Genomic DNA, 57,671 nt, shown 5'->3' on the forward strand with positions numbered 1-57,671 from the left:
TGTCGGCAAAAAAGCTGGCAAGGCTATCTCTAACTCCACTTGCCTTGCGTTTGCCTCGATTGCGCTCCACTAAATTATCCACTTGTGACAGTCAAAGGGCGGAATGTGGGCTAGATAATCAGTAAAATTAAAAATAATTACTTATGACAAATTACCAATGAGCGATACTAAATCTATTCAAACACTAATTGAAGAAATTGAGGCTTTATCTCCAGAAGAGCAAGCTTTATTAAAGCAGAGCTTTTCCCCTTCTATTAGCGTACAAATCAACACAGTAGGATTAGAACCAAGCCTTTTACCTGATGAACAAGTCAGCCCATTGGCACCAGAACCCCTAAAAACAGGAAACGCTGTTTTTGACAACTTTGACGCAGCACAAAGTAAATTTTGGGGTGATGAGGCAACTTATCACGTCTTGCTGAAAAATGAGCCAGAGGGAGGCGTTAGCGCCACATTGTTAGGATGGCCTGAATGCAAAGCTATGGGGAAGACGCGACAAGACGCAGTTTCACGCTTACAGGATATGGTGGATGCGCTTCTAGCTGAAGCTGAAATCGTTACTGTAAAAATCAGATCAACCCAATTAGATAATCCCTGGTTAAAACTTGCGGGTAAGTATAAGGACGATTCGCTATTCGATGAGTTCTTGGAAAATATCACAGCCTATCGTCGCGAACTCGACGCGGAACAAGAAGCATATGATCGTGAACTTGACGCGCAAGATGAGGCAAAGTGAGTCAGTACATTCTTGATACGGATCACTTAACATTTTTGCAGCGGCATCATCCACTTGTTGTGCAGCGTGTCGCTACAATCAATCCTAGAGATATTGCTGTGACAATCGTAACAGTAGAGGAACAACTTCGTGGACGACTCGATAGCATCAGGCAAGCTTCCACCAACGGTTCTCAAGCTGACAGGCTGGTATTAGCTTATACAAGGCTAGGGGAGACACTGGACGATTTCAAAAGCATCAACATTCTCAAGTTTGATGAAGAGGCTTACATTCGTTATGCAGACTTACGTAGTCAACGAATACGCATTGGTACGCAAGATTTAAAAATTGCTGCGATCTCGCTCTCCAAAAATAGTATCCTGGTTACTCGCAACCAGCGCGATTTTGCACAAGTACCCGATTTAATATTTGAAGATTGGACAATTTTGCCATAATGAAGATTGGACAATTTTGCCATAATATTAAATCGCGCCCTTAGTCTACTTGTTCAAATTGCCACCATAAGCGCCGAGTAGACAGTCGCACCTAAAGCAAAAGCCCAGAAACGGCTTTCCCTTTCCTCTGGTAATTCTTCCTTAACGACGTTGAGAATAATTCCTCCGGCGATGAAGGCGAAAATGACTGCGATCGCCGCCTCAGAAATTTCTGTCGCCCGCCCAATCACCCATCCGGCAATAATCGCCGCCGCCAGTATCCAGCGCCCAATCCGGTTATAATCTCCTTTGTGGTTTTCGCGCAAGCCGTCATCGTTCACCACAAAATGCAAAGCCATTGCAACGAAGAATAACAGCAGATCCCAAATACCTCGTTCTTCCCGATGGAGGAGAAGATAGCCGATGAGGGCGTTGTAGCTCGAAAACGAAGCCATGTGCAGCCAAAAAACGCCTGCATCGGTGGTATCTTTCTGGTTTTCTTTTTGGTTTTGCTGACGCGATCGCTTGGCAAGTCTTTCTAATCCGTAGAACACACCAAAACCCAAAAGCGCCACCAGGTAAACATGGTGTTCAAAAAATTCAATTAAATAACCCTCCCTTTCCTCAATTACCTGCTGTCCCTGGTTGAGTTCGGGGAAAACGTGAACGAAAATATAGGCAACTGATACCCCACCAGCGGCGGAAAGCCAACGACTGCGAGGAGTTCTGTCCAGAAAGCGCATATTGCCGGAAAAAAGATGCACAAGTGCCAGACAAACTGCCAAAATTGCAGACAAGATGACGGCACTAGGACTCGATACTGAAGGCTCTGCAACTGCAAACACCATGTTAATCAAGCACCTTTAATATTTTTCTGGCTGATATCTTCACTAAATTAGCAGAAATTGCTCCCAAGACCATTTAGGAGCCTTGCTTTTTCTCTTCAGCTTGGTAAGATTTTGACGCAATTTCCTCCTCCTAATAGCATATTCTTGTGAAAAATTTTATTGTTTAGACAAGCCGACTTTGATAAAAATTTTCATCTTTAGGTAGAGGCGCTTTATTTCTGTAGGCGGGGGTACAATAAGAGCAATTAAAGGTATTATTCAAAGGTCGTATATCCCAGTCGCTACGAGAAGGGACAGATATGCAAGTTCACTCAGAATCCTCAACCTCAGAGACTAAACAAAAAATTGCCAACATTTTTCGCCTAGTAGGTTGGATTGCATTCTGGATAGAGTTGGGTTTAACTATTGGTTCTGGGATAGCTTTATTATTTTCTATCTCTGGTCGTAACTTCGCTACTGAAACAAATCCCGGCATTGGGGTAGGTATTTTTTGGGCTGTCGCTGGACTTTTAGCGTTGTGTTTTAATGTATTTTTAGCGTTCCGTTATACTCGCCTAGCCAAAGGTTTAAGCAATCCTAATCCAGAGCGTCATCCTAGAAAAGCTGATACTGTCCAAATTTTGAGAATGTCAGTAATCACGAGTTTGGTGGGAATATTGTTATGCCTCTTAGGTTCGGGTGCGACTGTAGGAGTGCTAGTTGCAAAAGCTGTATCCCAACCTCCAGGGGTAGCACTTACTGACCCCAATATGATTATTCGTGCGCTTGATGTTTTTGTAGCAGTAGCGAATATCAATGGTATTGCTGGTCACTTTGTGGGGATTGTCACTTCACTGGGATTGCTAAAGTGGATACATAATCAGTAATAAGACAAAAGCACTTTACTGCTTTTGTCTTTGCTAGAAGGTAGCTTTTTGAGGAATAGGTTATTTCCTAACGCGCTCTAGTCGGTTGTTGATCTTCGGAACTTGATTCTGAATGCGATCGCTCTGGCAATGCAAAGACGCTCACCAGTGCTGCTAAAGTAGCGCCAAAAGTGTCCATAATTAGGTCGATGATTGTATCATCAATGCTATTGATAACTCCGATCGCCCATTCGGTTATTTCCCAAATAGCACCGATGGCGATTCCGAAACTTGCGATCGCTAACATATAAATTAGCAGATGGTTGCGGAAGGTAGTTAGCATCGAGCTATACACCAAAAAACTCAGTGCAAGCGTAACGGAAAAGGTTGTAAAGGCATGGGTAATTTCATCGTATGGCCCCGGTAGGTAAAATAAGCCCCAAACCCAGCCTGCGGCATTCAGCAACGCTGCTACTACAAATAGAAAATCAAACAAAGTTGGAAGTTTATTTTCTAAGGTGACAAACAGGAACGAAGCAGCTAGGAAGCAGGCGAGTAAAAAGGAACCTTCCCAGTTACGTTGACTGGCTGTAAAGACGATTGCGATCGCTAGGAAAAACTCTCCAACCCAAGCGGCTATCCGATAACCTCGCCAGTCAGTATTCAGCATGGCTTTTTCCTCATAAATTTCATAATTATGGATTACTAATAAACTATAAATGAAGCGATTAATTTAATCTGAGATTGGAGGTTTTTTTTATTGGTGAAAGCTACTTTTAAACGAACCGCCCAGGCGCTCTAGGGCGCACAGGAGGAGGAAAGGGAGAAGTTTATGAATCTATATATATTATGGTTCTAGTTGCTGACTTGAAAGGGCTTGAATATCGGCCCGTAAGGCGACAATTTCCTGGTGCAGGGCGGCAATGGATTTGGCGCTTGCTAACTCTGCCTCTTCGTTTTCGGCATCGCGCCCGATAAAGAAGGTGGCGAGTGTTGCTGTTACGTAACCAAATACTGTGAAGGCGTACAGTGCCAGAATTAGGTGTAAAACGCGACCTTCTGGAGTCTGCGGCACATATTCGCCACCCATCGTTGTCATCAGCATCGCTGTCCACCATAGTGCTTCCCCGTAGTTATTCAGTCCGCCACCATTAGGAAGGTTGCTTTCAAAAGCGTACATCCCGGCTGCTCCGACCAGCGTCACTACTAGCGTCAGCACCATGACGTAGCCAAACCCGCGACGACTCATACTAGCTCTGAGCGATCGCATTCCCCGATTCAGAGAACTGATGACGCGCACCAGTCGCAGTCCCCGGCTAGCTTTGAGGATGCGAATCACGCGGCTAATCCGGAAGACGCGCAATGCTGGTAACACCAAGGAAAGGGCAGTTAACCAATTGTGCTTGATATAAACGAGTTTGCGATCTGCCAAAGTAAATCGCAATACGAAGTCGAGTATGAAAACAATCCAGATCGTGTTGCTGATAACTTGCAGCAGTGGATTTAAGCCCCAGATCAGTTCGACGACTAACAACAAAAGCCACCCGAAGCCAAGGAATAGCATTGGTGTTTCCAGCCAATCTTCCAGCTGTTCGAGAACTTCGAGTCGTTCTTTTTGGAGTTCCCTTTTTTCAGATGTACTAAGATTGTTCATCATTGCTCTAGCACCCTAACTACCGCCAAGTATCGCTCCTCAACATCTTTTCGGTCTAACTCTTCGGGTATATTCTCCTGACTACCGCGTTGGATCATTTGGGCATGACGTAATAGTGCAGCGCGGTCTTTTTTGTGTTGGGTGCGCGATGCGATGAGGGCGATCGCTTCCAGCAATCGAATTACCACCGCTACATCCGGTTTGCTGTACTGTCGAATCTGGTTAAAGGCAGCGTCAAGTAATTCTGCAAACGTCACCGGATTAGCGATCGCTCGCAGGTTGTTGTCGTTGTCATAGCGGTAAGGCGAGGGAAAATCTCTTTCCGCCAGACGGCAAAGTGCAGCCGTTAGCTGGTTAATACACTGGATCGCCGTGAACGGATCGTTGATGCCAGGAGAAATAGCACGAGCGGCAATTTCAACTAACTGATTAATGGGGAATTCTATATCCTGTTGTTCGGTGCGTTGCTCGCCAAAAATAAATGCTTGGTTCAGGTGGTGGGTGAGTTTTTTATTCACCCGTTCTCCAGGCCAAATCATCACCATTTCGCTTCCTTCCACAACAAACTTGCCGGGGCGATATTTTAGACGCAGGACGAGGTCTTTTGAGGTGGCGATCTTCATCAACCGCTCCTCATCAATTGCTTGAAGATAACCGCTAGCTGTGGCTAAGATGGGAGTCGCTTCCTTATCGAACCCGACGGGGATTTCCGCCACCGACCGCTGCTTTGGGACTGATTTACCCTGCCCGATCTTCTGCGGAAACAAGCGATCGATGGCATTGTCCAACTCTCTGCCAACGTCTCTGATGATATGGGATGCCTGCATCGAGGTTGAGACATGATGGATAAAGTAGATCAGGACGCCAATACTGGCGATCGCTAGCACCATGCCCATTGTGACGGAAGTTTGCGGCACAAACACGTCGTAATCATCTCCCCGCACGGTTCGCAGTACCAGCAAGCAGTAGATGAATGTACCGATAAACGTGCCCAGGACGACTTGATTGCCCGTATCCTGCATGAAGTTACGCATCAGTCGTGGGCCGAATTGGGAGGAAGCGAGGGTGAGGGCAACAATCGTAATCGAGAAGGCGGTTCCGGCAACGGTAATCATCGAACCGGCAACAGATGAAAGCAGCGTTCGCGCTCCATCTGGCCCTCCTGTATAGATCCAGCCCAAGGACTCTAGCGGGCCAGATTTGCCTGCTCGATCGAGGCTTAGCATTCGGAATGCTAACGCGATCGCTATTACCACCATCAGGGTTGGCACAAACCAGTAGCTAGAGTGGAGCGAGTCCCACAGTTTCCCCAGCTTGATGTTTTTCATCAATTATTTTTCATCAATTATCGTCCGCAGTATGAGGGCGATCGGGGTTCTCGTCTCTATGGCTGCCATTCCCGTCTCTTTGCGCCCGCATTTCCGCCAACTTTCTTAAGGAACCGCCGATACTACGCGGTTTTGGCACTTCTTTATTACCCGCAGGCCATCCTTCACGCTGACGTGCGCGATCGCCATCTGTCTCTTCGGTTTGGTCGTGGAAAAGGATTTGCTGCGTCGGGAACGGCATATCAATGCCGTTAGCAGTCAGCTTATTCTTGATCGCGGTGAGAACTTTGTCCCGCATATCCAGAACATCTGCACGTCGCGGCGGCTGTACCCACCACCGGGCGCGGATGTTCACGGTACTTTCAGCAAGTTCCATCACTAACACGTCGGGGGCGGGATCTCTCAAGACACCATCCACGCCTTGCATTGCTTCCATAATCAATTCCTTGGCCCGGTCGATATCGTCGCCGTAGCCAATGCCGATATCGTACTGTAGTCGGCGGTTCTCGAAGGCAGTATTAACTGTCACCGAATTTGTGAACAGTTCAGAATTAGGAATCACAATCCGACGACCATCGTAAGTTCTGATTGTTGTGGCGCGCGTCTGAATATTTTCAACCGTTCCCTCAAAGTCTTTGAAAACAATTTGGTCATCCATCTGGAACGGCTCAGTTAAGAGAATCAGAATACCAGCTAGGAAATTCTGGAGAATATCGCGGAACGCAAAACCAATTGCTACCCCACTGATACCCAACAATTGCACCAAATCTCCTGCCTTGAATGTCGGAATAACAATAGATAAGGCGACAAATAAACCAATTAAAATCGTTACCCCTTGCGACAAACGCCCAAGTACCAGCCCCAAATTCCGAGCATGGCGATACCTGCGGGTAAGGCGTTTAACCAATGTCCTGATCGCGATCGCGCCGAACCAAAATAGTGCAAATACGATTAGTGCTAATACCAGGTTTGGTATCAAGATGATCAAACCCTCGATCATTCCCTGAATCTTATTCCACGCTGTTGATATTGATTCTCCTAGATTCATTACTTGTTCACATATACAACAAACCGTGGTTAATTTTAATAGAAAATAAATAACTCTAACTCTCTCTTAGGTCAGTATTTCTATTACCCAACTTGTCATAACAATGACCAACCTTTTACGTAGTCAGTTTATTTTCTGACCCGTCTGCTCCTAGTTTTAGGCAATAACTTACTTCGCATCTATCCAATGGCAGACTTTAAAATACCATCAGAACACATACCCATTCATCTTGGCACCTGCCAAATTTTAATAGTTTTGTCAAAGCTGCCACTAGCAATTATTTGTCCATCAGCGCTAATAGCAATCGACTTAACCCAACCGGAATGCCCGGTGAGGTTGCGAATTAGTTCCCCAGTGGGAATATTCCAAATTTTGATAGTTTTGTCCACACTGCCACTAACTAATGTCTGCCCATCTGGGCTAATAACAATGGCATTAATATAGCTAGAATGTCCGCTAAGGGTGCGAAGATTTTTGCCTGTGGACATATCCCAAATTTTGATAGTTTTATCCGCACTACCGCTTGCTAATATTTGTCCATCTGAACTGATGGCAACAGAATTAATAGGTTGAGAATGCCCAGTGAGGGTATAAATATTTTTGCCTGTGGACATATCCCAAATTTTGATAGTTTTGTCCGCGTTGCCACTGGCTAATATTTGACCATCTGGGCTAATGGCAACAGAATTAATAGGCTGAGAATTTCCGGTGAGAGTGCGAAGATTTTTACCTGTAGATATATTCCAAATTTTTACAGTTTTATCAGCACTGCCACTGACTAAAGTTTGCCAATCGCTGCTAATAGCAACGGAATTAACTGGGGCGGAATGTCCTTCTAGTCGGCGGATTTCTTTGCTTGTGGATATATTCCAAATTTTTACAGTTTTATCAGCACTGCCACTGGCTAAGGTTTTCCCATCTGGGTGAATGGCAATAGAATTAATATAGCTATCATGCCCGTTGATGGTGCGGATTATTTTGCCAGTATATCTATCCCAAATTTTGATAGTTTTATCAGCGCTGCCACTTGCTAAAATTTCCCCGTCAGGGCTAATGTTAAGGGAATTAACATGGCTGGTATGTCCGGAAAAAGTTTTGGCTACAGAAAGATTTTCATAGGCGATCGTTTTGGGAGATGCTGGGTTGTATTGCGAAATTCCATATGCGCCTAATCCGATAGCGATCGCGATCGCGCCCCCAACTAGCCATTTATTTTTATCACTTTGACCAATTTTAGTTGGCGAGTTAGGTGACTTCCAAGATAGAAATATAGAACTAACCGCACCTATACTCATAAGATTGTTGGCATATAGTTTATGCCTAGACAATTGCCGCGAAATCTTATCTATATCATCTAAGATTTCCTGAGTGTTCTTGTGGCGCGCCGCTGCTGTACGCGCCATCAGTTTATCAATTAAATCTGCAAGCTGAGGTGAAATATCAGGCGCATGACGTCGCCAGTGGAATTGATCGGTTAGCGGTTCGTAAATAGCATGATCTGTTGCTTGCTTTCCTGTCAGTAAATAAACAAAAGTACGCCCCAAAGCATAGAAATCTGATTGCGGTACTGCATGACCTTTTTCTTGCTCTGGTGGCGTGTAACCAGCGGAACTAATCTTAGTGACTCTACCTGCACCGCCGACTTCTGCAAGATAGGTATATGTCATTTCTCTAGCAGTGCCAAAGTCTATTAATACTAGATGCCCTGTGGAACGCATCATAATATTGGCTGGTTTAATATCGCGGTGAAAGTAGTTTTTTTGATGTACGATATGTAAAATTTGTGCTAGTTGTTTTAACCAGTTAAGAGCAAGCTGCTGACTAATCGGGCAATCGCCCTGCTGTTTCATCCACTGCTTTAAGTTAAGTCCGTCAATTTTCTCCATGATGATGCAATGCACTGGCTCTTTGCAGTTTCTGGGATAAAACTGAAAATAACCATCTGGTTCCATTTTCGGAATACCTGGATGATTTAGCTGGCTCAATACATCTGCTTCTTGCTGGAATAGCTCAACAATTTTGGGGTTTTTGTTATGTTCTTGTTTTAGTATCTTCAGGATTTGGGGAGCTGCTCCCTCATAAGCTTCATATATATTGCCAAATCCGCTGTCGTCACTCAGCAGGCGCATCACCTGATAGCGCCCTTGAAGCAACAACTCTGAGCCACAGTTGCGACATATACGGTTGTTGGCATTGGCGGGGTCGTTTGGCTTGGGGCAGAAGGGGTTGATGCAGTAGCTCATACATAGCTACAGAATTGTGTTATCCCTACTATACGGCGGGAATTGTAAATTATACACCCCAAGGTAGGCTGAAAAATGCAATGGTTGTTGTATGAGGCGGCTTTTAGCTGGCTATAAAAAAAGAATAGGTTTTTTTACCTATTCTACTAAACGCGCTAAACGCGATATGCAACTTTATTCATTCTCATTCCCACTCAGATGCTGGGAATGAGATAACGAGGTGCCTTGATGATATTATTTTCCAGATTTACCCTGTGGCTTAATTGTGCAACGGTCGAACCATTCCTGGTAAGTTTGTTGATGTTTGGCATCTTCAAGAATGATTTCCACTCGCACTTTCGCGCAACCGTGCGGCCGCTGATGTGCGATCGCATCTAAAATTCTACTAGCAGTTTTCGGCGAATCAAACTCGCCCCTTACGGTTTGCTGACTGTTGGCGCTTGCAAATCCATTGTTTAAACGTACAGTTTCAGTCAGTTCAATTCCAGAGAGATCCCCTTGTCCTAGATCAATTTCGGCTAATTGTTTGTGTTCTGGGCTGACTTGTTCAACAATCAAAATCTCCCGTCTAACTGGAATCTCTACCATCCGTGTTTGGATTTCTTTGCGAACAATAACTTCGCCTACTTTATGTTTGCTACTGTCTACGACTAATCGTTCTTCTAGCAAACGAATGATTTCTTGTTCTACAACTTCTGCATCTGAAGTGTTAGAATCTGACATAACTTTCTCCGATTGCTTTTGGTTATTATTTAATTGTATTGCTGTTGGGGTGACAGATGCAGTAGAGCCTTCATTTGATGAGCGTGCAGGCATTACCGATGTTTGTGGAATTTCTGCAAATTCCCCATCCCCATTTGGTATTATATAATCTGCTGAATACTCTATTTCCGATTGGCTGACATCTACATACAGCGTTTTATCGGCTGAGTCTACTTGCTGGATGTGCTTGCTTCTAATTAAAAATAGACTGGAGACTGGCTCGGCTTTAGCCGGAGATATAACTAAGTTTAACTGACGAGTTGGATCTAGAATTACATCCTTCACCTCACCCAGCAGCAAACCTTGCCGATCCTTGGCGGTATAATTTTTTAGCTTATTCTTCAACTTGCTCAACAAGACATTGATCCGAATATCGTTTTCTTCTGAACCCTGATTTTTTGCCAATGTTTCGTTGTTCATTTTACAGAGCTTACTAATTTTTTTTTGAAGCAAAAACCCATTTATTATCCGTTGGTTAACGGATGTTTGGAAAGCTTACTGATTTCGACAGCATTCGCCAATAATCTATCCAAACACCCGATTATGCTGCGATTATCCTAAAAATTAGGTGGTGTAATTTTCATCCATCCAACAAATCGGTAGGCTTTCGCCTGAAGGAAAAACCAATTTTTCCTTTTGATAAGTAATCGGTTCCTGTTCCTCTTGTCCTGCTTGGTCTCTTCCAGTCACAGCAGTTGAAGTAGGGCTAATTAAATGCTGAATATCGGTTATTTCAATCAAACTGCCGGATTCTTTATCTTTGAGAAACATAGAAGATGCCTAAATTGGGGTTCACTTGAAATGGTTTGCCGTGTTACAGATACCTGGTAAACATACAGGCACTGAGAAAGGGGAGTATCCCACTTTTGTATAAACGCCAGACTACTAAAGTCGCAGCTACTCAACCAAAGCCCACCTGCGCGGGCTTTTTCTATTAGCCTGTTCTCGCTACGGCTTGGTTTGTGTAGCCACACCCTTAACGGTGTGGGGGTATATTTCCAAAAATAGGATACACCCGCTTACACGGTTATTTGTCTATCAAAATCAACTCAACAACCGTATAGTCACGAGGGCTAATTAAATTCGGTCGGTGGGTAAGTTGGTAGAGCGATCTACAAACGTTTGATCGGTGGTGTTAACATCTAACTCTTCGCGACGGATGGTTTCTTCAGCATCCACTGTTTCGCGGTCTACTACTTTGCTGACTCGCACTTCTTCACGCACAAAAGCTTCTTTGTGAATGTCGGGAGTTTCTTCGTAAATTTCCATGCGTGCTACTTCGCCTTCTTGGAAATTAACACTTCCCGGAGCAACTGCTTGGCCTGCATCCGCTGGGGTAACTCGCTCAATTACAACTCGCTCTTTTTCAATTGGCACTGAAACTCGTGCTGTTTCCGTTTCAATGTGCTTGCCAACTGCAACTTCACCTGTTTTTACGCGAGTTTTGTTAGCAATAAGGCGCTCTTGGTACAGTTTGAGAGTTTGATGATCGCGATCATTGATCTCGTACAAAGAGGGTTCTTGCTGATAGTTATAGCTGCTGCGGTCATATGTGGCATCAGCTACCGGGCTAACAGATGCACCCGTAGTTGGAGCGCGATAAACTCCTCTTACCTGTTCTTCATAATCGTAATCAGTTGTCATGCGATCGCTATATTCGGGTAGAGCTTCTGCTTGCTCTCTAGTCATGCCGCTAACGTATACGCGATCGCTATTATAATCAATTCTAGAGCGACCAATTGGTAGCAAAACTTTTTTGCCAAAAATCCAAAATCCTAAGTCAACCACTAGATACCGTAAGTGACCTTCTTCGTCAACTAAAACGTCGGTAACGTTGCCAAATTTCTCTTCATTAGATCCTTCAGTATAGACACTCATCCCTTGAAGGTCATTGCCACCAAAAGTGTCGCGGTAGTTTGGATCAAAATCTTCTATTTTTAAAAGAGCCATGCTACTTTCCCTTAAGTTGTTACATCTCTATGTTATTTACTTTACAAATATCTCGAATTTGCTTCCTCTCCCCAGCGACTGAATTCCCTAAGATAATCAAGCTCATCTAAAGGTGTAAAACAGTTGATACTAAAGCTTAGATGTGCGGAATTTTGAATATTGAGGTTTAATTTTGCGTCTATAACAAGCAGCAGTTTTAAGTAATATTAAGTATATTAATTGAGCCGAGCCAGCTAATATATATAGATGCCTATTTATAGATATAAAAAAATTAATATTTTTGACAAATATAAGGGATGAAAGTATATAAGAAAAGGTTAAAAAATAAATCTGCCGGACGGTAGATAGTGAGGATGTATAATCAGTCGTGGTTAAAGCTGGTGGAAAAACACCGAGCGATCGCAGTCATAAGAGCGCCACAGATGGAACTTGGTCGCCAAATGGCTCTAGCTGTGGCATCGGGAGGGATGCACCTAATTGAAATTACTTGGAATAGCGACAAAGCAGCAGAGTTAATTGCCCATTTGCGTTCCGAATTACCAAATTGCACAATTGGCACAGGAACCATATTAAATCTAGAACAGCTAAAGAGCGCGATCGCATCTGGCACCCAGTTCGTCTTCACTCCTCACGTTGATCCCACTCTGATTAAAGCAGCAAATGATAGCGGCGTACCGATGGTGCCTGGGGCGCTTTCCCCCACGGAAATTGTCACCGCTTGGGCTACAGGTGCCAGCTGCGTGAAAGTGTTTCCCGTCGGCGCTGTAGGCGGACAGAAATATATAAAAAGTTTGCAAGGGCCATTGGGACATATTCCCTTAATTCCCACAGGCGGCGTAACCCTGGAAAATGCCAAAGAATTTTTACTAGCAGGAGCGATCGCCGTCGGAGTTTCCGGCAGTTTATTCCCCCAAAAGGGACTTACCATACATTCTGAATCTGAGCAATATGCGCTCATCGCCCAACGCGCCCAAACTCTGATGCAAAACTTAGTAAATTACCAGACAGGCTGATTTAGCATTAAGCTAATAAAATCCGATATCCATTGATGCCATTAGTTAGAAAGAGTTTTTCCTTGAATTTCTCTGTTCTGACCCACCGAATCAGCCGAAGAGCCATGAAAAGCATCATTTATCCTGCCTTAAAAAGTCGCCCAGTGGCTTTATTTGCTAGTGCAGTGCTGATGCTTACGGCGATGAGTGGCTGGGTAAAACCAGCTTTGACACAACCACAAGGCGCGATAATTTCCAGCAAAATGCAGCAGTTGCAACAATCAGATCAACGCTGGATTCAGATCGATCTGACAAAGCAACGCCTGATTGCTTGGGAAGGCTCAAAACCTGTGTATGCGATCGTTGTATCCACTGGCAAGCGTTCCACTCCCACGCGCATCGGTACTTTTGCCATAAAATCTAAGCACCGCTATAACCGGATGCGCGGCGAAGGTTACGATGTTCCTAATGTTCCCTATACGATGTACTACTACGGAGGTTATGCAATTCACGGTGCCTACTGGCATCGTCGCTTTGGCACTCCAGTCAGCCACGGTTGCATAAATCTGGCAGTGAATCATTCTAAATGGCTATATAACTGGGCTTCAGTGGGAACGCCAGTGGTTGTTCATAAATGAAAGGATTGGGGATTGGGGAAGAGGGAAATTCCCCAATCAAAACTCTAATCCCAAGTAAACAAAAGTAACAATGATGTGAGGGGTGAATCGTGGAAAACTTAATTCGTTTTTCTTGGTTACGTCGGCGTGGAACTTTCTGGACAGTTGTGGCACTGTTGTTTACAGCTTCGTGTTTTTGGATAACACCAACTGAGGCGGCCTCCAAATCATCAAGATCAACGCAGGTTGGTGCGCCATCACTACAGTTCAACAAAATTACTAGAAAAGCGAGGAAAAAAGTTCGAGTCAAAAAAGCTGCCAAGGGACGACGCTGGATACAAGTTGATTTATCAAGTCAAAGATTGGTTGCTTGGGAAGGAAAGAAAAGAGTTTATTCCTACCGGATCTCCAGCGGTAAGCGTTCAACCCCCACTCGCCTCGGAACTTTCGCTATTCAAAGAAAGTATCGGTCAACTCGGATGCGCGGCAGAGACTACAACGTTCCGAATGTACCTCATGCAATGTACTACTCTGGAGGCTATGCGATTCATGGAGCCTACTGGCACAATCGTTTTGGCAGACCTGTCAGCCACGGCTGCGTCAATCTTCCGGTAGGAGCAGCTAGAAGGTTATACAGCTGGGCGCCAGTAGGGACTAAGGTGGTTGTCCAGAGGTAATGGGGATTGGGGATTGGGGATTGGGGATTGGGGAAAAGTCTTATCTACTCCCTACCCCCAACCCCTTCCCACCTCTCCCTAACCCTCTCCTAAGAGGAGAGGGAAGTCGAATAATTTTATACGCGGAAGGAAAGCCAGAAGCCCCTCCCCTTCAAGGGGAGGGGTTGGGGAGAGGTCAAACGATTTATTTTCAACTCAGAGACTCGGAACGAGAAAGTCAGCTTAGCTGAACTACAGACTGATTTTCTAATAGAGTTTGGTTTGTTAGCAGGTCTTGGACGGTGATTCTGAGGAAGCGATCGCGATCTACTTGAAACTGGAGTTTAACGCGATCGCTCCCTGGATAACCAGGCGGTGCGAGTTGGGCAATGCTACGCGCCCCTTCTCTGTCGTTGAGGGGTTGCACTGATGTATCACCCCCAAGACGGCGAGTAACTAAGCGATCGCCTTCAAAATATACTTCTATACCGCCAGTTTCCGCTCCTATTTCGCCGATAATTAGTTCAATGCTGGGTTGGTTTTCCACCGAAGCACCCAAGAGTAGTTCTACCGGATCGCTCATCGGGTAAGCTTGTCCGGAGTTAATCAGTTTATGCCAGTTGTGGCGATTGTTACGCCGATCCCAGTAGCGGATGCCGTAACTATGGTAGAGAAAATCTTGCAGTTCGACACCTAGACTCAGCTGGAGTGCGCCGGATGCGATCGCTTCAAACGGGCGATCACATTTGATTTTACTAATATCAAAATATTGTTGCGCCCAAGTCCGCACAGCGGGAATTTGCACTGTACCGCCAACTAATAAAACTGCATCAATGTCTGAAACTTCGATACCTTGGCGACGTGCTTGTTGCAAAACTTGAGTCATCGACTCGTCTAAACGGTCAAAAAATTGGTGTTCTTTGAGGATAGTTTCAAAGTGCGAACGATCTAGTTCTAGCTCGTAGCTTTCAAATGTTTCATCATTGAAATACACCTCACTCGCTTGAGTTTGACTAGACAGTTGAATCTTTAACCGTTCCGCCAGTCGCGTCGTTAGCGGTGTCGCCTTCAACCCCTGCGTTTTAGCAAAGTAATCAACCACCCAATTGTCAATATCCGAACCCCCCAAATTTTGCCCAGCTTTAGCCAACACGCGGGCAGTTTTTGCCTTTTGCGCTGATTCATTCAATGGTTTCTTACCCCACTTGAGGATAAAACCCAACGGCTTCTTATCTGCCTTAATATCTAACCGCACTAGGGAAAGATCCAGCGTCCCGCCGCCGAAATCGACCACCAGCAACACGCCTCCTTCTGCCATTCCGTAACCTAAAGCTGCTGCTGTGGGTTCATCCAACATCCGCACCTGTTCTACTGGCAAATCATCGCATACTGCTGAAAGCCAGTTGCGGTAAGCTTCAAAGCTGTCTACTGGCACAGTTAACACCAGCGACTCTACTCCCCCCCCGCTGTTCGGGAGGGCTGGAGAGGGGTTATTTTCTGCAAGTTTCTCAATAATTTGCTGGAGAAACCATTTCCCAATTTGCTCAAAAGTAATTATCTGCCCGTCCAGTTCCGGGATGAAGCCTTGGATGTTAGCACCAATTCCCCGCTTAAAGTTGCGGAAAAAGCGGGGATCTGCGCTGAGGTCAAGACCGCGATCGCGCACTGCTTGCCCGACCACAACCGTTGATAGTGTTGCATTCTCAACATAAAGCAAACTGGGAATCAGCGGGGGATTCTGCTCAAACTTTACCGATAAACCAGGTAGGCTAACGGTTTCTGGCTGCTGGGTTGCTGCGTTCCAGCGAGCAATTACGGTGTTGCTAGTTCCAAAATCAATTGCGATCGCCATTCAGGATCAGTTCACCGACACGCCGGGATAAGGTCTTTCAAAGCATTTTACCAGGATGCTGTTTTCCTTTGGCTTGTTGTGTCTGAAGGTTGCCAAACCCTATGCAGCCGAACGCTTCTGACACATTACGTATTTTTATATACTTTTTTCCTTGCATTTAGGATACATCTCTGGTATTTTACAACTACCTCTTTGGACATATGGCAAGAAAATGAAACATTTTTTAACATGGGAAGCAACAAAGGGAGTTTAAGGAATAAGAATTAGTCCTCAAGCCCTTGAATAACCACATCAACACAAGTTCCTTAAAGGGAAAGGGCTGAAATTATGAATAATCCGCAAACAACGGAAGCTAATGATTTTTTAGGAAGCCTCAAAAGTGGTTTATGGATCTTCGGTGTATCCTCTTGGCTATTTGGAATCACTGATAGAAGTATTGCCTCCTTCGCTGATGGCTACCTTTCTGCATTAGATATTACTCAGTTGTTTACAGCTTCCTTCTTTTTTGTAAGTTGGCTGTTTTTGAAACCAGCATCTATCAAAGCTTTCGTCCCACAGCCTTTTAGAAAGTTTTTCCGGGTGCAACAAGAAGCCAACAGCTAAAGGCAAAAGGCATGAAATAAATGCCTAGTAATTTGTAGTAATTCGTAGGTTGGGTTGTAGCTTGCTTGGGTGTAGCGGTACGCAAGTGTTATCCAACGACTCGCTTTCATCTACTGAATGTTGGTTTGCGTTCCAAGCGCCCAACCTACGTTCCTTTCTACATTCTTTCATAGAAAAGGCAAGAAATAGCACTAGCGGCACTTTAAGGTACAACGCTGCTATCCGAGTCAGCCTGACTTGCATTGCACAAAGTTTCAAGTAATTTCGATCTATCTGTTTGTAGGTCAAACAAGTGTAACCCAAACCGTTCAGACAATTCCTTACAAACTTGCATTCCCCTAACACTGCTACCGTGGGAGTCGAGGGGAGGCGAGAAAATTCCAATTCCCATTTGTTGCGGCACAACTACAAGCAATCCACCCGACACCCCACTTTTTCCGGGAAGACCGACTGTATAAGCCCATTCTCCGGCAAAGTCGTACATTCCGCAAGTGTACATGACAGTTAAAATATCTCTGATATAGCGCGAATCAACGGCACGATCTTTAGTAATCGGGTTAATACCATTATTGGCGAGAGTGGCTGCCATTACTGCCAAATCGCGACAATTAACCATCAGGGAACACTGCTGAAAATACAAATCCAGCGCTTCCTCAATTTTTGCGTCAATCATGCCAAAATTCAGCATGAGATGCGCCATTGCTCGGTTACGATGTCCAGTAGTGCGTTCAGACATGAACACGGGCATATCTATAAAGAGATTGTGTCCCACGTAGCGCTGAAACATATCCAGCATCCGCACAAGACGTTCAGTAGGCCCCGATCCTTTGATTAAACTGGTGGTAGCGATCGCGCCTGCATTTATCATTGGATTATACGGTCGCTTTGACGATTCATCCAACACAATCGAGTTGAAAGAATCTCCTGTTGGTTCCACCCCAACCCGCGTCAAAACGTAATCGCGTCCATGATCTTCCAATGCCATTCCATACACAAATGCCTTAGAAATCGACTGGATGGTGAATAATTGTTCGTAATCACCTACCTCATATATTTGACCATCTACAGTAACAATGCAAATGCCGAACCAATCCGGGTTTGCTTTCGCTAATTCTGGGATATAGTTCGCCAATACGCCGTCACGCATTGACTTGTACTTGAGATGCAACTCGTTGAGAAAGTTTTGAAGGATGGGAGATTCCATAAAAAGGTAATTATGTAAAAGGCAAAAGAATTCTTCAATTTTGCCTTTTTCTTAACTATTAGCGATTAACGCAAACTTTCAGCCGCTTGTTTAATAGGTGCCAGCAACTCCAAAGGTACGTGAAGCATATTGAGTGAGTGACGTTCTGGGCCTACAGAATCAGAATTGGGGCCATGATAATCACTGCCACCCGTCATCAGTAAACCATACTCAGCGCACAATTTCTTTAAATTATTAATTTCTTTCGGACTGTGGTTGGGATGATAAACTTCAACGCCCATCAAACCAGCTGCAACCAATTCCTTCAGCACTTGCTCAACTTTACCGCCTCGGAACAAGTAAGGATGCGCCCAGACTGGAACTGCACCGCAAGAACGTAACAGAGTAATACCCTCAACAATCGAGAACTTCTCGTAATGCACGTAAGCGGGTTTGTCATCGCCCAGCAAAATGTCGAAAGCTTCCCGCGACGATTGGAAATAACCCGCTTTTACGAGGGCCGTGGCAATATGAGGACGACCTGGTGCCATACCTTCTCCTAACTGGGGTAACTCAATTGGGTAGCCTAGTTCTGCCAATTTCGCTACCATTTCTTGAGAACGGCGTTTGCGTCCTTCGATGCGATCGCGCAAAGGTTCTCGAAGCTTCTGGGCATCAGGATAAAATCCTAAAATATGCAATGAGCAGTCATTGTGAACGGTACTCAGTTCAAGTCCGGGAACAATTTCCAGGTTGTGCGGCTTAGCAGCCGTAAACGCCTCATCCCAGCCATTCATCGTATCGTGATCGGTGATGGCGAGGGCGCAAACTCCAGCATTCACCGCCGCTTCAACGAGTTCGCTTGGGGTGAGAGTTCCGTCTGAGTAAGTTGTGTGGGAGTGTAGTTCTAGCATTCTTTAATTGTAATTATTTCTGCGATTTGCGCTTTCGATGCACCGCACTAGCAGAAAGGTTATCCATCCTGCTAGTAAGCTGAATATAGTAATCCTAAACGAGTTGTGAAATATTTTTTTTGTTTGTAGCGCTTTCTCTTCACGAGAGCAACAGGCATCTTGCCTAAACTTTTCCTTGCACCTTAAAGATAACATAAAAAAGGGTTTTATAACCCTAAGTAAATTGTTATAATCTGCATATTCAATTTTAGACGGAACACATAGATATATACATAGAGTGAGGAAGAAATAATGGAAGAAAAAACCTATTTAGAGCTATCTGAATCAGATTCTAGTTCTCACAAATTTTATGAAGTAATTGTCAACGGTACGGAAGTATCGATTCGCTACGGTCGCATAGGCGACTCAGGACAAACTCAGGTTAAAACCTATCCAACGCCGGAAAAAGCCAAAGCTGAGGCAACCAAAAAGATTAACGAGAAACTGAAGAAAGGTTACGAACAAGCAGTTATGGGAGCGCGAAGTAAACGTCCTGTGACTCGACGGGAAATAAAAAGCGATCGCTCAACTGCAAACCAAGCACCTGTAGTTTGGAAATTTGCCTCTTATTCCCCTGCTTTCGGTATCTTTATTGACAACTCGCGCTGTTGGTTTGGCAATCAAACGGGTCAAATTTTTGCTCTCAGCCATACGGGAATTGTCCAAAATCAGTTTCGTCTTCCTGACGGCGTGAAGTGTATTGTCGCTGATGAAGGCTGGCTTTATGCTGGGTGCGATGATGGCAAAGTATACGATTTGACCGGAAAAATTCCTCGTGTCGCTTATGAAATTGCTTCCAATGTGAATATCTTCTGGCTTGATATCAAAGATGCCATTCTCGGTGTTTCTGATGACACTGGAAATGTTACAACTATCAATCACGAAGATGAGTCTCAATGGACTAAAAAAAGTAGTGGTGAGTATGGCTGGATGGTGCGCTGCGATGAGATTGGTATCTATCACGGTCACAGCAAGGGCGTAACCATGTATGACTGGGAAGATGGAACGAAGATTTGGAATCAAAAGACTCGTGGCGGTGTGCTATTTGGCTGGCAAGAAGAAGCATTTGTATATGCTAGTACCAGTGAGAATCAAGTTTATTGCTTCACCAAGAAAGGGGAAATTAGCACAATATATCAATGTGATGCGCCTGTTTATTCTTGCGCCACTGCTGAAGAAGGTAAATATGTCTTTGCAGGCGACAATTGCTCCTCGATTTATTGTTTTAGTCAACAAGGAGAGCGTCTTTGGAAACTTGCCAGTGGCTGCGGTTCTGCTTTCTCCATGCAGTTTTTAAATGAACATCTCTACATCGTTACCACCGATGGTTCTCTTGCTTGCATCGATGCTAGTGAAGCCGTAATTAAAGCAGCACAAGCGGGTACAGTTCCCCAAGCTATTAACATTAAAGCACCTACCGCCGTTGCCGCAGCGCTTCCTTCTAATACTTTGGAAACAACATCGAACGCCACTCAGGGAGTGATTGTGGAATGTTTCAAAGAAGGCGGGAAGTTAAGAATACGCGCTGTTTCTCCTGGTTACAATCCTAGCTGGAAAGTACAATTTCCTCAGGATATTCGCTCTGAAGGCGTGCGTTATCTGGTGGAAAAGGTGCGCGAATCTTCTCGTGGCGGATTTTATCGTGCTTTTGGAGATATCAAGAAATTGGTTTAGTTCAAAGATATGATTCAGTAGGTTGGGTTGAGCCTACGAAAGGCAAAATTAAGGAGTTACGACTATATTTGTTGGATCGAACGATAGTGAAACCCAACCTACATGACTTCTTCAGCAGACACACCGCTGAAAAAGAATCTTGGATAAAGGATAGTGCAAATAACACAGACACTCTTTGCGTACCTCTGCGTTATCCTTTGCGTACCTTTGCGTTAAAAAATTACTATTGAACTAACCTGCGAATCTTTCCATAAGCGACATAAGATCCGCCATTCTTCGCTTCTTCCACTTCGTCCACAACATAGAGAACGTTTTCTTCTCGAATGTCACGGGGAAAGCGGATGTTGTAGTTAGGATCGTACCCATCGGACACGACTCTGGCTCTCAATTTACTGCCTTCTTTCACGCATTGCACGATAACTCCATCACCTACACTATCAATTGTTTCTAAATCAGCAGCAGAAGCAGGTGCATTCAGCTTTTGTCGTTTTGGACTGGAAGAAGATGTACCATTTTGAGATGATGCGGCGCGTTCTTGTCCGGGTTGCACTAAGCGGCGAATGTTACCGGAGACGCGATAAAAGCTACCGTCAGCAGATAGATTGATTTCATCAACGATGTAGGTGACACCTTCCTCCCGAATGTTACGGGGGAATTGCACATTGAAGTCAGAATTGTAACCGTCAGAAATAACGCGAACTCGCAATTTGCCACTAACGCGATCGCATTTCACCAAAACTCCCGCATCCACACTGGAAACAGCCTCTAAGCTGTTGGCACTTGCAGCAAGTCCGCGCAGTTTTAAGTCGCCGCGATCGCGTGTAAGAGCCTGGTAAGATTGATCTCGCATCTCTTTGCGACTGACACTATCAAACTTTTTGCTCTCCAGGCGTTGTGCATAATAATCCAGTTGTTCCATTTCTTCGGCAACTTCAAAGGATTCATGCAATGCTTTGAGCTTTAAATCCTCGATTGTCTTGCGAAGTTTCTGGGATGCGGCGGTATAATCTCCTTTGTCAGCGAGTGCAATCGCTTCATCTTTTACCTTACCAATCCTCAGCTTACTTGCTTGCTCGACAACCACTGCATTTGGCTGCACGTTACTGGCTGATTCAGCATCAGCAACCGTTATCGTAATGGGGATTTCGTCAGTGAATTCTTGGATACTGCCATCGACAACCGCTTGATATTTATAAGCAATAGTGGCAATATTGGTTACTCCAATATTGGTTTGCGAAAGTATTGACAACTCTACCGCTAACTGCTTGTTTTCTACCTCATAAACATCGCCACAGAAAATTTCCAGGTTGTTGCCAATCGGATTGGATCGGTAGTTGTTGAGAATCCCGGTAATTTGTACAGAATCTTCTGGTTGCAGCGTCACCGTGAGATTTTGCGCGACAACAGACGTGAGGCTTTCTAGTTCAATTCTGAATACATCAGTAGCATCGTCAGGTGATTGGATGAAATAGAAGTTTCCCCCGGCAGCATTTGCCATACCAATGAGCAAATCTTCATTAAAATAAGTTCCAAATCCTAAAGTTGTAGTAATGATTCCTTGTTCGGCTTGTTGTCTTGCAGTGTTAATTAATACTTGAGAATCAGTAATGCCAACATTCGCCTGTCCATCTGTTAATAATAAAACGCGATTGATGCGTTCTGTGGACTGCTGAGATTTGACATTGTCGCATCCCATTAGCCAACCGCCACTCAAGTTAGTACATCCGCCAGCTTTCACCCTACCAATTAGCGAACGAATCGCAGCTTTATCCTGAACTTGCTGGTGCTGAAGAATTGTTTCCGGCGTATCGTCATAAATTACAACTGAAAGAAAATCCTCCGGTGTCAAATATTCCACAAGCCTTTGTGCAGCTTGAATAGCATTCTTAAGTGGCACTCCCGCCATCGAACCGGATCTATCAATTACCACACTCAAATTAAGCGGAAGACGCGGTATTTTGTTGCGGGTTTCTTCTTCAGCCTGGAAACTAACAATCAGGTCTACAACGGACGGAGTAGCGGCTGCAATAAGCGATAGACTCAGGGAGTAAGTTGCTTTCATCTGTAGCGTCCTCTAGATATTTTGTGCCGTTTCTAGCGTTGAGTCGAGAATGCCGTCTTGGTGATATGTGACTTAGATAAACTACAAGAGTAAAAATATAAATTACGGAGTTTTTATAGAGAAAATTGCATATTTCTGTAGTTAAACATAAGTAAGGACATGGCAATGTGCTACCCCTACAGATATATCGCTAACCCACGATAAATATTTTTAGTATTAGTATCTGTATTTATCTCGAATTCGTCGAATTTGCTCTTGAAATTGAGTGCCTTTTTCGGGGTTAACCATAGCAACGAAATTGGCATAACCCTGAAGCGAAGCCATTACATCAGCAGAATTTCCCCAATGCTTACCTTCTAAGCCATCTTTCTCAATCTGAAACAAAGTGGCGCGGAAGCGTTTTAGCTCTTTTTTAGAAATATTGGGTCGCTCGTTTACGACAACACCAGTGACTTCCTGTTGCCGATTTTTCCGCAGAATTCTAGTTTTTTGTTCGTTAATCGCAAACCCTTCGTGAGTCACGATTGACTGGGTGCGCTTGAGAATATTGCAGATATGGCGGAGACTGTCACCAGACGCAGAAAAAGTCAGGTCGTCAGCGTAGCGAGTATAAACAAAACCCAATTCTTCAGCCATTTGGGTGAGGCGGCGATCTAAGCGGCGGCACATTCGGTTAGTAATGGCTGGAGAAGCGGGTGAACCTTGCGGTAAGTGGCGTTCTGTAAGCGCAACATAGTAACTTTTGCCGTCTAATTCAACTTCCTCGACATCCGGTTCGGTACACAGCAACCCAAAAATTGTTGCTGCCGCTTCAGAATAACCTAAAGACCGAAAAAGACCTTTCACTCGCTGATAGGAAATGGAAGGAAAGAAATCTTTTAGATCAAAGTTGATAATTACGTCACGTTTTACGTGAGGTTGAGCATTGCTGACAATAGAGCGATCGCGTCTAAAACCATGAGCTGCATCATGCAGTTCCAGCTTTTCTAAAATATTGCCCAAAATCCAATGCTGCACCTGCTTCAATCGCGGCATTGGTGCGGAAATCAGGCGTTCTCCACCCGTTTTTTTAGGAATCTTGAAGCGGATATAGTGAGAGATTGTGGAAGTCTTGCGGGAAAAAGCCAGAAAGCGCAATTGTCCCACAGTAATTCCCATTGCAGCGGCAATCTCGTAGGGTGTACCGCACAGAGGTAATCCATAACTTCGCAACCTTTCCTCATCGCACTCAGTATAGTTGAGTCCGCCTGAGACATCTTCACCGAGATAAAGGATTTCTCGCTCTTTTCTTTGTCGCCAATCTTCCGCTCGTTCTTGCCGTTCCCGTTCCCGCCGTTCTTTCGTCTCCTGTCGCTTTCGCCGCGACTCGGCTAGGCGTTGCTTGAGTAGTTGCTTGCGAAGTTGCTTTTCCTTGTGAAGGCGCGAACTTTCCTGCCGCAGTTGCTCCAGTTCTCGCCGGATCTCTCCCATCCGCCGAATTTCATCGGCTGGATCTTGCGGTATCTCACCTTGTGCAGGCCAGAACCCATAACGTATCATCTCTTCGAGGATGAATTCCTCTTTGCCCGTTTGTCGGATGCGATCGTAGAGTTCCTGGCGGGTACGCGGCTGATCTGACATATTTGTTGGGGTTGAAGTAGCGATGCCATTTTGAAAATTATAGTACATCTGTACTTAATTGCAATCGGGCAATAATCCATGAAACCTTGAAGGGATGGAGGCTGAAGCTTCTAAAAAAGCATTCCCAGCATCAGTCTGGGAACGAGAGAATATAAAAAAAATACGCGCCGCTATCAGTTGGTTGCCCCTTCGTAAATCCCTCAGGACTAGATTGCTCAACTCAAGCGGTCTCGGTACTACCGGAATCAATTCACTTCATGGAAGTCAAACCGGATTTTCCGGTAGTACCGAATGACCGCACAGTTACGAGCAGGCTAGTGGTGCATGGCTAGGCTAAACGCAAGGACGACGATCCATCGTCCGGATTGCAAGGCTGTTTCCCAACTGATTAGGTGCGCGTAATTCGTCAATATTGACGGGCGTGTTGCATCCGCAACGCCAGAATGTGTTCGCAAGGGCCTTTGTACAGCTTATTCTGTTGATGCCAGTTGCAAGTACATTCTGCGCATATTATACGCTCATCTGCGTCAACTGTCAATGAGGGATTCAAGGTTTTACCCTTGTCTGAAACATTACCTTGCAGAGTAAACGATCTCGTGGCATCGCTGGTAACATTAGTCACCTGCACAGCATTATAAACCAAGAAACGAGTAGCTTTCTCTTCTCGCTCATTGGCAAAGCGCAGGCGTTCCATTGGCAATGGTTCTCGCGTCAGTTCCCGAACCCGGTAGACTTGCTTATTTAAGTCATAAATCGCACGTCCGGCTTGCGTGTAAGCACTTAAAGCACCGAGAACTACGGCACGGTTTAAACCAAGACGTTCCGCAAGCGAGTCGGGACTTTCTACCCAATTCTTCTTCAGCGCCTCGAAAATTTGTTGCTGCGTCCATTTGTCGATGTCGGCGCGGGGTGCCATTAAGTCAAAGTTACCAGATTGCGCCCAGTCGTTGGCTGTCCATCCCGATAAACCGAGGGTAAAAGACATATCGCCTAAGTCAGCGACGTAGAAGGAAGGCATACCCGTACCGAGTAAGTGAACGGTAAACTTTTTGGCGACGGGGATGAGACGTTCGAGGATGTGGAGGCGGCGGCGTCCCCAAACGCAGATTTCTTGTGATTGCGATCCAGTGTAGAGCGATCGCGCACAAACTACCTCAATCCCCCACGGATCGAATGTCACCCGCACGGGTTCCCCAGGTTTAAGATGGTAGCGCATACTGCGAGGCCCTTGTTTTTCCTTGTGGCGACGCAGAACAAAGCACATATTGTAAATATCCATCGGATGCAAATCAATTCGCGTTGCTGGTAAAGACATCGCCGAACTAACTTGCAAAAATCCTCTGACCCAACTATCGGGTAAATCGATTTTGACTTCTTTAAAAGTTTCTTCGCGAGTGGTTTGAACTTCAAAACCAGAGGGTTCTATTTCAAATTTGGTATTTTTGTAACTGCGGATTTTTTGAAACTCGTCGTAAAGTGCCGCTGAGTAATCAATATTAGTGGTACCGCAGGCAAACTCATTTATATTTTGAAAAACCTCGTAGCTGGCACCGAGACGACCATAACTGGATTCATCCTGACTGAAACATTCAAAAAATACTTCATCTGGATGAACTGTAATCACCGGATCGAGAACAAACCAAGCATCGCGGTCTTTTTGATAAAGGTAATCAAAATAGCGGCGTTGTGCCTTATAGAAAGGTTCCCGTCGCTGGTAACTATGTTGGTTTAATTGGTTGAGTTCATCCTGCAACGGCTTGATTTTATTCGCGACTTCTTGGCGTTGTGCGGCGATGAGTTGCCAGTCCAGATCCTGCTGTTTTGCTGCCCATTCTTTATATGCCGTTTTGTCTTTGGGTTTGAACCGCATATCGGAGACGACAACATCATGTAAGGCGCTAATCGCCTCCCGAAAGGCGACATTCTGCCGCAATTCTCCGATAAAATAAGTCGGTTCGCGCTTCGTATCGGGAGAGAAAGACATCTGGGTATTGGAACCGCGATCGCTAACTTCTGTACTTCCGTTGTAGCTGTAGTTAAATTCCATATTTTACCTCTTATTTTTTTGCTTGACTTGGTTATTTCTTAGTGTCTCGGATATAAGTTTTGCGTAACGCGGGTTAAGAATTCTCCCATCTTCTCTGCGCCCTCTGTGCCTAAAGCGCTAACGCGCATGACTTCGCTAAGGCGGTTCGTGAATTCCCTAATTTCTCACTTCCGAAACAGCTTTTACCTGAATCGGTAAGGATATCTGAGGATAAGCTTTTTGAATTTTCAGCATTATCTGAATTGCTGTGGCTTTGTCGCCAATTGCCATCGTCACAGATTGTCGGGTGAGAATTTCAGCTATAATTCGTGCAGCTTCCTCGCTTTTTTGGGCTTCGGTATCTAGAAAAGCAAATATTCTTTGTTTAGCAACTCTTCCGCGATTGACACCGGACAAAACGCTGATCAAGTATGGCGTTAGTTCTCGCAAACGTTGGGAATTATTTACAGCATGGTTTTCTAGATAGTTAGTAGCAAAGGTCTGCATATCCGTTGAGGGATGTTCGCTGAATTTGAGTAGGTATTCTTGTCCATCGATTTCTTTGAAGTTGCGAGTTACTAAATCGCGCCCAAAAGAACGAACATCTTCGCGAATGCTGTCACAGACGCTAACCATTACTTCTGGTGTCCAATCTTCATTGGTGAAATCTGTGCTAAAAATTCTAGATGCAAATTCTCGCGAATCATCCCACTTTGACTCTAGTAGTCGCACTGCTGATAACAATTCTTGGGAGTTGGTGCGGATGCGATTTAAGGTTTTTAAAAACATTTCTCTTGCTGCTTCACGCACTGATAAAATTTCGTGATTTGCCAGCTTGACAATCTCACTTGTCTCGAAGTCGGGGAGAAAGCGATCGCTATTTTCTTGCAACACCAAACCCCCCAATTCCTGGGCGACTGATGATTTAGCGCGAAGAAGCTGCATCGTGCGCTCTTTACTAATATTAGACATCCAGCCGGGGATATCTTCTATCAATAAACCCGATAAATATTTGTGAACGCCTTCGTGTCTTTCTGGGGTAATTAAGACATCAATCAAGTCAGCCGCTAACTCGGCGCTAAAATTGAGTTGATTGGCTGCCAAACGTCGAATCACCGGACGAATTGCGTTACGAATATCAGCGACAGCATTAATTGCCATTGCGACGATGAGGATGCGATCGCTTAAGAGTCTCTCATCAGGTAGTTGTCCAAAAATCCTCAGCCCAATACCCCGCACCGACTCATAAGGAGAGGAAAGAAGTAATTCAATTAAATCTGGCGGTAGATCAACAGCACGAATATCATGATTTAATAGAATTCTTGCGCCTAATTCTTGAATTTCTGGCATCGGGTGATTAAGTAAATCAAGGATTACACCAAACCCCAAATTACGCAGTTGCGGCGCAAAACAGAGCAACAAAGTTTCACTAATTTCTCTTGACCTATCTGTTTGCGTAGGTTCTAGTACCAACACAGCAGCAATGATTCTTCCGATGAGAATCCTGGCGGTTGTATCGCTTAAAATTGATGAACTTAGTAACCTTCGCGCAAAAGCACGGGTATCAGCTTGTTGACTGGTCACTAAACCCGCGATAAAGTCGCTGGATTCAAAAAAGAATTCTCGTTGCTGTTCGATCCAACCATAGGCTTGTATACGTGCTTCTTGAAATGCACAATTAGCAAGAGCCAGGACTAATTCGCTGTTGGGTTGGGCGGGGTTGTAGCGATCGCGTGCCAGTAAAAATCCGAATTCAGCAGTTATTTCGTAGGGTTTATTCAGGAATTTGATTAATGTGTCTGTGTCAAGGCGATCGCAAAATTCTTTGCAGACGCGCAACGCTTTAACTGCAAAATGATGCACCAGACGACAATCACTTTCTATTAGTAACTGTACAAGTGCTGCTGGGTTTTGTTGCCAAAGTTCGGGAAAAGCTTCTTCTCTTACTTGCGGTTCTGGATCTCCCGGTTTGTAACCGTCTCGGCAACGCCACGCTTTATGATGGGAGGTATAGCGGGGACTGTTTTCGTAGAGAATATGATTAAAAATTAGGTAGCCTGCATAAGTATCCCACCCTCTAGTAAAGCTTTCGTAGGAACGGCGTTGTTGGTTCCATCTACTGAAAGTTGACTGCTTGGTTGGTTGATCGTCATCATCCGAATACTGTAGGAGAATATTGACTGCAAGATTGATATAATTAGAATCGCTTTCTTCACCCAAAGTTTTAAGAGTTCGCCAAACTCGCCGCCGCAAATATTCGCGAGTTTGTTGGCTGTAAGCTTTATTCGACTGCGGACTCTTGAGTTCTTCGGTGTGACGTTTCCCGGTACTATAATATTCGCGCTTCACCGAGTCCCATTGCCAATCCGTTCGCTGATTATTAAACGTCCCCGGTTCTTTCTCAAAGGCATAAGCAAGAATGCCAAAAACTTCTGCATCATGGCGATATTCAGCCATTTTGAAAATATGGCGAATTCGCTGGAAGTAGTTAGATTTAAAAGGTGTTTCGCATAAAATATTGAGTAGTGCTGGACGCACGTATTGGTTATTGATTTGATAAATAGTATCGAGGACAGAAAAACGCCTGTAATCGCTACTATTTAAATAATCGCGAAGTGCAGTTGTAAATGCTTCTGATGTTCCCGTTCGGGCTAAATCGCGCAATTCCGAGGGCAGTTGTTCTATCTTCTCAGAATGCATCTGCCCTTGTGTCTGTTCATCTGATAACTTAAATAGGGCTTCCCAGGCGATGCGGCGGACGAATTCAGCAACAGATTTATGCTGGGAAAGTTCTCTGACGAAGGGAATTGCATTCTCATCTCCGCACCAACCCAATGCCCAAGCGATGCAGTAATTTCTCAAAGCTTCGCCAGTTCTAATGAGTTGAATTAACAACGGTGTGGCTTCTCTAATTTTAAGTTCTCCAGCCCGCCAAATTGCCCGTTCCAGAGGCCATTTTCTATTGTCCCGGTTTGCCAAACGGTTGAGGATGGCTTGGTGGCGTGGGTCGCTGGTGACTGGTATATTACTTGCAGTTTGGACTGGTGCGGGTGCAGCCGCCTCGCTAACCGTCCCGGCGGTGACATCCCGATAGCCCTTCTGAATTTGGGAGTCAACCAGCTTATCGAACAGTCGCTGCGCTGGAGCTAATGGCAAAGCCTGAACCGTCTTTGTACCTTCCTTCAGAGTTGCGCCCCGCCTTCCATAGCGGAAATTGACTAAATAACGGTTTTCACCAGTTTGACAGAGATCGACTTCGTAGACTTTATCGGAACTCCCGGCTTGATAGATCAGCGTAGTCCTTTTGATTAGTTCCATACGATCTCAACTCTTGGGATCTAAATAGTATAAATGTACTATATAATAGCTGACTTACCAGCAAAGGATCAAATTAAACCTCAAGCGGTACCGAGGGTAAGGAATTTTGCCCCAAAGTAGCTTGATGCAGTAGAAATGCCTGATATCAAATTCGTAAAATTGCCCATAGTAATCTACCAGACATGATATAAATTTTTTTTCTTTTTAGTCTTGCCTGCGAATTATTTTATCAACACATTTAAAACACCTTAATTTAACAGCTTATATCCTTAATTAACTGCACCGGAATTTCAATTATAAACTCTGCCCCCTGCCCAGGCAAAGAATTACAACGCAGTTCCCCTTTATGCTTTTCCACTACAATCTCATAACTCGTCACTAATCCTAAACCGCTCCCTTGACCTACAGGCTTAGTTGTAAAAAAAGGATTAAATAAGCGCGATCGCACTTTCTCATCAATGCCAATACCATTATCTTTAATTTGAATACTTACAGTCTTATAGGCAGTTAACTCGGTCTTAATCCAAATCGTCGGAATTGATGATTCAGTGATACCTTTTTCCAGCCCAGATTCTATAGCATCAATAGCATTATTCAACAAATTAAAAAAGACTTGATTAAGCTGACTAGCATAACAAGTAACCAAGGGTAAATTTCCATATTGTTTGATAACTTTAATCTCTGGGCATTTTCTTTCTTTCCTGAGTCGATGCTGCAACAATAATAAAGTGCTATCAAGCCCCTCATGGATATCTACAGCTTTAATATCTGATTCATTCAGGCGCGAGAAAATGCGTAAGGCAAGAATCATTGTAGAGATACGCTCCGCCCCCGTCTGCATTGAACCCATAATTTTTTTGATATCTAAACTTAAAAAATCTAAATCAATCTCCTGAATTGCTTCTTGAATGGGAATACTGGGGTTAGGATATTCTTGCTGATATAAATTAATCAAATTTAGTAAGTCTTGGATATATTCGCTTGCAGGCTCAAGATTACTAGAAACAAAGCCAATAGAGTTATTTATTTCATGAGCCATCCCTGCGGCTAACTGACCTAAACCCAGCATTTTTTCTTTTTGAACCAATTGTGCTTGAGCTTTTTTAAGCTCGGTTAATGTTTTTTGAAGCTGAGTATTTTGCGCTTGCAGCTCATTTTGAAGATTTTTAATTGTTAGTTGATTTTGAATTCTAGCTAACACTTCTTCAATTTTAAAAGGTTTGGTAATATAGTCTACACCTCCAACTTTAAAAGCTTTAACTTTATCCATTACATCATCCAAAGCACTTAAGAAAATCACGGGTACAGAGCTGGTTTGAGAATCCTTCTTCAGAAGTTCGCATACCTCATAACCGCTCATTTTTGGCATATTAACATCCAGCAAAATTAAATCAGGAGGAACGGTTTTCACTGCGGTTAATGCCATCTGCCCATTGGTAGATTTCCGAACGTTATACCCCTCGTCTAACAACAGAGAAGATAAAAAGCGAAGGTTGTCCGGTGTATCGTCAACTATCAGAATGTCTGCTTTGAAGATAGTATCCGGTTTGTAATTCATTGTAGTTTTATGTCGAGTTTAATAAAAGTTTTGTCAAATATTATTCGCTAATAATTTTAATTATATATTCTCAATATCTATTTATGGGATTCTCTCTTTTCTCTTTGCGGAGTGTTCTTTATGCCTGTAGTATTTCGTTTTTAAAAATGGCTTTCAAAAATTAGATAGGATTAGTATAGGAGTTCTTTATAATTTTTAACTACATTGAAAGACTATAAATAATTAACAATTTAACTACCTTAGCATTAACTCAATTTTACTCATGTTTTACCACTGAGTAGCCGATTCAATTAAATTTGTTGCGTTTTTGCCATCTAAAGGTTTAGAAAACAGATATCCCTGACCAAAATCGCAGTTTAAAACTCTCAGTTGCTCTAATTGTTGCGCTGTTTCGATGCCTTCGGCGGTTACACTCATTTTTAGAGCCTGCGCAATATTCATAATTGCTGAAATAAGCCCTAAATTGTCTGATTTTCCATCTAAAGAACTAATGAAAGAGCGGTCAATTTTAATATTATCAATAGGGAAATTATGTAAATAACTTAAGGAAGAATAACCTGTGCCAAAATCATCAATACACAACTGAATTTGGCGTTCTTGAAGTTGCTGAAGAATTACTTTGATAGGTTGAGAATTCTTCATGATGACACTTTCGGTAATTTCTAACTTTAAACTTTGGGGATTAAGCTGCGTTTCTGCCAGAATTTTATCAATTTGCTCAATCAAATCTGGCTGGGCAAATTGCCGCGCTGAAAGATTGACACTCATGGTGAGGGGATAATCAGTGAGCCTTTGGTGATTCCATTGCTGAAGCTGATAGCAAGCTTCTCGTAAAACCCAGTTACCAATAGGGTTAATCAAACCTGTTTCTTCTGCTATAGGAATAAACAAGATTGGAGAAATTAACCCTTGTTGAGGATGCTTCCAGCGTACCAGTGCCTCAAACCCAACAATTTTGCCTGTGGTGAGGGCAACAATTGGCTGATAGTGGACGATAAATTCTTGTTGATTGACAGCTCTACGCAGGTCGTTTTCTAGTTGTAAAACTTGAATAGCAGCATTGTGCATCTCCGCGTCAAAAATTTGGTATTGACCTTTTCCTAACGTCTTGGCACGATACATAGCGGTGTCCGCATCCCGCAATAAATATTCTGACTGCTCGTAATTAAGATTACTTAGAGTAATACCAATACTGGCATTGATAAAAACTTCTTGTCTTTTTAACGGGAATGGAAGAGAGAGGGCTTTAAGTATTTGGTCTGCTACCAAAGTTACACTGTTAATATTTTCAATTTCTGTTAAGAGAATTGCAAATTCATCACCACTCAATCTAGCCAGAGTATCAGTTTGGTTTAGAGATGCTTCTAAACGACGAGCAAGGGCGACCAACAGTTCATCGCCCACGAAATGACCGAGGGAATCATTGACAACTTTAAAGCGATCGCAATCGAGAAACAACACCGCAAACCGATAATCTGGATGTTGCTTGGCATGTTTAAGCGCTTGTTCTAAGCGCTCCATGAATAAAAATCGATTGGGCAAACCCGTCAGAGCGTCATAGAGAGCCATTTTCAGCAGTTGCTCTTGCAGAAGCATCCGTTCAGAGATTTCTCGCTTCAGTTCCTGATTAGCTAGTTCTAACTGATGAGTACGCTCTTTAACTCGCTCTTCAAGTTGGGCATTAATTTGTTGGTTTTGGATTTTTGCTGCTTTCAGAGTTAGTTGGTTCTGAACGCGGGTTAAAACTTCTTCAAGTTGAAACGGCTTAGTGATATAGTCTGCGCCACCGACACCAAAGGCTTTTACTTTGTCAAAAGCATCACTCAGAGCGCTCAGAAAAATTACGGGGATTTCCGCAGTTTTCGGATCTGCCTTTAGATGTTTACAGACTTGATAGCCATCCATGCTGGGCATCATAATATCGAGCAAAATTAAATCTGGCACAACACTTTGCACAGCCGTCAGCGCCATTTGCCCATTCAACGCCTTGCGAATGTTATACCCCTCTTTGGTCAGCATCTTCGAGAGCAAGCGCAAGTTTTCTGGTGTGTCATCAACGATAAGGATGTCTTCTTTAGTCATGCCCATCCCAAGAGAATTCATCTCAAGTTTATTCTCATCATTGGTATTGTTCTGTCCATTTATTTGACTTTTTATTATATGCTGTAATGGCTAGCTTACACTTGATTGAGCTAATTTTATGATTTGCTCAAACTGAAAGTTTTCGGCTAAATCCGTCAAAGCAATAATGAGAGCCGAATTGTCTGCCGGTATTTCCTTAATCAGCTCAAAAATCAGGAGATCGCTGCCTTGGGAAGCTGCATAATGTATTTGTTCTATCCACTGGGGGGGCATACCGGTAATCTGAATCCCTCTGCCGCAATTGGAAACCTTTTGTAAGTTTTGCTTTCTGCTTTCTATCTGGTGTGCTTCCTCTTGATAAAGATATCGCACCCCCAGATATTTGCTCATTTTGAAAAGAAGCTCCTCTTCTCGAAAGGGTTTACGCACGAAGTCGTCACATCCGGCAGACAAAATAATTTGTCGCTCCTCTTCAAAAGCGCTAGCAGTTAGGGCAATAATTACAGTTGCCTGACCATTCAATGAAGCTCTAATTGTTTTGGTAGCTTCATAACCGTTCATTAAGGGCATCCGCATATCCATCCAAATTAAGTGTGGTTGCCAACTTTCCCAAATGGCTACAGCTTCTTGACCATCACAAGCTTCCCGCACCTGAAAGCCCACCGAACTAAGAAGCTCAACTAACAGGAGGCGATTTGTTAACCTATCCTCCACAACCAAAATGCGATAAATAGGTTGATTAGGGGCTAAACCGATAACTTTTTTAAAGATGGGTTGAGTTGTTTCAATCGGAGTTTCTTCAAGCAAACTCACTTGAATATCAAAAGTAAATTTGGCTCCCTTACCAGGAACACTGGTGACGGTAATTTCTCCCCCCATCAGTTGTACAAACTTTTGGCTAATGGGTAAACCTAAACCTGTTCCTTGATTTGATTTCAATCCTGTTGCGGTTTGTCCGAAGGCTTCAAATAACTTATCAAACTCCTCTGGGGCAATCCCGAAACCTGTATCTTCTACTTCAAAGTAGAGTTTCAGTTGTTTTATACCCTCGACTGCTGACACGCGCAAGGTGACGCTACCTTCTTGAGTAAATTTGATGGCATTACTCAGCAGGTTGATTAAAACCTGACGTAGCTTGCTTTCGTCGGTTTTGACATATTGAGGAACTTGGGGAGCGCGATCGCATATTAACTGGATGCCTTTCGATGTAGCTTTGAGTTGTAGCATCCGTTCAATACTATCGAGCAGACGATACAAATCAAAGTTATTTTCCAGCAGGGTGACTCGTCCTGCTTCGATTTTTGACATTTCCAGAACACCGTTAATCAATTCCAGCAAATGTTCCCCACTACGACTGATAATGTCTAAATATTCCTGATGCTCAGGGCATAGCGAGGTATCAAGACTCATCAGTTGAGTAAAGCCCAGGACGGCGTTGAGTGGCGTTCGTAGTTCGTGGCTCATATTTGCGAGAAACTCGCTTTTAGCACGGTTGGCAGCATCCGCGGTTTCCTTAGCCTTTATCAGTTCAACCGACTGCTTTTGAGTTTGCGCTAATAATTCAGCTTGTTGGATGGCGACCCCCAACTGCGCCCCAATTTGAACTACCATTTTGATTTCTGCATCTTGCCATTGGCGGGGAGCGGAATTTTGGTAAATTGCCAGTAATCCCCAAAGTTGATTGCTACAGAAGATGGGGACAATGATGTATGCCCGTGCTTGAAATTGCTCTAAAAGTTGCAGATAACAATCGTCAAATCCAGCGGAGTAGATATCTGCGACACAGCGGTAACTTGTTTCTTGGCGATGAAAACCGCCTTGATTTTCTTGCAGATAAGTATCTTGTACTGGGTATGGTGAGCTATCTAAGGTTTTGATAACACAATCACTTTGGTCAACTGCTACTTTTTTGAGATCGGGTTGATTAATTTGTTTCAAAAGTAGCAAATTCCAACCCTCTGCTACTGATTCGGATACAAACTCTCCACTCCAGTCAGGATTGAAACGATAAACAGCGGCGCGATCGCCATTTAAGGCTTGCCGCAGTTCTTGGGTTGTGGCACTAAAAATCTGCTCAATATCCAACGTTTGGCGCATCCGTTGAATTACGAAGGCGATCGCTTTTTCCCGTTCGGCACTCTCCCGCAGAGCTGCTTCTGCTTCCTGGTGTTCTGTAATATTAGTCACCAAACCATCCCAGATAATACTGCCATCAGCTTGCCGTTCTGGGCGAGAACTTCCTTGCAGCCACTTCATTTGGCCGGAGACGAAAACTCGCCAGATGCAATCCCAAGGCTTCAAAGTTTCAGCTGAGGTAGCAATCGACCGATTTAGAAGAGCGATATCATCAGGATGAGTAAGCTTCCAAAATAGGGGGGCATCCTCAAGCAATTCCTCTGGCTCTAGCCCAAAGATTTCTCGGCAACCGCCGCTAACATAGAGAAACGCCCTTGAGCCATCCGGTTTGAGAATGAATTGATAAATCATCCCCGGTACGTTCTGTGCTAAATTCTGATACCGAGTATTGCTCCGTTGCAGTGCGGCTTGTGCTTCTAGATGTCCCTGACTAATGGCGATAAACTCGGTTACTAATTGGAGCCAATTAATTTCTTCTTGACTCCAGATTGAGGAGGAACGAACGGCATCCAAACCCAGAAATCCTACAACTTTGCCAGAGTGGAGCGTGGGAACGGCAAGCCGAGATTTGATATCAACCCACTCGGCTTTTTCGGTAGCTTCAGGTGGGATGTCAGCCGGAATTTGGACAGTGTTGCCACTCAAGATTTGGCTGTGAACCCAGCTATCATTCTCAACTGGCAATCTTTGAAATTTATCGATTAATGGCTCTATGCCAAAGCTGCACCACTCGTGGGTCATTTTTAAGCAGCTGTGGTTGCTGTCGTATTGAAAAAGATAGGCGCGATCGCTACCCAGAACCTCACCGACTGTTTTCAAGGTGAAAGCGATCGCATTATCTAAGTTTTCGTCAATAAACCTATCTGGAAATTGGTGTAAATTGTAACTACGATCTAAATCCCGATTAGGGATGGAAATCATGAACATCCGAGAAATACGGCTCAAGGAACTGTCCATTTCCGCTCGTTTGTGCAGCAATTCTTCTGCTAATTTCCGCTCCAGTTCAGCTCCTGCCCTAGCAACAAAAATTTTCAAAATCATCTCTTTGCCCGGATCGTAAGGCATTGGCTGCACGTCTAGCACCGCCAAATTACCGATTACATTCCCGGCGGAGTCTAACAGCGGGATTCCCCAATAGCTTTGTGCGTTTAACTCAACTAAATCGCCAAAGTCAGGGAAGAGTTTTTGTACTTGTGACGGGTAAAAACCGCTCTTCCCCTGCAAGACATTTTCGCAGGGAGTGCCAGCTAGGTCGTACTCAAAGTTTTCGCCATCTTCGCCCTTCCAGAATGCCAAGGTACTTACTCTGGTTTTAGCATCGTTGGTAAACTTACCGACCAAAGCATAACGAACTCCTAGAACTTGGGCGAGATAACGAACACAGGTGTGAAAGAATTCATTGCCAGTTGCAGAACCTGTCCCCTCAACAATTAATTGCAGTGCTTCTTCTCTATGCTTACGATCGTTAATGTCGGTATGGGAACCCGCTAAGCGATAGGGTGTGCCTGTTTCATCCCACGATGCGACTCCACGAGTGAAAATCCAACGATAGCTGCCATCTTTGTGCAATGCCCGGAACTCTTCTTTGTAGCTGGGGGTTTTCTTAGTCAAATAGTCATGCAGCGCCCCCCTGACTCGCTCTGAGTCTTCTGGGTGGATAATTTTGAACCAACAATCTATGTGACTCTTAATTTCTGAGTCTTCATAACCCAACATACTTTTCCAACGCGGCGACAGATAGGCATAATTCGTTTGCAGATTCCAGTCCCAAATCCCGTCGTTGGCCCCTTCTACAGCCAAGGCAAATCGTTCTTCACTTTGGCGAAGTGCCACTTCTGCTTGTTTTTGGTTAGTGATATCGCTAAGGGTGCAGATAATTCGCTCTACGCTACCATCCTCTGCTATCTGGGGATCGGCATTCACCAGCAGCCAGCGTTGATTTGGATCTTGAGGACTCTTAATTCTTGGCTGAATTTCTGCATTCCCAGTCGGTGCAATTCCCATAACAATATTATGAATGGGTTGGCGCTCTTGGGTCGCCTTTTGCACAGGTAACTCTGTGGTTTGGAAGGGTGTACCGTCTTCGTGTAGCAAATGCCAACAAGCACCAAACACCTGATGCCTTACATCCTCTGGATTGAGATTGAGAAGATTTGTCGCCGCTTGATTGCAAACGAGAATTTCGGCATTAGCATTCAGCAGCAATACTCCCACCTGCATTTCGCCAATCAGCATCCGAAAGCGTTTCTCGCTTTCCTGTAAAGCCTGCTCTCGGACTAACTGAGCCGTTAAACGCTTATCAAATAGGGATGTTAATAAAGCTAAGCTTAAAATAAATAAGCTAGCAATCCCAATGGCAACCCCTAGCCAGGACTGGTTTATTGCAGGGGATTGCTGTACTGGCAAGACTTCGTAGGGAATAAAGTGAGTGGCCTGCATTCCGGTATAATGCATTCCACTGATGGCAACTCCCATGACAAAGGCACTGCCGAGTTTTTGCCAAAAAAGCCCTTGCGAGGATTGATTGTGTAGTCGAAACAGCCAAAGGGCGGCAAAAGAGGCACTCAGGGCGATCGCAACAGACAGGCTAACCAATATCCAGTCATACTCTATCTTCGCTGGCAGTTGCATCGCTGCCATGCCAGTATAGTGCATCGATGCGATCGCTATTCCCATGCTCACGCCACCGCCGATTAAAAGCGGTGTTGACATCAAGCTACGACTCACTAACCACAAAGCAATGCTAGAAGCAATAATTCCGCACAGCAGGGAAAGCAAGGTGATCCACACGTTGTAGTTAACAGACTCAGGTAAATGGAACGCCAGCATGGCAATGAAGTGCATTGCCCAAATCCCGCTTCCCATTGCCACTGCTCCACCCAACAGCCAGCGCCGCCGTCCCCGTTCCCAGCCAGATTTTACTCGCCCTGCTAAGTCTAGGGCTGTGTAAGATGCAATTAGCGCGATCGCAAAGGAAAGCGTCACTAAGCCTAAGTTGTAAGTGCCTGCCATTGGGCTATCCATCTCTTTTTGAATGTCGCAGACTGCCAACAATTAAGGTAAATTTTATTATCTAGGAATATATTTCATCATAGCTTCCCTAACTTCAGCCCTATTTGTAGGTTATATCTATTATGAATCTATCCTCTATCTAAAGTAAGAATTAAAGCTCTAAATAAGACAAATATTCTTAAATCAGAAATATTTTTCAGATTCTAGACAAAAAAATAGGTATCGTCAAAATTAAGCTAGTAGGTTGGGTTGAGGAGCGAAACTCAACCTACGAAAACTACGCAAACTTATAACGAACCGTCTTGGGACTGCTATAGCCTTTCTCAGTTGCATGAAGTACATCAGGAAAACCTAACCCCCAACCCCTTCCCTAGTAGGGAAGGGGAGTAAGAATCAAAGCCTCTCTCCTTGTAGGAGAGAGGTTTGGAGAGAGGTCAGAGTGTACCGCATCCAACCGAGAACCGCTATATAGCAATTATTAGATAGTGGAATCAACGGTGAAATTACCTATTTTTCATAATTTTTGTCTGACAAACCTTTTAACAAAACTTGCTTTTGCTCTTTATAGATAGTTAATATAAATTAACTTTTTTACCACTACATTTAAGCGTCTTCTTAGCCCCTAATTTATGGAAGCCCCTCAACTCTTAGCATTAGCAGGCCCCCGCCTGAGAACGAGGAGAAAATGCCTTAATTATCTAAACATTCTATGGGCAGATAAACGCGAAAACAGGTGTCACCAGGCTTAGACTCAAAGTGGATGTCGCCTTTGTGCCTTTTAACAACAATGCGGTAGGCAATTTCCAAACCTAACCCGGTGCCTTTCCCCACACCTTTAGTAGTAAAAAATGGCTCAAAGATGCGAGATTGAATTGCTGGGGGGATACCTAACCCATTATCAGCAATTTCTACCAGTATGCAGTTATTGTCTCTGGAAGTGCGGATCGTCAGCTGTCCTTTGCCATCCATCGCATCAATCGCATTGTCAATCAAATTAGTCCATACTTGATTAAGTTCGCTGCCGTAAACGCAGATGCGGGGAATACTTTTGTCGTAGTCGCGCTTGACGACAATTCCCTTCTTAAGCTTATGATTGAGGATGGTCAGGGTGTTCTCGATGCCCTGATGCACATCGACTTCTTGCAGGGGCGCTTGATCCATGTAGGAGTAAGCTTTAACTGCTTTCACTAAGTCAGAGATGCGGGCGGTACTCTGCTCAATTTCGTTTAATAATCCAGAGGAAGCAAGTGTCGCTTCTAGCCACAAGAGGACGTTGCTAAGAGATTCTTGGGTGATATTGTCGGTAAGAGTATCCAGTTTTTTGGTATCAATTCCGGCGTTAACAAGTGTCGGAGCGAGTTTCCAGCCGTTACTAACATCGTGCGCTTCTAGCCAGTCTGTCACCTCTTCTTCTTTGTCGCTTTGTGTTAGAGGATCGAGTGGGCATGATGTGGTAGCGTGAGCGATCGCATCCTTATGAACATCAACAATAAAATTTAATTGCGCTGGGGACAAGGAATTCAGCTGCAAAGCCAGAGATTGCAAGTTTTGGAAGTTCTCGCGCAATTGTCCAGCAGCCCTTTGTCCCGCAGAAGCTGGATTATTTAACTCGTGAGCCAGACCTGCTGACATTTTACCAAGTGCTGCCAGTTTCTCCTGTTGCCTGAGTTGCACTTCAACGTCTTGAGTTCGTCCCGCCATAGCCGAAAGCACCACATCAGCTATCGGAGAACATTCGGCGATGATGTGCTTAAAGGTGTCCATTTCGATCCGCAGAACGCGAGAAGGAGCGATCGCGCGTGCGCTGGCAATAGATCCAGAACCTGTTAACATCGAAAGTTCACCCATAAACTCGCCCCGGCGATGAATAGCCAGCAGTCTCTTCTCGCCGCCAACAAGCTTAACGATCTCGATTTCGCCTTCTAGGACAACGTGAAAACTATAATTCTCCTCACCTTCTGAAAACAGCACATCACCCGCATCAAGCTGAATCTCAGTCCCATGCTGCTTCATCTGCTGCAACGCCTCATCAGGTAACTTCGGAAACAGTGCGTTCTGGTTTGGATCGTGCAGCATCGCAACACCTTTGTTTAACTCTGACTTCTACCATAGGGCAATCCCCTTATTTCTGGGTGAGTTCTGAATTAAGCCACCATAAAATAAGGTTCCCAATTAATCAGCAGCAACTCATGTTCATACTACGCACACTCCCAAATAACCAGATACTACTGAATCTTGCCAGTCGTTACCCAGAACTAGATATGGCTTCAGTACAAACTTGCCTAGCTTTTCTGAACACCACTGCTGATGTCTATGAAGCTTTTGATACTCACTTTGCTCGTTATGGTCTTTCAATGGGCAAGTTTACCCTTCTGATGCAGCTACTACCAGCAGGCGAGTCGGGACTAACCCCATCAGAGTGCGCTGAACGTGCTGGTGTCACTAGAGGCACAATAACTGGGTTGCTTGACGGACTAGAACGGGACGGATTGGTGAAACGCCGACCTCATCCGGCAGACAGGCGGATGCTGAGTGTGCAACTGACAGAAAAGGGACAGCAATTGCTTGATGAAATGCTCCCAGATCACTTTTGCCGCACCACTGGCCTAATGGCTAATCTCACTGACGCTGAAAAGAAGACACTGATTGAGTTGCTGGCAAAGTTAGGCTCTGGAACACCTGCCATGCGCGAACCATAATTTGATAAGGAGCCATATAGTATGGCAACTTATGGTAAATTAGTAAGGAGCCATATAGTATGGCTGCAAATTATTTTAACCTAGATCATCACGCTTCATGAACAAACTAACTGTCAAGCAAAAAAACTGGTTATTGTCTTCCCACGTTGGTTTTATCGGAGTTTGGTTTGGAACAGCTTTAAGCATGGTAATCATCGCTTTAAGTAACAGAAATACAACAAATGGCGATGAACTATACGCGATTAATTCAATAGTGAAGTTGCTAGATGACTTTATTGTTATTCCGGCCGCAGTCGGTTCGTTGTTAACTGGTGGACTGCTTTCCTGGTTAACAGTCTGGGGATTTGTGAAATTTTATTGGGTTATTGTTAAGTGGATTTCCACACTTGTACTTATTACCTTTGGTAGTTTTTGGCTTGGGCCGTGGACAAACGCCATGACCTCTATTTCCGATACAGAAAGACTAAAAGCGCTGGAAAATCCGCTTTATATGTTTGATGTCAAAGGAGTAATTATTGGTGGCGGAATTCAGACTTTATGCCTTTTAGTAATCATTGCTATTTCTGTTCTTAAGCCGTGGGGAAGACGAAATGTAGTTAAAGTTGACAGCAATTCTTCCGTTTAGTTAGGCAATTTCTCTTTCTATGAGCTTGTTATTAGCAGCAATAGGAAGACGAACCAAAAAGCGTGTGTCACCCGGCCTGGAGGTTAAACTGATATTGCCGTAATGTTTGCCGACAATGCGGTAAGTCATATCTAAACCTAAACCAGTGCCTTCTCCTACACCTTTGGTAGTGAAAAATGGCTCAAAGATGCGATGCTGAATTTCCGGCGGTATACCCGATCCGTTGTCGGCAATTTCCACCAGAACGCGATCGTGTTCGTGCTTAGTACGAATCAAAATAGTAGGTATTAGGGATTGGGTATTCCCAGTCTTTAGTCCCCAGTCCCTAGCCACCAATCCCAGAGCAGCGATCGCATTATCTATCAAATTCGTCCACACCTGATTCAGTTCGCTGCCATAAGCCGTGATGCGCGGCAGATTCAGGTCATATTCCCGCTTCACCACGATACCTTGTTTCAGCTTGTGACTGAGAATTGTCAGCGTACTTTCCAGCCCTTCATGCACGTCTATCTCTTGCAGTGGGGCTTGATCCATGTAAGAGTAATCTTTAATTGCTTTCACCAGATGGGATATCCGCGCCGAACCCTGCTCGATTTCGGATAACACCCCAACGCCTGTCAGCGTCGTTGTAATCCAAGTCAGCACATCGGAGAGCGAATCGGCGGACACGTTTTTTGCAACAGTTTCCAGCCATTGAGTGTCAAGTCCTGCTTGTACCAGGGTGGGGGCGAGTTTCCAACCATCGCTTACATCGTGCGCGTCTAACCAATCAGTAACTTCCTCCTCCTTGTCGCTTTGCGTCAGAGGATCGAGGCGAGGCGCTGTCATAGCACCCTTTGTCACGTCGCACTGCAAGTCGGCAAGAAACTCAAGTTGGGCTTTTGTCATCTGCTGTTGATTCAGCTTCAGCGCCATGCAAGGCAACTCTTCAAAGATATCTTGCAAGTTAGTTGCACCCCGAATCACCGCTGCGGCGGGGTTATTCATTTCGTGAGCCAGTCCAGCTGCCAAAGTGCCGAGGGCTGCCAGTTTTTCCCGCTGCTGCGACAAATTTTGAATAGCTTGCATCCGCAACGCCATCGTGCGGAGAATAACCTTAGTCACGCAAGAACAAGCCGCCAACAGTTGCCAAAATGCGTCTTTTGGTAACTCAAAAATATGGCATTGAGTAACGGCGCGTCCACTTGCCCAGAAGTATTCTTCACCCATTAAAACGGGTAACTCGCCAAACAGCGTTTGCGGTTCGTAGGTAGCTAATACGATTTCTTGTTCGCCAACCTTCTGCGTTATCCGAACTTCACCTTCTAGCAGCACAAAAACATGGTCTGCGGGATCTCCTTCTGCCCGATGAATTTCACCCGCTTGTCGCCATACTTCTGTACCCTGTTCGCACAACCAGTCCAACTTTGCTTCCGGTATTTCTGTAAAGAGTGGCACTTGCCGTAAAGCGTTTTTGATGTCGAGCATTATCACACCTTCCCCATGCGATCGCTTTCTCAATGATTATGCGCGATTTGCCCAGAATGTGTTTATAGAGTACCAGCCTCAGAACGCTCTTTTTGTGTGCTACTTACCACAGCCGAGTAATTGGATAAGCATCAAAGGCAGAATCAGCACTCAGAATGGGTATCCTTTCCACCATAGACTGTGCAATCAAAAGCCGATAAAATGGATCGCGATGATGAAAAGGTAGCGCCGCAATAACATCGATGTGATTTATTTTAATATCCAGCAAATTGAAGTTATTAAGACTGAGTTGCTGTGTGATGAATATTTCAAATGGCAGACTAAAACTCAGCTTCCCTTTGCTATGCTTAATTGCCATTTCCCAGATACTAGCTGTACTAAGGAGAATGTCGTTATCCTCATCATCAATTAGCGCCCGTACTCTAGCACTAATTTTCCGAATATCCATGACATACCAAATAAAGATATGGGTGTCTATCAGCAGCCTCATTACATATAGTCCTTAAAGTCTTCTAGAGGCTCATCAAAATCATCCGATATTGTAACCAAACCTTTAGCGCTTCCAGGCTGGCGGCGACGCTTAACTGGTGACACTGGAGTTAATTTGACAACAGGTTGATCGTCTTTGGCGATGACGATTTCTTCGCCTCTAAGTGCGGCTTCGATTAAGATTGTAACCAAGCTTTTAGCACTGCCAAACTGGGGGCGACCTTTAGCTGGCCACACTGGAGTTAATTTAAAAACAGGCTGATCGTCTTTGGCGATGACGATTTCTTCGCCTCTAAGTGCTGCTTCGATTAAGTCGGATAGATGTTTAGATGCTTCGTCGAGATTTATTTGCTGCATGGCTATAACCTCTGTATTCCTAAATTTATCTTGACATCAAAAATCGGTTATTTGGTGCGAATTTAGCAACGCTTAGTGCTGGATGTGATCGCATCCTCAATCTGTGTCAAAAAGTACCAGCCTCAGAACGCCAGAGGACGCGCACATCAATTACCCGCATTAAGGCGCGATTAGCGGCTTCTATTCCTCCGTCGCTATCTTCATAGACAATACATTCTTCTGGCGCAACTCCCAAACGCTTCGCAGCTAATAGGAAGATGTCGGGAGCAGGCTTACCCTGCGCTACATCATTCACAGTTACAACAGTATCGAAAAGATATCGCAAGCCAATAGCATCCAGGGTTGCTTCTACCAGAGGGCGATGACCACCACTAGCCACAGCCATCGGCACTTTACCATAGTGAGTCCGGGCAATATCCGCTACTGCCTGAATTTCCACTGCTGTATGTGCTAAAGCAATATAACGACGTTGCTTATCTGCAAATGTCAATTTTTCATCAAGACTATAACCAAATTCGCTGTTAAGCGTGTGGATAAGTTCCTTTGCAGATATGCCACTCCGCTTAAAGAACCATTCTTCATTTAACTCTACACCGAACGAGCGCAGCGTCGCTGTCCATGTCTGAAAATGAATAGGCATGGTATCCGCCAAAGTCCCATCACAGTCAAAAATTAGTGCGGCATAAGGTGGCTGTGGCAGAATAGGTTTTGTGTTCATGTGGTTAGGTTATTCAAGCTAAATAGCGATCGCGTTTTAATCCTAATACGGTTCACGAATAAGTTAAAAATCCCCAAGTGGCCGTAGGTTGGGGATGGCTCCCCAACCTAGAATTAATCAAAATTTACTTCTATTGAATCAGAATGATTGCCTCTTGAGCTTTAGTATTTAAGGCTTTTTTAAGTTCTTGCCCAACTTTCGCAATCAGTTCGTTAAAAGTCTCCCGATTCTCTGTCAACTGTTTTCTAAAAACATTTTCTAACTCAGGATTCATTTGCTCGCAGATAGAATCAAGCTTGCTATCGCTTAAAAGAACGCCACGACTCCAACTAGGAACATCAACATTTTCCTTGATAGCTTCTTGGGTTTTGCTCCGAGTTATCTCCACTCCAGCAGCAAGCACAGAAGCACCATATATTAGCACAATCGGCCAAGTCAAATGCCCCGTGAGAACCAGAGCAATGATGCTACCGATAGTACCTCCACCAATCACCACATTGACGATAAATCCCACTGTATCAGCAAGGATAGCATCCCCAATTGACAGCTCCGGGTTGACTACGGCAGGGTCGATCCCTTCCTCAAACCTCAAGCTACTTCTGGGTATTTGGAACTTTCGACAAATCGGGTCGGTTTCTGCGGCTAAGTCGGGTTGAATTTTGCTGTTAAACCAAGTGACAGATTGATTTTTGATGATAAGTCTGGCGCGATCGCTTTTAATCCACTCCTCTGCGCTTCTCTTCAAGGCATTTTCCAAATCGGCTAAAGTCCGTACTTTGTTGTTTCGCCAATCTTTCAGACCTGGTTTAACTACATTTTCAATCAAACCCTGTGATAAAGGTAACGTCAGTTGTTCGATTAACTCTGGGATATGTCTCTCAACGAGTTCTTTCAGCTTCTTCGAGTCGAACAGTTGCTTAACTTCTTCTTTAAATGCACTCGCACGCATATCCCATCGTCCTACCCGCGATAAACCTAGTGCAATGCACCGTTCCGGTTCTGGATCTGGGCGAACCTGTGTTTCGGGTTCCGGGAAAATCTCCTGGCAAATATCGCGGGTAAAGTTCATCCGGGATGCGCCGCCAGTCATCAGCACAACTTTCGGAACAATACCCTGTTGGTCAAGTTGTTCCTTCGCCTCAGTCACCGCCTCGCGAAAAGATTGAATCCAACTCTTGTCTCCTAGTTCAGACAAAGGATGGTTCAAAATCTCCTGCGCGATCGCTCCATTAACTTGCGGAACAAAGTAAATTTGTTCGTTAATCGACTCGAAGCCGCGTGCAAATGTTTGCGGATGCTTGTACAGTTGTTCGTTAGAAAAGTAGTCTTCTTTAGCTTTGCGACAGGCGAGTTCGCAACGAGCTTGGTGATGGGGATATTGCCCAAAAACTCTTTCGAGTAACGCTTTCTCTTCGTGTTTGGCGAGAGTCCGGGCAAAAATCGCCTTGTCGATTAGGGATGCTCCTAGGGCGTTGCTCCCGAAATCTATCGGGATCTCGTGCAAGCTCTTGACCAGAGTAAAATCTGTAGTTGAGGAGCCAATATCGACAATTAGCACCGACGATTTGAGCTTGTCGAAGTCCAGTTTACCAGCTTCCTTGGCTTGCATGAAAGCCGCCCGCGACTCCGGTACAACACTCAGTAAACCAATGCCAGATTCCTTAAGTAGCTTTTGGTATTCTTCGCGATCGCTTACTGACCATCCTGACGGACACCCAACATAAAACTGGCTATTCTCTCCACCTTCAATCTGTTTGCTTTCTTTTAAAAGGCGGTAGTAGGTTTCCACGAAACTGCGGATAGTCTCTCTGTAATTTGGATCGTTGTTGGGTTTTTGCTTAAAAGAAATTTTCAGCTGAGTAACGCCAGCTTGGATTAAGGCTTGTTCTCCGACAAGATAACCCAGTTCCGGATGCCAGCCAAGAGCAGTGACTTGAACTTTCTTATTATTGACCTCAAGCATCTCTGGAGGTTCGATGCTTTCAACCCTCGCCTTAGCCACAGCTGTTTCACCGTGTCCCAAATCGAAACCAATTGTTTCTAAAATTTCCATACTTTTTCTATCCCCTAATTCTTATTTTGAAGGGGAAACACTGGGTGCATTTCCATTTTGCAAAAATCTCGCCCCAGGCATCTTGCCTACGCTATATCCACAGACAGGCGAGATGTCTGTCCGAGGAATTGAAAAAAATGGGATGCTATAGCAATCCTAATCCATTTATCAAATTCTCTCTCTTCCTCCGTGTTCTCTGGGCCTTTGCGGTTCGTTTAAAAAAGGTAGTCACAAATCAAATAGGATTGCTATACCAAAAAACTTTTTAAATGAAGACTTTGGCACTCTTCCATAGCTGTAACAACAAGACAATTTACTCTCTAGTCTCAGAGTAAGCTGGCTCAACAACTCGACCTCTTCGGAGTAAGCGATCGCCTTTCAACAAGGCAGGAGTTATAGTTACATAATCTCTGGCTTCAGGGTCGATACTTGGCTCAAAGTCAAAATACTCGCGCCCACTATGCTTGTCGCCTGGTTGGTAAATCTGGGTTCGTATTCCTTGCTCCATTAAAATCTGGGGTAGAAGTTTCGTCAGTTCAAGCGCCATCTGGGGTTTTTGCAGAAATGACGCACCGGTTAGCCTCTGAACAACATTCAGGAGTTCTGGCAACTCTTCTATTCCACTACCGTCAAGTGGTTTTTTCACTTGTTCAGCCGAGGCGACTGCAAGATCAATAGTGTTGAGAGCATCACCAAGGTTGTCCAAAAAGGCTTTGCTATCAACTTGCATAATCAGCTTGGGTGGTGCTACAGGCTGCTGAGAGTCGGAACGATTTTCGCCGCCTCCTTCGAGTTGGAACACAACTTCCAGCCCTACTAGCACAGTCATCAACAAGATGTCCATCCAAGCCCCAACGGTATCTTGAGTCAGGGAAAATAACGAACCTAAGATGCTTATACTGATGAGTCCCTGTAAGACTTTCAGGATTAAGCTGTTGGAGAGACCTCTGACTTGCTTAACGATTTTCTCAGGCTGTGGCTGGGATCTCGTTTCGTTGGCAGCCGTGAGAGTAGCGATAGACTGTCGTAGCGTGTCCAGAAAAAAGGAAGCTAGACGAATCTGCCCCACGCTCAACTCACCGATGTAATTCCTCTCAAGATTATCGAGTCGGCTTTGCACCAGCTGAACTACCTGTTCCAGGTTAGTTGCCTTGTCAATCTCTGTCTCCAGTTGGTTGCGTTCTTTACCAAAAAGCGTTATTAGTGTTTTCATCACCCAAAAGCGCAACGATCGGTGTCTTTTTCAAGTTTGGCGTACAGCTGAGGCGAGTAACAGAAATTTCGTCATGATTGACGTTCTTTTGCCAGATCCCTTAGAGCTTTTCCCTTGGCGGCGACGTAATGCGGAGCTTTGTCAGCATCTCCTCAAGTTCTCTGAGAAATTCAAAGTCCGCCGCAGGTAGGCGCTGATGGCTCGAAAATCCGCCTTCAGCCACGGATAGCTTCTTCTCTAAGAAATCGAACGCCTGCCGGAACTGACGCGGGTTTGCCTGAATGGGCGAGTCAAAGTGGCAGCCAACAATCCGCTCAAAATCCCAACGGGCTACCTTGTCAGCCCAGCCCAGCACTGTTCTCGGTGCTTGGTTGAGGATAATCGTCTGTAGAATCGGTGCTACAAACAGGCGACCGCCGCCTCGCAGTGCATCAAACGACTGTTTCCAATCTTCCTTCCATTGGAAGGGAAACCAACCGAAATAAGCCTTCTTTGACCGATCTGGCGCTTTGAGAGCATCGCGAAACGACTTCCCCAATTTGGTCGCCTCTAGCGCACTCGGTCGGAAGTAGAACGCAAACAGGGAGATGCGCTGCCATCCCTTGCGGCGACTTTCCTCATTGTCCTCAACGACATCAAATACATCGTCCTTGGCGTGGAACAGTAAGGGGTACGGGTCAAGTTGGACGATTTCCGGCGGTTCTTCTGGCACAGAAAGCACGGAGTCTGTCACGAGTAGCGTGCGCGATCGCTTGTGAAATAATGCTACTTCCCCAAATGACCCCCGTCCCAGATTGATGTACAGCACCTCGTAGTCAAACTCATCGCCAAAGGGCGCTGAAGCGCTGTCCTCCGGGAGAATGTGGGTGCGTTTAGTGGGAAAACCGAGCCAGCTTAAGGGGAGGTTCACTGGGAAACTCCACTGATTCGGAGCCACAAAAACTTCTGCGTTCGGAAAGCGTCTGGCGAAGGGGCCGACGAAAATTTTGTGTTCTAAACCGGAAAGCGTTGGCAGGATGATGTACTTAACATCGCCGTATCGTTCCACCAATTCCTTGACGAGTCGGATACACTCTCCTGTCGGCGCGACTGGCGCATAAATGAGCAGGCCGCCTGCTTTGAGCTTAACGACGGTCATCCGAATCGGCACGACAGCATAGAGAATGCCCTGAACTTGGTCGAATGTCCAAACCGTGTCCTTGACCACTTCTTTGCGGAGTGTCCGCCGGGTGCCGTATGGATAGAGTGGCAAAGCAGGCCAGAAATGCCATGTAAAGTCCCCAGGACGGATGCTTTGCTCCTGTGTTTCCTGCACGTTCATCGCGGTTCTATCCACGCCACAACTCCTCCCAAAATCCCAACGCTCAACCTATTTTTAATCTAATCTCCAGAAGTTAGAGTTGATCAAAGGTTGACACAATAATCTATCTTAGGTTTCGTTTTTTGAGCTATCTGTCTGTATATGGAGATAGCGATCGCCATCTGGGCTAGACCCCCGTGGTCATCTGTCGTCGCTTCATGCGCCTTCCACGCCCGCTCATCTTCTAGCTCGGCAAGGAGACAATCAGCGATCGCTCTGGCCGTTCATCCCCATCAATGCGATCGCTCTGTTTTTCTGAACGGGCAACAAAGATGTAATCCTATCGAGTAATTCAGGGATATTTCATCCCACAAGCTTATCTGTAAATCAGACAGCATAAACTGCTTAAAAGTCAATGGTTGAAGCAATAATTATTTTTCTGCTCATTGGACTGATTATCACTGGAATTTTAGTCAATCCTGCCCTAGTTAAACGCCGCAGGAATCGTTTAAAAGATCGTCCTTTTCCACTACTGTGGAATGCGATTGTTGAAAATAATCTTCCTATTTACCTTCTTCTCTCTCCCGTTGAACGAAAACGACTTCAGGGACACATTCAAGTATTTTTAGCAGAAAAACAATTTATTGGTTGTGGAGGATTAGACGTAACGGAAGAAATGAAGGTGATTATTGCGGCTTTCGCCTGTTTACTCCTACTCAACCAGCGAGAAACTTACTTTCCTAAACTTCGTTCAATTCTGGTTTACCCCAGCACGTATCTTGTGAATGAAACAGCTTACACAGGAAATTTTATTGTGGAAGAAAGGCGTGTAGCTAGACTGGGGGAATCGTGGACAAATGACCAACTGGTACTGTCTTGGGAACAGGTGAAACACGATACTTACAATTGGCGGGATGGACATAACGTTGTGCTTCATGAATTTGCCCATCAGTTGGATCAAGAAGATGGTAAAGCTGAGGGTGTTCCTATTTTGCACCGAGACTCAGATTATCCTATTTGGGCAAAGGTGATGACAGAAGAATATCAAGAACTCTGCAATGATATTCAACGAGGCGTAAAGACGGTAATGGATAGTTATGGTGCAACGAATCCCGCCGAATTTTTTGCCGTAGCGACTGAGACATTCTTTGAAAAACCCCACCAATTACTGAAGAAGCATCCGGCACTTTACGAGCAACTGCAACGCTACTATCAACTCGATCCGGTGCAATGGATTTAGATAGGTTCAACTCCATCTAAGGTGAGGGGCGATCGCATAGTTTACCTTTTGCTTGGGGAAAACAGAAGTGCTTCTCCACCTGTGGTAAGGGAACCGAGTTGGCGATCCATCCCATCCGGCGACAAGTCAGGGAGGCTGCTTAATCGCATACTGAAACGAAACCAGGCAATTCTGACAAGTGGGCTGGAATTAAGCTGCGATCGCTCTCGTTTAAGCCTTTCTACTGAAACTTAAGCTCAAATGGTATTTTTAATCTCCATTCGGGAACTATAAAGTAAGATTCAATACTTTTGTGTACTTACTTGAAACTTTCTGCTGAGCCACTCCCTTGAACATCAAAACAGATCGTCCTGCTAAGGCTACTCAACAGTTTCCCCTGCGTCTAATTCTTATAGTTCCCTTTGTATTACAAATATTTGCCGCGGTAGGGTTAGTTGGCTATCTCTCATTTATCAACGGGCAGAAAGCAGTCAATGACCTAGCCAATCAACTGATTGACAAAGCCAGTCAACAGGTTGGCGAACACTTGGATACTTATTTGGCACTGCCACAGCAGTTGAACCAAATCAATGCAGATGCGATCGCTTCTGGACAATTAAATCTGAATAACCCCAAAGCGAGTGAGCAGTATTTCTGGAGTCAAGCCAGAGCTTTTAAAAATCTTAGCTACATTGGCTGTGCCTTACCGGATGGTAGAGAATCAGGTGCGGGACGTTGGGTCAATGGAGTCGATCTCCTTGTCTATGAAAATCCCCGCAGAGGCGGTCTGGCATCAGACTATCTCGCTGACGACCAGGGAAACCGGAAAAGCCTTGTGCAAAGCTATCAGAACGATCCGTTAGCGAACCTTTGGAATAAGCAAGTGCTGAGAACACGTAGACCAGGCTGGTCTGGGATCTCTACATTTGAGACAAGCACTGTAGAAATCGCTGAAGCAGGCAAGGCACTGCAAAGCCAAAACACAGTTTCCAATCTTGGGATCAATTACTATGTCGCAGTCCCCGCTAGATATCCAGTTTATGACCAGAAGGGTAATCTGTTGGGTCTTCTGATGGTAGATTTGCTGCTAACGAATGTGAGTGAATTTCTTCGCAACCTGAAAGTTAGCCCTTCCGGACAAGTTTTTATCATGGAACGCGATGGCTTGCTGATTGGCAGTTCCAGCACTAAACCAGTCGTACAGAAAGTCGATGGCAAAACAACCCGGTTTAGTGCGCTAGAAACCCCAGATCCATTGATTCGCGCCGTGGCAGAAAAATTAAAACAACAATTCAATAATTTCAAAACCCTTCAAAATACTCAAGAAATTGAGGTGAAATTCAACGGGCAGCGTCAGTTTATTCAGGTCACTCCTTGGCGCGATCGCTTTGGGTTAGACTGGCTGGTGGTTGTCACCGTGCCGGAATCTGATTTCAATTCTCAAATTAATGCCAACACTCGCACAACGATCGTCCTGTGTCTGGGAGCATTGGCAGTAGCAACGCTTTTGGGAATCTACACATCACGCTGGATTACTCGTCCCATATTAAAGTTAAGCCAAGCATCCGAAGCGATCGCTACTGGACAGTTAGACCAAACGGTTGAAACTACCAACATCAAAGAGTTAGATGCGGTGGCACAGTCCTTTAACCACATGGCTTCTCAGTTACAAGATTCCTTTAACGAACTAGCGCAGACTAACGCCGAATTGGAAAATCGAGTTGAAGCACGGACAGCAGAACTTTCACAAACGCTTACTGATTTGCAGCATACCCAAATACAACTGATCCAAACAGAAAAAATGTCCAGTTTGGGACAATTGGTTGCTGGAGTAGCCCATGAAATTAATAATCCGGTTAACTTTATTCATGGCAATTTGATACATACAGAAGAATATGCCCAAAACTTGCTGAATCTGGTAAATCTTTATCAGCAGGAATATCCCAATTCCCCTGCAAACATTCAAGATGAGATCGAAGAGATAGACCTCGACTTTTTAAGGCAAGATTTTCCCAAGTTGTTGGCTTCAATGCGACTAGGAGCCGAGCGCATTCGGGAAATTGTCAAATCTCTCCGCAACTTTTCCCGTTTAGATGAAGCAGACTTCAAAGAAGTGGATATTCATGAAGGATTAGATAGCACATTACTAATCTTATTCAACCGCTTGAAACCCACTTCTGATCATCCAGGTATTCAAGTCCTTAAAGACTATAGCCAAATGCCGTTGGTAGAATGCTATCCGGGTCAACTCAACCAGGTGTTCATGAATGTACTATCGAATGCAATTGATGCGTTGCATGAATCCGATAAAAAACGTACCTTTCAAGAGATTGCAAGTAATCCAAGTACCATTAAAATTTCTACAGAATTAAGCCATTCTAATTGGGTGATTGTTCGCATAGCGGATAACGGTCAAGGAATGGCGGAGGATGTGCGAAGCAAACTTTTTGATCCCTTCTTCACTACCAAGCCGATTGGCAAAGGGACTGGTTTAGGACTCTCCATCAGTTATCAAATTGTGACTGAAAAACATCGCGGGAAATTATATTGCCATTCCGCACCCGGACAAGGAGCAGAGTTCGCAATTGAGATACCCATTCGCCAAACTTTCAAACCCGTTAAGGGCGCGTTGGCATAGCCTTTGGGAAGCGTGAGAGAGTATATGCTCCGCTTTGCGATCGCGCCCTAGCAATTAACTTAAAATTCCCGCCTTCTATTAATAACTAGCTTAAAGACCTGTTGCAACTAGCTATTTTGATAAATCCCTAAGCGGTGACTAGAATCATTGCTAAAATAGCCAGTGCAATTCCCACGCTCTGCTGGAGCGTGACTGATTCATGTAATATAAATACCGCAAGAAGAATGCTGATAACAGGGTAAAGAGCAGATATCGTTGCTACCAAAGTAACTGGGCCTTTAGAAACTGCCATGAGGAAGCAAAAAGCACCTATAAAACCCAGCATCCCCGTAGTTATAGCAAATGCAATCCCTTTGGGATGTACGTCCAGTTGGAATCGCGAAGAAACGAGGACGATTATACCTAATATTAAAGCGCCCACTACTTCGTAAACAATCGCACTTCTTGGCTGCAAATAGCTCGTGGTCAGTTTAGGAATAAACCCCCAAAATCCCCACACAACTAAAGCGCCTAATGTTGGTAAGATCCACTCTTGCATTATTCAATAACCTCACATTCAAACAATAATTAGACATTTTAATCTTTGTAGAGACGTGCTATGCCCGTCTCTACAAAAGAAATGTTACTACTCACATTAAAGCAAGATGGCTATCCGCAATCAAATCAAATCCGATTTAGGTACGCCAACAACCACAAGCCAGTCCAATCCATATTCCTCCTGCCAAGGAGTTACATAAACAAACTGACGATCGCCGTTTAATGAGAAATCAAACTGTTGCTCCTGAATCGTTTGAAAGCTGTGAAACCGTTTTTGCAACTCTTCCGCAATGGAACGAATTGCTAAATTTGGCGTGTTGAGAGCATTAAACCGTTCCAATCTGCCATCCACTCTATGGACAATGGAATGCTCATCAGCACTGCCAACCAACATTCCATCGCGCTCCATAATAAAAATTTGTGCCGAAGGACTGACTTTCAGGGTACCCAGAAACTTGCTGATTTCGCTTAGTAGCACATCAACAATTGCCAACCCAAACAGCTTGCCATCTTTGTCATAGAGTGGACGTTCGGCATTAACAGCAACATAATTTTGATAACCGACATTAGAGGAAGTATCTTCAGGTTGCACAGACTCTTCATCAGCAACCTCTACATCATCAATATCAGCCGTGAAAATGTGAGTCCAAATCGGTTTACCTGCCTCAAGCGCCTGCTTATGCCAAGGCTGCGACAGGGCATCATAATCATAGCTTTGGATTAGATGAGTGCGGTTTCCCTGCTCATCGGTTGCATAATCGCAGCCTTTGAAATTCCGATTTTCGTAAACCGACAATTGTGTTCTCTCAATCCATCTTCCAGCGCCTGATTCTTTACTGCCATCAGTTAAGGCAAAACCGATATAGCTAATACTGGGAAAGATTTTAGCAAGCCTCCATAAATGCTGCTCGCAAGCGATCGCATTGTTGAGATCCAGTTGACCCGCAGCAACTATGTCTGCATTCAGTTGATTCAGTTGGTGGGGTAGCGCCATATACGCGGTTAACCGTTCGCTGACACGCTGACCAGCTTGGCTGATTAATCGATATGCCAAGTTATGGACTGTTTGGGTCAAATCCACTTCGGCTGAGTTTGTTTGATGTTGATCTGTCATTTGCATACAGAATTTTGTTGGTATCATTGACAACTATCAAGGCTGGGTGGAAGCTTCCAATACCCGTTGTGCAAGCATTTCTGTCTGCATCAAATTTAGGGAATAGGTGGAATTTTTTCCTGGTTTGCAACAAGATGCGAATTGAATGTCTCCGCGACATTTAGGAGATCCACACATACACTGAAATCCCTCCATGTCTTCACCGCAGAATGTAGCAAAATCTACGGTCAATTCTTCACCCGCCTTGATATCCCGTAGCGCAATCAGATCGAGTCCTTGATACCCGGTGTTGGGGTCACAAGAGTGGTTTTGTAATATCCAGTTCCCTGGATTTGAGTCACGCAAAACCAGAATATCTTCACCCAAAGGATAAATATAACGCAACAGAGATCCTTGCTCTGCTTCAGTCCAGCGAGATTGAACGTGAGAACGGGTGACAATGCGTTGTGTTCTTGCTTCTCCTGGCACGATTGCATCGCCAGTTTTGAAATCCTGAGTCGCAAAAATGCCATAGGTTGCGATCGCGCTTTTTCCTACGCGATATTTCTTCTGATGGCGCTGGTGTCCGGTAATTCCCTCAGCAATTATCTGGTTAAAAAATCCCGCGTGACCTGCTGGATCAAACTTCAGAATATAATCTGCTACCGTTTCATGACCCTGAGTCCCAAAAACAGCGCAAGGAGAATTGACTTCTAGGAAAAAGATTTCTCCATTTTCGTCAACTCTCAAGTCAATCGAAGCATAACCACCCTGATTCATTTCCAAAAATAGTCGTCTAGCCGCATCTCGTAAACTTAACTCAAGCTGCGGATCGTCACAAGGAACATACCATTCTGGATGACTTTTGCGAAGTTTTAGATCGTAAAATTGAAAATGCTCATCCTTGGGTGGAACAAATTCGATTGGTTGATACACAATAGGCGAACAAGCATCCTCTGGGTTAGCAACCAAAAGCACTGTGAACTCGCGTCCGGCGATGTACTCTTCAATCAGGATGCTATCGAAGTCAGCAATTAGTTCAGTGGCTTTGCTTAACAGAGCTTCTTTTGTGGTTATATGCGATCGCGCATCAATTCCCAGACCATCTCCGGACGCTGCTGGTTTTACAAACAAAGGAAAATTTAGTTCAACAGAGGCATTCTCTACATCAGTCAGTGTTTCGGCAACCCAAAAGGCTGGTGTATCAACTCCTGCAAAATAAGCAATATGCTTCATTTCCTGCTTAGGAGAATCATACAAAGTTGTCGCAGAACCCGTGTAAGGAAGGTTCAGCGCTTCCAATGCGCTCATTACTTCATGGCAAGAAGGAACATCCCAATGTCTATAACCTCGACAAAGATTGACAAAAATATCGTAACCCTCTTTCTTCAACTCTTTTAACTGACGGTAGATCGTTGCTTTATTCAGAAGTACAGAATTTACTTCATCTTCTGGTTTCAGATTGGGAAAATAACTCGGTGAAGTGGAGGAGTCAAAGTTTACCGTCGATGGAGAATAGTCAGGTTGCAGAACGCATACTTTCATTTTGGAAATCTCGGAGAGTTGTTTTAGTTGTGGAGTTCTAAAAGTTAGCGCTACTTGACTTTTAAGCTACAGAGTGAAGCAAACAAGCTGAAGTGCTTGTCGAGACTTTTAAATGGCGACCTCGTGTAGCCTCAGCATAGGAAAACTGAGATGGCTCAAAGTGAAGCTTTAGATAGTCCATCAGGCGTAAAAGTTGAAGTGAACCATCTGAACAATGAAAGATATCAATTGAGGCATGACCCGTCTCAGGATAGGTATGTATCGAAACATGAGATTCACTGACAATCGCCACTGAAGTCACCCCAATTGGATAAAATTTATGGCTGAATAGTTGCACTAATGTAAAATTGGCTACTTTCAATCCTTCTCGCATCACTTCTTCTATTTGGTCTAGATCATCCAAAAGCTCTGTGTTACGGCAATCACTGAATTCAACAAGAAGGTGAGTTCCACAAAATTCCATAGCTAGTTACCTACAACTTTGCTTGCATGACCCTGATTGAATCAGCCCCAAAATCCCCGCCCAGCACTAAATAACCTGGAAGTACGTTTACCCAGGTCTAACGGTATAGCCACGTTATCAGTGCCAGCAGCAGAAAATCTTGTGACCTCATTTTTAGTTTTCCCAAATCAGCAACCAAATTCACACTAACTTCACAATATTTCAATTTGTTAAGCCGCAAGCCCCGAATCCTCACTTTGGCTTTGTTGGGGTAAGGTATTGTCTTTTTGCATTGCTGCATGATTAACTTGACAATGCCATTCAGCCTAAATTTGAACGATATCTTCAAAAGCCGTTAGGAAACTAACCTATTTGGGAACTCTAAAATTATGTATAACGTTGTGTTCTCTGAGTAACGCGAATGAATGCCAAACCCGGCTATGCTGCTAAGGCTACTCAACAGTTCCCCCTGCGGCTGATTGTGATAGTTCCCTTTTTATTACAAATATTTGCCGCGGTAGGGCTAGTTGGCTATCTCTCATTTATCAACGGGCAGAAAGCAGTCAATGACCTAGCCAATCAACTGATTGACAAAGCCAGTCAGCAGGTTGACGAACACTTGGATACTTATTTGGCACTGCCACAGCAGTTGAACCAAATCAATGCAGATGCGATCGCTTCTGGACGATTGAATCTGAATGACCCCAAATCTAGCGAGCAGTATTTCTGGAGTCAAGCTAGAGCATTTGAAACACTTAGCTATATTGGCTATGCTCTACCGAATGGTGCCGAATCAGGCGCTGGGCGTTGGGTTAATGGCGTGAATCTCCTAGTTTATGAAAATCTCCCTGGAAACGGTGCAGCATCGGATTACACCGCCGATCAACAGGGAAACCGGAAAAGCCTGGTGCAGAGTTATCAGGCCGATCCTTTATTGCCACCCGGAGTGAAAGACATCATCAAAAAAGGTAAGCCAGCCTGGGCTGCTATCTATACCTACGCATTTGAGAATACGGTACAGATTACGGAAGCAGGTAAGGCAATAAAAAGCCAAAGTGGCACTTCGGATATTGGTCTTAATTACTATGTTGCAGTTCCTGCTAGA

At 44.5% G+C, this 57,671-nt stretch carries 45 protein-coding genes (1 of these 45 running past the window's edge); 14 read left to right on the plus strand and 31 right to left on the minus strand.

Annotation, left to right across the window (positions count from 1 at the left end):
* Positions 1–157 precede the first annotated feature (157 nt).
* Positions 158–736 (plus strand): type II toxin-antitoxin system HicB family antitoxin, encoded by a 579-nt coding sequence (locus tag NDI42_RS13915; RefSeq protein ID WP_190453534.1) that lies wholly within the window; start codon positions 158–160, stop codon positions 734–736.
* Complete coding sequence (locus tag NDI42_RS13920) at positions 733–1,170, plus strand: PIN domain-containing protein (protein WP_190453537.1); 438 nt, start codon at positions 733–735, stop codon at positions 1,168–1,170. The genes NDI42_RS13915 and NDI42_RS13920 overlap by 4 nt, the downstream gene beginning before the upstream one ends.
* A gap of 53 nt (positions 1,171–1,223) precedes the next feature.
* Here the strand turns inward: NDI42_RS13920 and NDI42_RS13925 are convergent, their stop codons facing one another.
* Positions 1,224–1,997 (minus strand): hypothetical protein, encoded by a 774-nt coding sequence (locus NDI42_RS13925; protein WP_190453539.1) that lies wholly within the window; start codon positions 1,995–1,997, stop codon positions 1,224–1,226.
* Positions 1,998–2,296: 299 nt separating this feature from the next.
* Here NDI42_RS13925 and NDI42_RS13930 point away from each other — a divergent pair, with 299 nt between their 5' ends.
* Positions 2,297–2,863: a DUF3611 family protein gene (locus tag NDI42_RS13930; protein ID WP_190417532.1), complete on the plus strand. Its 567-nt coding sequence runs from the start codon at positions 2,297–2,299 to the stop codon at positions 2,861–2,863.
* A gap of 67 nt (positions 2,864–2,930) precedes the next feature.
* Here the strand turns inward: NDI42_RS13930 and NDI42_RS13935 are convergent, their stop codons facing one another.
* The 8 genes from NDI42_RS13935 to NDI42_RS13970 form a co-directional block, all read right to left on the minus strand.
* The gene (locus NDI42_RS13935; RefSeq protein WP_190453540.1) at positions 2,931–3,512 is read right to left on the minus strand and encodes a DUF2238 domain-containing protein; all 582 of its coding nucleotides are present in this window, start codon (positions 3,510–3,512) and stop codon (positions 2,931–2,933) included.
* A 177-nt stretch (positions 3,513–3,689) separates the two neighbouring features.
* Complete coding sequence (locus tag NDI42_RS13940; protein WP_190453700.1) at positions 3,690–4,496, minus strand: ion transporter; 807 nt, start codon at positions 4,494–4,496, stop codon at positions 3,690–3,692.
* Positions 4,496–5,824, minus strand: coding sequence for a DUF2254 domain-containing protein (locus tag NDI42_RS13945; RefSeq protein ID WP_190453543.1), 1,329 nt, complete (start codon positions 5,822–5,824; stop codon positions 4,496–4,498). The genes NDI42_RS13940 and NDI42_RS13945 overlap by 1 nt, the downstream gene beginning before the upstream one ends.
* 13 nt (positions 5,825–5,837) lie before the next feature.
* Complete coding sequence (locus NDI42_RS13950; RefSeq protein WP_190453547.1) at positions 5,838–6,872, minus strand: mechanosensitive ion channel domain-containing protein; 1,035 nt, start codon at positions 6,870–6,872, stop codon at positions 5,838–5,840.
* Positions 6,873–7,096: 224 nt separating this feature from the next.
* Entirely contained in the window at positions 7,097–9,115 is a 2,019-nt protein-coding gene (locus tag NDI42_RS13955; protein ID WP_190453550.1) for a serine/threonine-protein kinase, read from the minus strand.
* Positions 9,116–9,349: 234 nt separating this feature from the next.
* Positions 9,350–10,297 carry a DUF2382 domain-containing protein gene (locus NDI42_RS13960; protein ID WP_190453555.1) on the minus strand — a complete coding sequence of 316 codons (948 nt, stop codon included), beginning with the start codon at positions 10,295–10,297 and terminating at the stop codon, positions 9,350–9,352.
* 144 nt (positions 10,298–10,441) lie between these two features.
* A complete protein-coding gene (locus tag NDI42_RS13965; protein WP_190453558.1) occupies positions 10,442–10,648 on the minus strand; it encodes an acetyltransferase in 207 nt (68 codons plus the stop codon).
* Between the two features lie 306 nt (positions 10,649–10,954).
* Complete coding sequence (locus NDI42_RS13970) at positions 10,955–11,827, minus strand: DUF2382 domain-containing protein (protein ID WP_190453560.1); 873 nt, start codon at positions 11,825–11,827, stop codon at positions 10,955–10,957.
* 353 nt (positions 11,828–12,180) lie between these two features.
* Between NDI42_RS13970 and NDI42_RS13975 the strand changes: the two genes are divergently transcribed.
* From NDI42_RS13975 to NDI42_RS13985, 3 genes are all read left to right on the plus strand, one after another.
* Positions 12,181–12,840: a bifunctional 4-hydroxy-2-oxoglutarate aldolase/2-dehydro-3-deoxy-phosphogluconate aldolase gene (locus NDI42_RS13975; protein ID WP_190453564.1), complete on the plus strand. Its 660-nt coding sequence runs from the start codon at positions 12,181–12,183 to the stop codon at positions 12,838–12,840.
* 104 nt (positions 12,841–12,944) lie between these two features.
* Positions 12,945–13,457, plus strand: a complete 513-nt coding sequence (locus NDI42_RS13980) for a L,D-transpeptidase (protein WP_190453703.1) — start codon at positions 12,945–12,947, stop codon at positions 13,455–13,457.
* An 89-nt stretch (positions 13,458–13,546) separates the two neighbouring features.
* Complete coding sequence (locus NDI42_RS13985; RefSeq protein ID WP_190453566.1) at positions 13,547–14,113, plus strand: L,D-transpeptidase; 567 nt, start codon at positions 13,547–13,549, stop codon at positions 14,111–14,113.
* A 217-nt stretch (positions 14,114–14,330) separates the two neighbouring features.
* Here the strand turns inward: NDI42_RS13985 and NDI42_RS13990 are convergent, their stop codons facing one another.
* A complete protein-coding gene (locus tag NDI42_RS13990) occupies positions 14,331–15,944 on the minus strand; it encodes an Hsp70 family protein (RefSeq protein WP_190453569.1) in 1,614 nt (537 codons plus the stop codon).
* 327 nt (positions 15,945–16,271) lie between these two features.
* Here NDI42_RS13990 and NDI42_RS13995 point away from each other — a divergent pair, with 327 nt between their 5' ends.
* Positions 16,272–16,547, plus strand: coding sequence for a hypothetical protein (locus NDI42_RS13995; RefSeq protein ID WP_190417557.1), 276 nt, complete (start codon positions 16,272–16,274; stop codon positions 16,545–16,547).
* 202 nt (positions 16,548–16,749) lie between these two features.
* On the opposite strand, the gene glsA is transcribed toward NDI42_RS13995, so the two are convergent.
* Positions 16,750–17,751, minus strand: a complete 1,002-nt coding sequence (gene glsA / locus NDI42_RS14000) for a glutaminase A (RefSeq protein ID WP_190453571.1) — start codon at positions 17,749–17,751, stop codon at positions 16,750–16,752.
* 65 nt (positions 17,752–17,816) lie between these two features.
* Positions 17,817–18,644, minus strand: a complete 828-nt coding sequence (locus NDI42_RS14005; protein ID WP_190453574.1) for a PHP domain-containing protein — start codon at positions 18,642–18,644, stop codon at positions 17,817–17,819.
* Between the two features lie 288 nt (positions 18,645–18,932).
* On the opposite strand from NDI42_RS14005, the gene NDI42_RS14010 reads away from it, so the two are divergent.
* Entirely contained in the window at positions 18,933–20,357 is a 1,425-nt protein-coding gene (locus tag NDI42_RS14010) for a WGR domain-containing protein (RefSeq protein WP_190453705.1), read from the plus strand.
* Positions 20,358–20,580: 223 nt separating this feature from the next.
* Here the strand turns inward: NDI42_RS14010 and NDI42_RS14015 are convergent, their stop codons facing one another.
* The 8 genes from NDI42_RS14015 to NDI42_RS14050 all read right to left on the minus strand — a co-directional run bounded on the left by NDI42_RS14015 (position 20,581) and on the right by NDI42_RS14050 (position 40,247).
* Entirely contained in the window at positions 20,581–22,419 is a 1,839-nt protein-coding gene (locus NDI42_RS14015; protein ID WP_190453576.1) for a vWA domain-containing protein, read from the minus strand.
* A 216-nt stretch (positions 22,420–22,635) separates the two neighbouring features.
* Positions 22,636–24,039: a reverse transcriptase domain-containing protein gene (locus NDI42_RS14020; RefSeq protein WP_190453710.1), complete on the minus strand. Its 1,404-nt coding sequence runs from the start codon at positions 24,037–24,039 to the stop codon at positions 22,636–22,638.
* 406 nt (positions 24,040–24,445) lie between these two features.
* Positions 24,446–26,086: an SWIM zinc finger family protein gene (locus NDI42_RS14025; protein WP_190453578.1), complete on the minus strand. Its 1,641-nt coding sequence runs from the start codon at positions 26,084–26,086 to the stop codon at positions 24,446–24,448.
* 156 nt (positions 26,087–26,242) lie between these two features.
* On the minus strand, positions 26,243–29,383 hold the full coding sequence (locus NDI42_RS14030; RefSeq protein WP_190453581.1) for a HEAT repeat domain-containing protein: 3,141 nt from the start codon (positions 29,381–29,383) through the stop codon (positions 26,243–26,245).
* Positions 29,384–29,636: 253 nt separating this feature from the next.
* Entirely contained in the window at positions 29,637–30,941 is a 1,305-nt protein-coding gene (locus tag NDI42_RS14035; protein WP_190453584.1) for a sensor histidine kinase, read from the minus strand.
* A 267-nt stretch (positions 30,942–31,208) separates the two neighbouring features.
* The gene (locus tag NDI42_RS14040) at positions 31,209–33,044 is read right to left on the minus strand and encodes an EAL domain-containing protein (RefSeq protein WP_190453587.1); all 1,836 of its coding nucleotides are present in this window, start codon (positions 33,042–33,044) and stop codon (positions 31,209–31,211) included.
* 69 nt (positions 33,045–33,113) lie between these two features.
* Positions 33,114–38,171, minus strand: coding sequence for an MHYT domain-containing protein (locus tag NDI42_RS14045; RefSeq protein WP_190453590.1), 5,058 nt, complete (start codon positions 38,169–38,171; stop codon positions 33,114–33,116).
* A gap of 690 nt (positions 38,172–38,861) precedes the next feature.
* Entirely contained in the window at positions 38,862–40,247 is a 1,386-nt protein-coding gene (locus tag NDI42_RS14050; RefSeq protein WP_190453594.1) for an ATP-binding protein, read from the minus strand.
* Positions 40,248–40,360: 113 nt separating this feature from the next.
* Between NDI42_RS14050 and NDI42_RS14055 the strand changes: the two genes are divergently transcribed.
* Complete coding sequence (locus NDI42_RS14055; RefSeq protein WP_190453597.1) at positions 40,361–40,870, plus strand: MarR family winged helix-turn-helix transcriptional regulator; 510 nt, start codon at positions 40,361–40,363, stop codon at positions 40,868–40,870.
* 97 nt (positions 40,871–40,967) lie between these two features.
* On the plus strand, positions 40,968–41,495 hold the full coding sequence (locus NDI42_RS14060) for a hypothetical protein (protein WP_190453600.1): 528 nt from the start codon (positions 40,968–40,970) through the stop codon (positions 41,493–41,495).
* On the opposite strand, the gene NDI42_RS14065 is transcribed toward NDI42_RS14060, so the two are convergent.
* The 7 genes from NDI42_RS14065 to NDI42_RS14095 form a co-directional block, all read right to left on the minus strand.
* Complete coding sequence (locus tag NDI42_RS14065; RefSeq protein WP_190453603.1) at positions 41,496–42,962, minus strand: sensor histidine kinase; 1,467 nt, start codon at positions 42,960–42,962, stop codon at positions 41,496–41,498. It abuts the gene before it with no gap.
* 103 nt (positions 42,963–43,065) lie between these two features.
* On the minus strand, positions 43,066–43,452 hold the full coding sequence (locus NDI42_RS14070; protein ID WP_190453605.1) for a type II toxin-antitoxin system VapC family toxin: 387 nt from the start codon (positions 43,450–43,452) through the stop codon (positions 43,066–43,068).
* Positions 43,452–43,643 (minus strand): type II toxin-antitoxin system Phd/YefM family antitoxin, encoded by a 192-nt coding sequence (locus NDI42_RS14075; protein WP_348231416.1) that lies wholly within the window; start codon positions 43,641–43,643, stop codon positions 43,452–43,454. Before NDI42_RS14075 ends, NDI42_RS14070 begins: the two co-directional genes overlap by 1 nt.
* 271 nt (positions 43,644–43,914) lie before the next feature.
* Complete coding sequence (locus tag NDI42_RS14080) at positions 43,915–44,526, minus strand: HAD family hydrolase (protein ID WP_190453611.1); 612 nt, start codon at positions 44,524–44,526, stop codon at positions 43,915–43,917.
* A gap of 130 nt (positions 44,527–44,656) precedes the next feature.
* Positions 44,657–46,579, minus strand: coding sequence for an Hsp70 family protein (locus tag NDI42_RS14085; protein ID WP_190453614.1), 1,923 nt, complete (start codon positions 46,577–46,579; stop codon positions 44,657–44,659).
* A 313-nt stretch (positions 46,580–46,892) separates the two neighbouring features.
* Positions 46,893–47,792 (minus strand): hypothetical protein, encoded by a 900-nt coding sequence (locus NDI42_RS14090; protein WP_190453617.1) that lies wholly within the window; start codon positions 47,790–47,792, stop codon positions 46,893–46,895.
* 100 nt (positions 47,793–47,892) lie between these two features.
* On the minus strand, positions 47,893–49,113 hold the full coding sequence (locus tag NDI42_RS14095) for a DUF4336 domain-containing protein (RefSeq protein WP_190453713.1): 1,221 nt from the start codon (positions 49,111–49,113) through the stop codon (positions 47,893–47,895).
* 141 nt (positions 49,114–49,254) lie between these two features.
* Here NDI42_RS14095 and NDI42_RS14100 point away from each other — a divergent pair, with 141 nt between their 5' ends.
* The 3 genes from NDI42_RS14100 to NDI42_RS14110 all read left to right on the plus strand — a co-directional run bounded on the left by NDI42_RS14100 (position 49,255) and on the right by NDI42_RS14110 (position 52,949).
* Entirely contained in the window at positions 49,255–49,443 is a 189-nt protein-coding gene (locus NDI42_RS14100) for a hypothetical protein (protein WP_206755913.1), read from the plus strand.
* A gap of 64 nt (positions 49,444–49,507) precedes the next feature.
* Positions 49,508–50,332 (plus strand): M90 family metallopeptidase, encoded by an 825-nt coding sequence (locus NDI42_RS14105; RefSeq protein ID WP_190453621.1) that lies wholly within the window; start codon positions 49,508–49,510, stop codon positions 50,330–50,332.
* Between the two features lie 328 nt (positions 50,333–50,660).
* The gene (locus tag NDI42_RS14110) at positions 50,661–52,949 is read left to right on the plus strand and encodes an ATP-binding protein (RefSeq protein WP_199311087.1); all 2,289 of its coding nucleotides are present in this window, start codon (positions 50,661–50,663) and stop codon (positions 52,947–52,949) included.
* A gap of 127 nt (positions 52,950–53,076) precedes the next feature.
* On the opposite strand, the gene NDI42_RS14115 is transcribed toward NDI42_RS14110, so the two are convergent.
* From NDI42_RS14115 to speD, 4 genes are all read right to left on the minus strand, one after another.
* Positions 53,077–53,487: an EamA family transporter gene (locus tag NDI42_RS14115; protein ID WP_190453624.1), complete on the minus strand. Its 411-nt coding sequence runs from the start codon at positions 53,485–53,487 to the stop codon at positions 53,077–53,079.
* Positions 53,488–53,607: 120 nt separating this feature from the next.
* Entirely contained in the window at positions 53,608–54,606 is a 999-nt protein-coding gene (locus NDI42_RS14120) for a cache domain-containing protein (protein ID WP_348231415.1), read from the minus strand.
* 30 nt (positions 54,607–54,636) lie between these two features.
* On the minus strand, positions 54,637–56,124 hold the full coding sequence (locus NDI42_RS14125) for an SET domain-containing protein-lysine N-methyltransferase (RefSeq protein ID WP_190453630.1): 1,488 nt from the start codon (positions 56,122–56,124) through the stop codon (positions 54,637–54,639).
* A 61-nt stretch (positions 56,125–56,185) separates the two neighbouring features.
* A complete protein-coding gene (speD, locus tag NDI42_RS14130; RefSeq protein WP_190436967.1) occupies positions 56,186–56,587 on the minus strand; it encodes an adenosylmethionine decarboxylase in 402 nt (133 codons plus the stop codon).
* 400 nt (positions 56,588–56,987) lie between these two features.
* On the opposite strand from speD, the gene NDI42_RS14135 reads away from it, so the two are divergent.
* Positions 56,988–57,671, plus strand: the 5' end (the start) of a protein-coding gene (locus NDI42_RS14135; protein WP_190453634.1) for a sensor histidine kinase. 1,596 nt of this gene lie beyond the right edge of the window; 684 of the gene's 2,280 nt are visible here — the first part of the coding sequence; it begins with the start codon at positions 56,988–56,990; its stop codon lies beyond the right edge, outside the window.

The sequence above is a fragment of the Funiculus sociatus GB2-C1 genome (assembly GCF_039962115.1).
In the GTDB taxonomy this organism is placed as follows: domain Bacteria; phylum Cyanobacteriota; class Cyanobacteriia; order Cyanobacteriales; family FACHB-T130; genus Funiculus; species Funiculus sociatus.

Bases quoted from the DNA above. Each gene is read 5' to 3' on its own strand.
- NDI42_RS13915 (WP_190453534.1), top strand. From the start codon at position 158: ATGAGCGATACTAAATCTATTCAAACACTAATTGAAGAAATTGAGGCT.
- NDI42_RS13925 (WP_190453539.1), bottom strand. From the start codon at position 1,997: ATGGTGTTTGCAGTTGCAGAGCCTTCAGTATCGAGTCCTAGTGCCGTC.
- NDI42_RS13930 (WP_190417532.1), top strand. From the start codon at position 2,297: ATGCAAGTTCACTCAGAATCCTCAACCTCAGAGACTAAACAAAAAATT.
- NDI42_RS13935 (WP_190453540.1), bottom strand. From the start codon at position 3,512: ATGCTGAATACTGACTGGCGAGGTTATCGGATAGCCGCTTGGGTTGGA.
- NDI42_RS13940 (WP_190453700.1), bottom strand. From the start codon at position 4,496: ATGAACAATCTTAGTACATCTGAAAAAAGGGAACTCCAAAAAGAACGA.
- NDI42_RS13945 (WP_190453543.1), bottom strand. From the start codon at position 5,824: ATGAAAAACATCAAGCTGGGGAAACTGTGGGACTCGCTCCACTCTAGC.
- NDI42_RS13950 (WP_190453547.1), bottom strand. From the start codon at position 6,872: ATGAATCTAGGAGAATCAATATCAACAGCGTGGAATAAGATTCAGGGA.
- NDI42_RS13955 (WP_190453550.1), bottom strand. From the start codon at position 9,115: ATGAGCTACTGCATCAACCCCTTCTGCCCCAAGCCAAACGACCCCGCC.
- NDI42_RS13960 (WP_190453555.1), bottom strand. From the start codon at position 10,297: ATGAACAACGAAACATTGGCAAAAAATCAGGGTTCAGAAGAAAACGAT.
- NDI42_RS13965 (WP_190453558.1), bottom strand. From the start codon at position 10,648: ATGTTTCTCAAAGATAAAGAATCCGGCAGTTTGATTGAAATAACCGAT.
- NDI42_RS13970 (WP_190453560.1), bottom strand. From the start codon at position 11,827: ATGGCTCTTTTAAAAATAGAAGATTTTGATCCAAACTACCGCGACACT.
- NDI42_RS13975 (WP_190453564.1), top strand. From the start codon at position 12,181: ATGTATAATCAGTCGTGGTTAAAGCTGGTGGAAAAACACCGAGCGATC.
- NDI42_RS13980 (WP_190453703.1), top strand. From the start codon at position 12,945: ATGAAAAGCATCATTTATCCTGCCTTAAAAAGTCGCCCAGTGGCTTTA.
- NDI42_RS13990 (WP_190453569.1), bottom strand. From the start codon at position 15,944: ATGGCGATCGCAATTGATTTTGGAACTAGCAACACCGTAATTGCTCGC.
- NDI42_RS13995 (WP_190417557.1), top strand. From the start codon at position 16,272: ATGAATAATCCGCAAACAACGGAAGCTAATGATTTTTTAGGAAGCCTC.
- glsA (WP_190453571.1), bottom strand. From the start codon at position 17,751: ATGGAATCTCCCATCCTTCAAAACTTTCTCAACGAGTTGCATCTCAAG.
- NDI42_RS14005 (WP_190453574.1), bottom strand. From the start codon at position 18,644: ATGCTAGAACTACACTCCCACACAACTTACTCAGACGGAACTCTCACC.
- NDI42_RS14015 (WP_190453576.1), bottom strand. From the start codon at position 22,419: ATGAAAGCAACTTACTCCCTGAGTCTATCGCTTATTGCAGCCGCTACT.
- NDI42_RS14020 (WP_190453710.1), bottom strand. From the start codon at position 24,039: ATGTCAGATCAGCCGCGTACCCGCCAGGAACTCTACGATCGCATCCGA.
- NDI42_RS14025 (WP_190453578.1), bottom strand. From the start codon at position 26,086: ATGGAATTTAACTACAGCTACAACGGAAGTACAGAAGTTAGCGATCGC.
- NDI42_RS14030 (WP_190453581.1), bottom strand. From the start codon at position 29,383: ATGGAACTAATCAAAAGGACTACGCTGATCTATCAAGCCGGGAGTTCC.
- NDI42_RS14035 (WP_190453584.1), bottom strand. From the start codon at position 30,941: ATGAATTACAAACCGGATACTATCTTCAAAGCAGACATTCTGATAGTT.
- NDI42_RS14040 (WP_190453587.1), bottom strand. From the start codon at position 33,044: ATGAATTCTCTTGGGATGGGCATGACTAAAGAAGACATCCTTATCGTT.
- NDI42_RS14045 (WP_190453590.1), bottom strand. From the start codon at position 38,171: ATGGCAGGCACTTACAACTTAGGCTTAGTGACGCTTTCCTTTGCGATC.
- NDI42_RS14050 (WP_190453594.1), bottom strand. From the start codon at position 40,247: ATGCTGCACGATCCAAACCAGAACGCACTGTTTCCGAAGTTACCTGAT.
- NDI42_RS14055 (WP_190453597.1), top strand. From the start codon at position 40,361: ATGTTCATACTACGCACACTCCCAAATAACCAGATACTACTGAATCTT.
- NDI42_RS14060 (WP_190453600.1), top strand. From the start codon at position 40,968: ATGAACAAACTAACTGTCAAGCAAAAAAACTGGTTATTGTCTTCCCAC.
- NDI42_RS14065 (WP_190453603.1), bottom strand. From the start codon at position 42,962: ATGCTCGACATCAAAAACGCTTTACGGCAAGTGCCACTCTTTACAGAA.
- NDI42_RS14070 (WP_190453605.1), bottom strand. From the start codon at position 43,452: ATGAGGCTGCTGATAGACACCCATATCTTTATTTGGTATGTCATGGAT.
- NDI42_RS14080 (WP_190453611.1), bottom strand. From the start codon at position 44,526: ATGAACACAAAACCTATTCTGCCACAGCCACCTTATGCCGCACTAATT.
- NDI42_RS14085 (WP_190453614.1), bottom strand. From the start codon at position 46,579: ATGGAAATTTTAGAAACAATTGGTTTCGATTTGGGACACGGTGAAACA.
- NDI42_RS14090 (WP_190453617.1), bottom strand. From the start codon at position 47,792: ATGAAAACACTAATAACGCTTTTTGGTAAAGAACGCAACCAACTGGAG.
- NDI42_RS14095 (WP_190453713.1), bottom strand. From the start codon at position 49,113: ATGAACGTGCAGGAAACACAGGAGCAAAGCATCCGTCCTGGGGACTTT.
- NDI42_RS14100 (WP_206755913.1), top strand. From the start codon at position 49,255: ATGGAGATAGCGATCGCCATCTGGGCTAGACCCCCGTGGTCATCTGTC.
- NDI42_RS14105 (WP_190453621.1), top strand. From the start codon at position 49,508: ATGGTTGAAGCAATAATTATTTTTCTGCTCATTGGACTGATTATCACT.
- NDI42_RS14115 (WP_190453624.1), bottom strand. From the start codon at position 53,487: ATGCAAGAGTGGATCTTACCAACATTAGGCGCTTTAGTTGTGTGGGGA.
- NDI42_RS14120 (WP_348231415.1), bottom strand. From the start codon at position 54,606: ATGCAAATGACAGATCAACATCAAACAAACTCAGCCGAAGTGGATTTG.
- NDI42_RS14125 (WP_190453630.1), bottom strand. From the start codon at position 56,124: ATGAAAGTATGCGTTCTGCAACCTGACTATTCTCCATCGACGGTAAAC.
- speD (WP_190436967.1), bottom strand. From the start codon at position 56,587: ATGGAATTTTGTGGAACTCACCTTCTTGTTGAATTCAGTGATTGCCGT.